This is a genomic window from Methylobacter luteus IMV-B-3098 (genome assembly GCF_000427625.1).
GTDB lineage: Bacteria > Pseudomonadota > Gammaproteobacteria > Methylococcales > Methylomonadaceae > Methylobacter > Methylobacter luteus.
This window is the reverse complement of record NZ_KE386569.1, coordinates 2,364,534-2,407,727: the sequence shown is the minus strand read 5'-3', so window position 1 is coordinate 2,407,727 and position 43,194 is coordinate 2,364,534. Positions and strand designations below refer to the sequence as shown.

The following is a 43,194-nucleotide window of genomic DNA, read 5'->3' as shown; positions in this document are numbered from 1 at the left end:
GAACATCTAAATGTTGGGGTCGAATTATTCGTAGCCCGCAGGTGCATGTCCTGCTTTACTGGCAGCTACCTGCCAGCTGTGCTGAGTATCACCTAAAACAGGACGGAAGGACTATATAGGGTCGATAGCACCTGTTCGCCACTCTCAAAAGCCGACATTCACCACTGGCGTCATGGGATTGGCATCGATGGCCGGGTTAGTATCGGTACTCGGGGCGATTTTCGACCGGAATGGCTGGCTGGTAGTGGACCAGGCAGGCCACTCAGGGTTGCGTGTCCAGTTTTTGCCCCTGCCAACAGGGCCGGGAATAGGCTCATCTTGGGCTGATGTCTAGGCTTTATTCCTCGCCTGCAGACCGGCGTTATTCCTGGTGTTTAGACTGTATGACTTCTGCATAAACGGCCAGCCCACATTCCCGCTGTTGGAAAACCGTGCTTGCTGCCGATAATAGGGGTAATCATCACTAGCCATTATAAATAATAAAAAATTTCAGCGAAGCACTAAAAAACTTTTTCATTAGTTCGGCGAATGGCCCTCAAAACGGATGCTTTCAGAAGAGCAGCGCGGTGCACCAAGCCCGCAACAAGGCCATAATGGGTTCAGAACCTTGTTAACTTTGCTTTCATCACCGCCCGATGCGGCTTTTAATCGATAGCTGTAACGGCCTGCAAATATAAATCGCAGGACCTGCAAACAGCCATTTTTTCGGCCCGGATTAACTGCCAATAGCCAACCCCTTCGACCCGAATTAAGGGTCTTGCTCACTTTTGGTGATGCAAAACTCAAAAGTTATTCTGGCTCAGCAGTCAGCGTGTCGTAGCGATTGACTGCGGTACTGGATTTTGAACGAACGACTGGAAGACTGAGATCCTTAGGACAGGCCTGGCGTGTCAGGTGCGGGCGTAGCAACAACCGGCCGCAAAGGCATCAGGCGGCTAATAAAAACCGCCGGGTTAATAGATCCAGACCCGCACGCCCGTACATCGACCGCTTCAGCGTTTTGAGCCGGTTGATGTGGCCTTCGACCGGACCGTTGCTCCAGGGCAAGATCAGGCTGGTTTTCACGGCGTCATAGTCGTCGCGCAGCCCTTTGGCAAAGCGCTGCAAGGCGGGGCAGATACTCTGGGCAGCGCGCACCAGCCAGTGATCAAAGCGGTCGGGCTGCCGTTGACGGACCATCGCGGCAAACTCGCGGGCGAGTTCAATGGCGGCTGCTAATTCCGCATGTTGCGCTTTAAGCTGCAGGATCAAGCGTTCGTCCTCCTCGGTGCGTTGTTCGGGTCGTTGCAATACCAGCCGCGTGACACGTCGGGTAGTGAGCGCCCGCAGCCGAGTTTGATTAACTTTGGGCAGTTGCCCCGGAGGCCGCTGTCGAGGCTTGAGTCCCTGGGCCTCTCGCAACCGGCGGGTGTAGCGCGCTACTGTAGCATAGCTACCGCCATAGCCTTGGCTTTGAAGCGCGCGGAACAGCGCCAAGGTTTCACGCTGCCCCGCATTCCAACGCTCGACCAGGTAGGCTTTGTAGGGATCCAAGAGGCTTCTGCCCCGATCGCTGCGCTCCTTGCGTTCCGGAAAGACCGGGGCCTGAAGGTAGCGGGTCACGGTCATGCGGCCGATGCCCAACTGTCGGGCAATGACGCGATCAGACCAGCCGTGGCGGTGCAGTTCCCAGACTCGGGTGTAATGGGCGAGGCGCCGCGCCCGGCGCTGTTCGGCCCGTTGCCTCGCCAGAGGCGGCGGTCGGGTTGGTGGCACCGTGACGGTGCCGGCAGGGATACTCGGTTCCGACTTAAGCTGCTTCTTGACCTCAGTGAGTGCGGAACCATGGGCGCTGAAGACCTGATCGAGTGCTTCGCTTAGGTTCTGCAGCAAATGAAAGCGATCGGTCATCTGGATCGCCTGCGGCGCACCCGCGCGAATCCCCTCCGCATAGGCGATGGACCGATCCCGGGCCACCATCTTGACGCCGGGATGTGCGCACAGCCAGCCGGCCAGGGTATCGGCTTGGCGGTCGGCGAGCAGTGCGACCGGCCGGCTTTGCTCCAGATCGACGAGGATCGTGCCGTAGCTTTGGCGTTTGCGATGGGCCCAGTCGTCAACCCCCAGAATAGCTGGCGCTGGTCCGTCCGGCAAAGGTTGACGGCGTATCAGCCGTAACAGGGTATGACGAGACACCCTGATGCCGAGGCGGTCGCTCAGCCGAGCCCCGGGTGCCCCGCCCAAAGCCAGGCCGATAGAGGTCAGACGTTCGGCCAAGCGATTCGTGCGTCGTGCCCACGGTTCGGCCAGGTCGGGCAGACGTTCGGTGAAAATTCGTCGTGAGCAAGCAGCGTTGTCACAGAAGAGCTTACGCACGCTGAGCTGAATCTGAAGGCCATAACCACTCCACGGCAGATCCGTCAGTGTGCGCTGATAGCGGCTGTGGAGGCGTGCCGCCGGCTGATGGCAGCCCGGGCAAGAAGGGGTTGGCTGTAGGGAGGTTAACTGCAGTACAAACTGAGTTTGCGTAGTTTCAACCCGCCAGGCATCAAAGCGAAGATCGGGTAACGCGAGGAGTTGTTGAACAAGGAAATGCATCTCCTTGATATGGGGATAGCCGGTTGAGAAATCATCACCAAAAGTGAGCAAGACCCCAAAATAAATGCGACTGAGCTTGCATTTATCCGCACGGGCTTGCAATCGATTCTCTCGGGCTCAAATTATCTGCAACTTTGCGACACGAGGTCGCTTGGAGAAGTTGTTTCCACAAGGCTGTCGGAAACCACCCGTGTCACCGGGTGAATCTAGGGGCATGAATAAAGAGCTGCCCTGACAACGTAACGAAGCATGGCGAGAGTCATGCGGGGTGCAAATCGCGAGAGGCGCACCCTCCTGGTAACCACAAACCAGGTGAGTACCAGATAGCTGGTATGGTGAAGATATCTGAACCTGTGATAAAGACCGTCATTAATGACAAGCGGAAGTGGTTTATACGCTTGACCAAAAGGTACTGGAGGCGGGTAGAACGTTTAGTTGCTGCGTTCTCGTGACCCATACGCTTCCCGGTCGACAGCAGGCACCTAACCCGGCGTACTTCCCAAGGGAAACGTGGAAACCCCGTATCGCTCCCGGCCTTGACCGGGACAGCGTGCCGTGAGGTGCACCTAGGGCGGTGCGGGTTTGGGATGTCGGAAGAAGCGAAAGCCGTGCTTTAATGGCACGGATACGGGTTTAAACGTTACCCGGCACGAAAGTGCGCCCACGTCCGACGGGTCTTTAATTGCAAGAGAAGAGGTAGAACCGACCTTACCCCCTGTGTCAGGATAACTGTCGCCTCTAATTTTCATTGATTGACTATTAGAGGTAATGAAATTGAAAAAGAAGACTTATTATACGAAAGCTTTTCGCCAACAGGCGTTGGAGAAAGTTTATAACCGGGGCGATCGTACCGTTCAAGCGATTGCCGATGACTTGAACATAAACAGCTGGACGTTGAAGAACTGGATGAAATTACCGAAAAACGTGGTTGAGGGCCAAGCCGACCTGATGACAAAACGACCTCAAGACTGGAATCAGAGCGAACGTTTTCAACTGATCCTGGATAGTCAGGGCAAGGCAGGGGAAACATTGCATGCCTGGTGCCGGGAACAAGGGATTTTTCCGCATCATTTACACGCCTGGCGTAAAGCCTTTGAAACCGGCACGTCGGAGACTGCCGTCAGTCGCGCTGACTGGCGAGAACTGCAAGTGAGCCATCAAGCGTTACAGCGGGAGCTGAAGCGCAAGGAAAAAGCCTTGGCGGAAGCGGCGGCCTTACTGGTTCTGCAAAAAAAGTATCAGGCGCTCTGGGAGGAAAAGGACGCATGATTTCCCTGTCAGAGCGCCAACAAATTGTGTCTTGGCTAGACGAAGCCCACGCCGCCGGAGCCCGTCGGCATCGAGCCTGCGACTTATTGGGGATCACCTTGCGCACATTGCAGCGCTGGCAGCAATCGGGTGAAGTCGCGGAAGACGGTCGTCGCGGCCGCCAGCTGATTCCCGCGAACAAACTCAGTGAGCAGGAGCGTCAGTCCGTGTTGTCGGTAGCCAATTCGGCCGAATTTGCCGCGCTGGCGCCCAGCCAGATCGTGCCGATTCTGGCCGAGCGGGGTCAGTATCTGGCTTCGGAATCGACCTTCTACCGGATCTTGCGCGAGGCGAAGCAACTTCAGCATCGCCAGGCCAGTCGGGCGGCCACCGACTGCCGCAAGCCGAAAGCCCTGAAGGCCACGGCGCCCAATCAGCTGTACAGCTGGGATATTACCTATCTGCCCACGGCCGTCAAAGGGGTATTCCTGTATCTTTATCTGTTTATGGATGTTTACAGCCGCAAGATTGTCGGTTGGCAGGTGTACGAACGCGAAAGCAGCGAATGGGCGGCGGACATTGTGCGGGATATCGTGCAGCGGGAAGGCATCCCCCGTCAGCAGGTGACTTTGCATTCTGACAACGGCGGCCCCATGAAGGGTGCCACGATGCTGGCGACCCTGCAGGCCTTGGGCATCCTGCCGTCGTTCTCGCGACCGGCGGTGAGCAATGATAATCCGTATTCGGAAGCCTTGTTCAAGACCCTCAAATATCGGCCGGACTATCCGGTCCACCCCTTTACGGATTTGAATCAAGCCCGACGCTGGGTGTCGGGCTTTGTGGACTGGTATAACCATGAACATCGGCACAGCGCCATTCAGTTTGTCACGCCAGATCAGCGGCATAGCGGACAAGACTTCGCGATTTTGAAACAGCGAAAGGCGGCCTATCAAGCCGCCAAAAAGCGCCGTCCGGAACGCTGGCGGAACAAAACACGAAATTGGGAGCCTGTACTTGAGGTCTATTTGAACCCTGACCAGAAGGACAAAAATATAATTCGGCAGGCGCTGAAAAAAGCGGCCTGATTTAACTGTTGAGGCGACAGTTATTTTGACAATTACCGTTTATGCCCTTTGGATATTCGCACTCAACAAGAGCCATAACGTTTTAGAAAGCTTGGCAAGCGTCTCGGGTCGAATACCCATGGGGCACAAGTTAATTCGACCCTACAGGCGCTTGACGTATGGGCAAATTGTCTGTGTAACATCAGATGCTATGAATCAAAACAAAATCAAAGTGCGCTATGGGCAGAGTGGATAAACCCGGCATTTCGAAGTTGCCGATGCCGGGGTTACGCTAAAATTCCGGCTCAACCGGCCCAGCCTTGACCGGATTGAACATCTGGCCCGATATTTCATGTTTACGGCGCTATCGCTCAATTTTTAACGGATTGTATCGAACTGACAGCGGTGCCGGCCGGTCTCATGAAAACAGACAACCGGTTAGACGTACCGCCGGCAAATCGCCCTGGTTCAGGACAGCCGCTCACCGTGCCTCGGGTTGTTTCTCCGGGATGGAGATTTCAGTTGCCCTCGCCGTTCGGCTTATCCACAAGGGTGTCACTTCTATTGGCTGGAAGGTAAAAGCGATGAAATCCGATGCTGGAAGATGGGCTGTGGTTGTTCTGCTGAGCACTGCCATGTGCGGTTGCTCGAGCATACGCGCGCGGAATGAAATCCCCAACAAGGAATGGACCGTCTATCCCGGCTCTAGGAAAGACGTGAAAGAGATGGGGGAGATATTCAAAGGCGAGCGTACGGAACCGGGATGGGTCAAAGGGCTGATAACAACCATCCTGATTGTCGACCTGCCTATCTCGACCGTCTTCGATACCGTTATCGCGCCCTATGATGTGTATCGCATATACAATCCCGAGGACTTCGAAAAGGCCCGCGGATCATCGGAAAGCCCTCCGGATCAGGAGGCTAACGGCCAGGATGCCGAGTAGGGTACGCACTGCGTACCTTTCAGGCTGTCTAAACTCAAGCGGGCCGGGGTTTGAAACCCCGGTCCTGATGTTTCTGCGTTGTCTGAGCCAAGCGGCCGCGCTTAACCCATGCCAGAACGTTTCGGACGGGGCAACATGCCCCAGCCGGCTATGGGCGTACGCACTGCGTACCCAGGCTTACATTTTTTCCATGCTCACGGCCGGTTATCTCTTCCGATTTTTGCCACGAAGGCATCAGTACGGCCGCCGCCCAGCAGAGGCTGGAGAGGCTTCTCGGTAGGGAAGTCATTTGTATCAAATGTAACCCCCGTGATGTAGCTGTTTCCCAAAATATCGACAGCGATACCTTCGCCACCATCGGAACCGCTGCCTCCCAGGAAGGTAGAGAAAGTGAGGGAAGAGCCTGTTGGGTTCAGCGTGGCCACGATAGCATCCCCGCAATCGCCAAAAGCATTGGCGTGACACGTGGCCTGTAGCGGATTAACTGTCGTGAGATCGGACGATTCCGAGCCGCCCGTGATATAGGCATTGCCCCTGACATCCACGGCAATGTCAAAAGCAAGGTCTGCTTTACTGCCGCCCAGATAGGTAGAATAGATGAGATTAGAGCCGCCGGGCGTCAATTTCAGCACGAAGGCATCTCTGTTGCCACCGTAAGCGGATTGCAAGGCGCGCGCGGTAGGGAAGTCGGAAGACACAGTATTGCCCGCCACGTAGGCATGACCACGGGCATCCACATCGATGCCGCCGGCAAAGTCAAAGTCACTACCCCCAATACAGGTAGAATAAACAAGGCCCGAGCCGTTGCGATTCAGCTTCGTCACAATGACGTCCGATCCACAGGTCGTCTGAAAGGCCCCCGGCGTTGTCGGGAAGTCGGACGAAAAGAACATCGATCCAGCCACGTAAGCATCACCCCTGGGCGTGACGTCGATGGCAAGCCCGATCTCATATCCACTGCCGCCGAGATAGGTAGAGTAAATGAGCGCCGAGCCGTCGCGGCTCAGTTTGGCCACGAAGGCGTCATTGGGGCCTTTGAGATTGCGTTGGAAAGCGCCTGCCTTGATTGGAAAGTCAGCTGAGTAAGTCGTCCCCACCACGTAGGCGTTCCCTCTGAAATCAACCCCAATATTGGAATGACTCCGGAAAGCGTCTATCTCATTGCCGCTGCCGCCGAGATAGGTAGAGTAAATGAGCGCAGAGCCGTCGCGGCTCAGTTCGGCCACAAAGGCATCGAAGTTACCGCCATTGTCGGGCTGCAAGGCATGCGCGGTAGGAAAGTCGGTAGAATCGGTAGTTCCTGTTATGTACGCATTGCCGCGAAGGTTTAGAGCAATGCCCATACCTTCCTCATTCCCGCTGCCGCCGAGATAGGTCGCGTAAATGAGGGCAGAGCCGTCGCGGCTCAGTTTGGCCACGAAGGCATCCGTCTGGCCACCGTTCGCCTCCTGCAATGGTTTGGCAGTGGGGAAATTAGTTGAAGCGGTTGTCCCTACCACGTAGGCGTTCCTCGCGAGATTAACGGCAATATCATTCCCCTTATCGTCAGCATTGCCGCCCAGATAGGTGGAGTAGCTCAGCACGGGGTCGATCACCAGCGGCTGGGCTCGATCCCAGGCTGTGACTTGGAACCCCACCCGGTGATCATCCTTGAGCACATAGCCGCCATCGACGGGTTTGCGGGCGCCGTCGATCTCCTGATAGATAACCGGCTTGCGCAGGCGGATATCGCCGCCCGCCGTGTGCAGGACCAGTTCTCCCGCCGGATTCACCTGGATGCGATCAGCGCCCCGGAAAGCCAGTTTGATGGTGCGCGGGTCGGCGCCCGGCGCCACCACGAAGTCATACTCCAATTGCCCCTGGTTGCCGTAGTACACCAGCTCCACGCCCGGATAGACGTCTTCGTAGGCGACCTTGCCATAGGTGGGTATGTTTGTGTGCCATTTGGCGGGGTCCTTGCCGATCAGATAATTGACGCGTCCGGGCAGCGCTTCCTTGCCCAGTACCTCGGGCGCGGAATTGGACCCGATGAGCTGCATCCGCAGCACGGTTTCCCCCGTCTCGGGCGAAGGCGGGGATTTTGCGAGAGAAGCAGCCTTAGCCCGGGCTTGAGGTTTTTTCAAGGAAAGCACGGCTTCAGAAGGGGTCAGAAACAATGTGTAGCCACGGCCCCGCGAGAGAAATTTCACCTGGGCATCCGCCTGGCCCTGGTTGGCCTCAAAGCTGAGCGGCAGCTTGTCGTAATTCGATTGCACCTGGGCCTTCAGGCCCGGAGCCGCCGATGAAGCGGCTGACGCAAGGTTGGACATCACAGCCAGACAGATCAGGACTGCGGCTATGCCGCCTGGACGCAAACCATGGACGTTCGATGAGGCGAATTGAGTTTGTTCCACGAGTACCTCCTGATGCTAGGAGTCTGTCGGACTTATCAGCATTTAAATCTCATCAGTTGTAAAATAGTGATGAGTTCAATCATTTTACCGCCATGATTTCTGATGAGTCGCTTTATTCAGTTTGATCGTAACCAACAGTATTTGCTTCCGCCGTCCGTGGACGAATGGTTGCCGGAAGACCACCTGGCACGCTTTATCGTCGAAGTGATCGATCAGCTCGATCTATCAAAACTGACAGGCCATTATTCTGGACGGGGTTCAGCGGCTTATCATCCGGCACTGCTGTTGGCCCTGCTGATCTATGGTTATGCGACCGGCACGTTCTCCAGTCGCAAGATCGAGCGGGCAACCTACGATTCAGTGGCGTTTCGGTTCATTGCTGCCAATCATCATCCCGATCATGACACCCTGGCTCATTTCCGCAAGACCTTTCTGGTGGAGTTGGAGGACTTGTTCGTACAAGTGCTGACACTGGCGCAGACGATGAAACTCGTCAAGCTGGGACAGATTTCGCTGGATGGTACCAAAATCAAGGCCAATGCCTCGAAGCACAAGGCCTTGTCCCATGGCCACATCGAAAAGCTGGAAGCGCAATTGCGTGAGGAAGTGCAGGCCCTGCTGAAAAAGGCAGCGGACGTTGATCAGGAAGAATTGGCCGACGGTATCGATTTGCCGGCGGAAGTCGCGCGTCGGGAAGATCGCTTGAAAGCCTTGGCGGAAGCCAAGGCCAAGATTGCCGAACGGGTTAAAGAACGGGACGAACAAGCCCAAAAAGACCACCAGGAGAGACTGGCTGACCGGGAGCGCCAGCGCCAGGCGGGCAAAAAACCCCGAGGCCAGGAGCCCAAGGCGCCCGAAACCGGCCCCCAAGCTAAGGACCAGATCAACCTGACCGACGAAGCATCGCGGATCATGCCGAGCAAGGACGGCTTCGTGCAGGGCTACAATGCCCAGGCGGCCGTCGATGTTGACAGCCTGCTGGTGGTTGCCGCCACGCTCAGCCAGCATACCAACGACAAGCGGCAAGTCGAGCCGATGCTGAAAGCGCTGAACGCCTTGCCGGACAGCCTCGGCAAGCCGGAAATGCTGCTGGCCGACAACGGCTACTTCAGCAAAGACAACATCCAGGCCTGTGTGGAGCAAAAAATTACACCCCTCATCGCGCTGGGCCGGGAAGCCCATCATCTGCCATTGGCGGAACGCCTGACGCCGGATGCACCGGAACCTGAAAGCGATGACCCGCTGGTCAAAATGGCCTGGAAACTCAAAACCCAGAGTGGCCGCACGCTTTATGGTAAACGCAAAAGCACGGTCGAGCCGGTATTTGGGATCATCAAACAGGTACTGGGCTTCCGCCAATTCTCGCTGAGAGGTCTTGATGCGGTAGCTGGTGAGTGGAAACTGGTGACTATGGCCTTCAATTTAAAGCGAATGCATGTGCTGGCGGCCGGATAACGGAAAAATAACCCGAAATAGCTCTTGGTTGGGCAGAACCGAAGACTCAATGCCGCCAATAATCCATATCGGTCAAATAAGAATCATAATACTGAACCCTGTCCGACAGACTCCTAGGGTGAATTTAAACAAACGGAAGACTTGGGCTTAAAGGGGAGGCGCAATGGGACGAACAACAGGGTTAAGCGCCAGTGGTGCGCCGAACAGGCGGGTGCAGGCCGTGTTGATTGCGCATAGGTTGTTTTCAAGGACATCCCCTGGACTGAAAAAATCAGCCTTTAACCCGAGGGTAGTATGGTAGGCGGGCAAGTCTGCAAAATCAATACGTTGGAGCGCGTAGTAGGAGGCTTGCCGCAACGGTGGCTTTTCGCCCAGACGGGCCCGGGGTTTACAACCCCGGCCCTGACGTTTCCGCGCCGTCCAGGCCGCATGGCCGCACTTGACCGACGCCGGACTGTTCGAACGGAGCGGCATGCCACGTCCGGCCACGATTATTAACTGCCGTATTCTGAGTCTTTTTTCCCGGCCTTGCTTAAGGTTGACTATCGTTTCTGATTTTTGCCACGAAGATATCACCATTGCCACCGTAGGCAGGTTGCAGGGCATTCACGGTCGGGAAGTTGAGTGATTCAGTATCTCCTGCTACATAAACTCTCCCCTGCAGATCTACGGTGATACCCGAGCCCCTATCAATATTATTGCCGCCCAGGTAGGTGGAATAACGCAGCGCCCTGCCATCAGCCGCAAACTGAGCAACAAAGGCATCACCACTGCCACCGTAGGCAGGTTGCAAGGCATTATGGGTCGGGAAGTTGGGCGAGACGGTATATCCCGTCACAGCTGCTTGACCCCGTCGATCCACAGCAATACTGTAACTGCCCTCATCACCACTGCCGCCTAGATAGGTGGAATAGCGTAGCGCTGAACCATCAGCCGTGAGCTGAGTGACAAAGGCATCTCTATCACCACTCCGAGTGGGCTGCAGGGCGTTATAGATCGGGAAGTCGGTCGAGTTGGTTTCGCCCGCTACATAGGCCTGGCCCCGCCGATCCACTGCGATACTCGAGCCATCATCAGTACCACTGCCGCCCAGGTAGGTCGAATAGCGTAACGCCCTGCCATTGGCTGTGAGTTGGGCCACAAAGGCATCGTCTCCCAACGCCCCTGGCGGACCAGGGTGCAATGTAGGTTGCAGGGCGTTTTTAGTCGGAAAATTGGATGATGAGGTCCATCCCGTTACATAAGCCCGACCCTGCGGATCCACAGCGATACCCGAGCCCTCATCAATATCACTGCCGCCCAGGTAGGTGGAATAACTCAGCGCCCCATCGGCTGTAAGTTGGGTGACAAAGCCATCAATGTAGCCACCGCCGAAAGCGGGTTGTAAGGCATTTTTAATCGGAAAGTTGGTCGAGCGGGTGGACCCTGCCAAAACAACCTGGCCCCGCCGATCCACGGCGATACCGCCAACCCTTTCCTCTTCGCTACCGCCCAGATAGGTGGAATAGCGCAGTGCCGCACCGTCAGCCGTGAGCTGAGTGACAAAGGCATCAAATTTTCCGCCGCCGAAGGCAGGCTGCAAGGCGTTATGGGTGGGGAAATCAGGCGATAAGGTGATCCCTGTCACAGTAGCTTGGCCTCGCGGATCCACGACAATGCCTTGGCTGATATCAAATTCACTGCCCCCCAGGAAGGTTGCATAACGCAGCGCTGCGCCGTCAGCTGTCAACTGGGCGACAAAGGCATCAACAGGATAGCTGCCGCCAGAACGACTGCTCAAGGTGGGCTGGACGGAGTTTAAGGTCGGGAAGTCGGTTGAGCTGGTCCTCCCCGCCACATAGATTCGCCCCTGCAAATCAACGGCGATGGATGGTGTGAAGATATCTTCATAGGTCCCGCCCAGGTAAGTTGAATAGACCAGCACCGGATCGATGACGAGAGGATGGGCGGTATCATAGGCGGCCACCTGAAAGCCCACCGTCTGACCTTCCTTGAGCACATAGCCGCCGTCGATGGGTTTGCGGGCGCCGTCGATCTCCTGGTAAATGACCGGCTTGTGCATGCGGATGTCGCCGTTCGCCATGCGCAGAACCAGTTCTCCCGCCGGGCTGACCTCGATATGCCTGGAACCCTTGAAAGCCAGCTTGATGTTATGCGGATCGGCACCCGGCGCCAGCACGAAGTCATATTCCAATTGTCTTTGATTACCGTAATACACCAGGTCCACGCCTGGGTAGACGTCTTCATAGGCGACCTTGCCATAAGTTGGCACCTGCGTGCGCCATCGGCTCGGGTCCTTGCCGATCAGATAGTTAACGCGCCCAGGCAGTGCTTCCTTGCCCACGACTTTTGGAGCTGAGTTTGCTTCGACGAGATGCAGCTGTAGTATGGAACTGGAAATTTCGGAGGAAGATGCTAATTTTGTAAGAGCAGATGTATTGATCTTAACTTTGGGCTTCTTTAAGCTCAGCACTGCCTCGTTGGGTGTCAGAAACAGAGCATAACCCTGGCCCCGAGCCAGGAATTTGACCTGGGCATCGGTCTGGCCCCGGTTAGCTTCAAAACTGAGCGGCAGCTTGCCGTAGCTGGCTTGAGCCCGAGCCTTTACGTTCAGCGCCGCCTGTGGCGCGGCCGATGCGAGGCCGGATATGAAAGCCAGGCAGGCTGCGCCACAGACCATGCGGCTTGGCCGTAAATTATGCGTGTTCGATGCGATGAATTGAGTCGGTTCCACGAGTATCTCCTGATGTTAAATAAATCAAACAAATGGAAGTCGTGTTGCGGGATTGAAGTTTCAGGCCACTGTTATTGCGCGTACGTCGCTCTCAATGCTATTCCCTGACTGAAAAAATCAGCCCTTGACCTGGATATTTCATGGTAAGTGTGGATACCGAACAATCAATACGTTAGACAACGTAATATCCATTCGTCAGGATGGGTAATAGAAGGCTTACTCGCAGCACTTCGGCGCATCGTGGACTGGGTTTCCGCAAAGCTTCAACCCTGAGTGAAGAGGAGTCCATATCATCAGCCTGCATAGCGTCTTTATAAAGAGCGGCCGGCGGCCGCCCTTTGCGGGCGCCGTTCAAACCCTGAGCAGGGCCTTGCTCATTCTTTCGGAAAGCTGCTCTGCCGTCCCCATAGGTGGAATAGCGCAGAGTCATACCATCGGCTGCGAATTGAGCGACGAAGTCGTCAGCGCCGCCAGCCAATGTAGGCTGCAAGGCGTTACTGGTCGGGAAGTCGGACGAGCCAGTGTATCCCGCCACAACAGCTCATTCTTCTCTTAAGCACGTAGAATAGTTCAGCGCCGAGCCGTCGGCTGAAAGCTGGGCGACAAAGGTCTCTCCCACATCGCCTCCAGGGCCGTCGCAAACAGGCTGCACGGTGTTCTTGGTTGGAAAATCAGTTGAGTATGTATACCCCGTCACAGTAGCTTGACCGCGCGGATCCGCAGCAATACCTGTACCAAAATCATCCTCGTTGCCGCCGAGATAAGTCGAATAGCGTAACGTTCTGCCATCGGCCGAAAGCTTGGCCACAAAGGCATCAAATTCTTTGCCGCCGAAGGTAGGCTGCACGGCATTCTTGATCGGGAAGTCGCCTGCTGATTCGGTACCCCCTGCCACATAAGCCTGTCCTCGCGGATCCACGGCGATATCGGTGCCCCAGTCAGTTCCGCTGCCGCCCAGGTAGGTGGAATAGCGCAGCGCCCCATTGGCCGTAAACTGGGCAACAAAGGCATCAGAAGTACGATAACTGCGCACAGCGGGCTGCAAGGCATTGCGAGTTGGAAAGTTTGGTGAATCGGTAGCCCCTGTCACATAAGCTCGACCCAGTTGGTCCACGGCGATACTTCGACCCTCGTCCGTCCATTTTCCTCCCAGGTACGTAGAATAGTTCAGCGCCGAGCCATCCGCTGAAAGCTGGGTGACAAAGGCATCACTACTGCTGGCAAAGACATCAATACCCCCGCCAAAGACAGGCTGCACGGCGTTCTTGGTCGGAAAGTCGGGCGAATCGGTAACCCCTGTCACAACGGCCTGTCCTCGCGGATCCACGGCGATACTAGAACCAAATTCGCCTTCGCTGCCGCCCAGATAGGTTGAATAAACAAGTGCGGATCCCTGCCGATTGAGTTTCGCGATAAAGACTTCGCCGCCATAGATACCGCCACGAGGGATAGGTTGCGGGGCGCCCGCGTCCGGGAAATCGGGCGATTTGCTCTCTCCTGTCAGATAGGCCGGTCCCCGCGGATCCAAGGCGATATTGCCCCAGCGAGATTGGCCGGCGGAATAGACCAGCGCCGGATGGATGATGAGCGGAAGGGTGGCGTCATAGGCGGCCACCTGAAAGCCGATCGTCTGGCCAGCCTTGAGCACATAGCCGCCGCCGATGGGCTTGCGGGCGCCGTCGATCTCCTGATAGATGAGGACCCGCTTGTACACGCGGATGATGCCGTTCGCCATCCGCAGAACCAGTTCTCCCGCTGGACTGACCTCGATTTTATTAGCACCCCGGAAAGTCAGCTTGATCTGGCGAGGATCGGCCCCCGGCGCCAGCACGAAGTCATACTCCAGCTGCTTTTGATTGCCGTAGTACACCAGGTCCACGCCCGGATAGACGCCTTCATACGCGACCTCGCCATAGGTGGGTATGTTCGTCAGCCATTCGGCGGGGTTCTGGCCGATCATATAATTGACCCGTCCGGGCAGCGCTTCCTGGCCCAGAATACGAGGGCTGGGGTTAGCCCCGACCATCTGCATCCGCAACACGGCCTCGTTGTTCTCAGGGGTTTTCAGGTGCAGCACTGACTCGGTGGGTGCCAGAAACAGGGTATAACCCAGGCCCCGAGCCAGGAACTCGACCCGGGCATCCGTCTGGCCCTGGTTGGCCTCAAAGCTGAGCGGCAGCTTGCCGTAATTCGATTGCACCTCCTTTAAGTCCGGAGCCGCCGATGAAGCGGCTGATGCAAGGTTGGACATCACAGCCAGACAGATCAGGACTGCGGCCATGCCGCCTGGACGCAAACCATGGACGTTCAATGAGGCGAGTTGAGTCTGTTCCACGAGTACCTCCTGATGCTAGGGTGAATTTAAACAAACGGAAGACTTGGGCTTAAAGGGGAGGCGCAATGGGACGAACAACAGGGTTAAGCGCCAGTGATGTGGCAAACAGGCAGGTGCGGACCGTTTTGATTGCGCATAGGTTGTTTTCAAGGACATCCCCCTGGACTGAAAAAATCAGCCCTTAACCCGAGGATAGGATGGTAGGTATATAACTCCAAAAAATCAATACGTTGGAGCGCGTAATAGGAGGCTTACAGCAATGGTGGTTTTCCGCTAAAGCTTCAATCCGGCCTACGCGTGCTCAGCCCCCGCTAATTCTTAATTCCTACGCCCCTATGCAGCAAAAACAGGCTGAACAGGATAAGAAGAATGCTAAAGCCGCCGGTCATGATGAAGGCAATCCCAATATCCACATCCGTCACGCCGATCAGACCGTAGCGAAACGCATTGATCATATACAGAATCGGATTGCCCAGAGAAATCGTCTGCCAGATGTCTGGCAGCATGTCGACCGAATAGAATACGCCGCCCAGATAGCTTAACGGCGTCAGGACGAAGTTCGGGATAATGGAAATATCGTCGAAGCTGTCCGCGAACACGGCATTGATAAAACCGGCCAGCGAGAATACCGTGGCCGTCAGCACGGCTATCGATAAGGTAATCATGGCATTATTAACGGCGATATCGGCAAAAACGAGCGATATCAACGCCACGACGAATCCCACCAACAAGCCGCGGATAATGCCGCCGCTGACATAACCGGCCAGGATGACCCAGTTCGATACCGGCGAAACCAGCAGCTCTTCAATATTGCGCTGAAATTTGGTCGAGTAGAACGAGGACACGACATTGGCATAGGAATGGCTGATCACGGACATCAGGATAATGCCCGGCACGATATAGTCCATATAACTGGCGCCATGGACCGTGCCGATCCGGTCGCCGATCAGCTTGCCGAAAATCAGGAAATAAAGCGCGGTGGTAATGGCCGGCGGCAGCAGGGTTTGCGGCCAGATACGGATAAAGCGCTGGACTTCCTTGGTAACAATAGTTCTAAGAGCTATGGCGTGATTCATCGCAGTGACTCGTCGGGTTCTTTATCTATCAAATCCATAAACAATTGTTCGAGCCGGTTGGTCTTGTTTTTCAGGCTGACCACTTTGATATTTCTTTCCGTCAACAGCTTGAATAATTTATTCAGCCCGCTCTCTTTAGGCACGGCCACGTTCAGCACCTTGTCCGAGACGCGCTCTATCTGATAGCCCTCGAGGACCGGTATCGTCTGCACCGGCTCGGCCAGATCCAGCACGAAATAGTCGACGTTAAGCCGGGCCAGTAAACTGGCCATGTCGGAATTCTCGACGATCTGCCCGTGATTAATGATAGCGATATTGCGGCACAGACTTTCGGCTTCTTCAAGGTAATGCGTGGTCAGGATAATGGTCGTGCCCTGCCGGTTGACTTCCTGCATCAGCTTCCACATCGAGCGGCGGATTTCGATATCGACGCCGGCGGTCGGCTCGTCCAGAATCAGCAGTTTGGGCGCATGAACCAGCGCACGGGCAATCATGACCCGACGCTTCATGCCGCCCGACAAACGCCTCGATACCGTGTCGCGCTTATCCCACAAATCCATCTGCTTGAGGCATTGCTCGGTGCGCTGCAGGGCGATCTTACGCGGCGTGCCGTAATAACCGGCCTGATTGAGCAGGATGCTCTTGACCGTTTCGAACTGGTTGAAATTGACTTCCTGAGGAACCAGGCCGATGCAGCTTTTCGCCCGGGCCCTGTCGTGCTGCAGGTCATGGCCAAAGATACTGACCGAACCGCTGGTGGCATTGATCAGGGAACTGATAATGCCGATCGTCGTCGATTTGCCGGCGCCGTTAGGCCCCAGTAAAGCAAAGAAATCGCCGGCTTCGACATCAAGATCAATGCCCTTTAAGGCTACAAACCCATTATTATAGATTTTCCTAAGATTGCGAATTGATAATGCCTTCATGCTGAAACTAACACTTAACGGAAGCCTTCAAATAAGTTAAATTAAGCGCCGCATTCATTAAAAAAGTATGAGATGGATAGCTAAAAAATTTGTAATTCTATCAGATCTTTAAAAGTTTCGTAGACAAAACCGGATAGCCCGTGCCAAAGAAACCGCCTGAAACCGTTGCCGCTGTGGACCTGGGTTCTAACAGCTTTCACATGATCGTTTGCAGCCTGACCGACGGCAAACTGCAAACGATCGACCGGCTTAAGGAAATGGTCAGACTGGCATCCGGGCTGGACAAGAAGCACAATCTGGATCTCGCCACGCAAAAAAGAGCGCTGGAATGTCTGCAGCGATTCGGCCAGCGAATCCGTAATTTCCCGCCCGGCAGCGTCCGCGCCGTAGGCACCAGCACGCTACGTACGGCTAAAAACGCCGAGCAATTCCTGACTAAAGCCGAAAAAGCCCTGAATCAGCCCATCGACATCATTTCAGGCATAGAAGAAGCGCGCCTGATTTATCTGGGCGTCGCACACAGCCTGGGCAGCAATGCCAACCTCCGCCTCGTGATGGACATTGGCGGCGGCAGCACCGAATACATCATCGGTCGGGATGCCACGCCCAAGAAAAAAGAGAGCCTGCCCATGGGCTGCGTCTCGGTCAGCAATGCCTTCTTCAAGAACGGCAAGCTGTCCAGAAACGCATTGACTCAAGCCGTCCTGTTTGCCGAGCAGCAACTGGAGCCCTTCGAACAGAAATTCCAGCGCAAAAACTGGGACGAAGCCATCGGCGCCTCGGGCACTCTGCGCGCCATCGATAAGGTCCTGCAGGTCAAGAACTGGAGCAAAAACGGCATCACCCTGGAAGGACTGGAACAACTGATCGCCCATATCAATCATTGCAACCATATCAGCGAACTGGACTTGCCGGGGCTGGACCCGGAACGCCTGCCTGTCTTCCCCGGCGGCGTAGCGATCGTCTATGCCACCTTCAAAAGCCTTGGCATCGAGCAGATGACCGTTTCCGATGGCGCGCTCAGGGAAGGCCTGATACAGGATTTACTGGGGCGTCTTTACGACCATGACATTCGCGCAGCGACCGTACAGGCATTGGCCGAACGCTACCATACCGATAAAGAACACGCAGAGCGCGTCAGGCAGACCATTCACTATATGCTGGCGCAACTGAACAGCGAAGCCTGCCTGTATAACAATGAAGAGAGCGGGCAGTTTCTGGACTGGGCGACCTCTCTGCATGAGATAGGCCTTGATATCGCGCATAACCACTATCATAAACACAGCGCCTATATTATCGAGAATGGCGATCTGGCCGGTTTTTCCAGACAGGACCAGATTTTATTGGCCACGATTGTCAGATCGCACCGGCGCAAATTTTCGCGCTCCCGTTTCAGTGATCTGCCGTATCCCTGGGACATCGATGCCCCCTATCTGACGATCATCCTGCGGCTGGCCGTATTGCTGCGCCGCAATCGCCACGAACATCAACTGCCGGAGTTCAAAATAGACATTGTAAAATCCAGGATTCGTTTGCAGTTTCCTGACAACTGGCTGGCCCAGTCACCGCTGACCTATGCCGATTTGATTCAGGAAGCCGACTATTTAAAATCTTCAGGCTTCAAACTGGAGTTTTTATAAGCCATTTTTATGAAAACCTTATTCCGAACCTTGTGCTATTGTTTAGGCACACTCGTTATCTTCTGCATCATGCTTGTCCTGTTCGCCGTCGGCAATACGCCCGAAACCGAACCGGGCTGGTCACTGACCCATGATGACGTGGTCAGGGCAAAAAAGATTCTGCATGAAGGCGCCAAAACCCGGCCGGATGAGATCCACACGATCGTGCTGACCGAAGCCGACCTCAATCTCGCCGGCAATTATCTGCTGAACCGCTACAGTAAAAGCGCCGTCAAAATAGAGCTAAAGCAGAACAAAGTCAGATTCAATGTCACCATGACGCTGCCCCGCAACAGCCTGGGTAAATATCTAAACGTCAGCTTCAGGCTGGGCCACGAAGACCATGAAGACAATAACGCCCTTCCCGGCATTACGAAATTCAAGGCCGGAAAGCTATTGCTGCCGGCCAAGCTCGCCGCTTTTGTTATCGATACATTTATTCGGCATACGTCATTGAATGACTATTTCATGCTGGCGACACGCCCCATCAAAGCCGTTCAGATCGAAGGCAAGAAACTGACCATTACTTACAATTCCGATGCCGAAACATTACGACAGGCCAAAAACTTCCTGACCCAGGGACATGGCGGCAATACCCAGGCGCAGAATATTTACGAGCAAAAGCTGACCGAGATCATCGCCCATCATGACCCGGCCTGGCGCCTGTCGCTGGCCGAACTGCTAAAACCGCTGTTTGAACTGGCTTACCAGCGCTCGACTCTGGAGAACGCCGTCGAAGAGAACAGGATCGTGATTTTTACCGTCAACGACTACGTCAACAAACGGGAAACTCAAAAACTCCTGCCGGCGGCCGAGGCAAAACCGGCTACCGAACAACGCTATTCCGCTTTCATGTATAAAAGGATAGATCTGGCCAAACATTTCATCGGTTCCGCCGCGCTGACGGCATCGGCCAATGGCCAGGTTGCCAAGGTCATGGGCGAGGAAAAGGAGTTAAGCGATGCCCAAGGCGGCAGCGGTTTCAGCTTTATCGATCTGGCCGCCGACAAAGCCGGCACGCGCTTTGGCGAAATAGCCACCTCATCGCCTGAAAACGCGCGCAAGATTCAGCAAGCCATGTCCAAAATAGAAGATTACACCGATTTCATGCCGGACCCGCGCGATCTGCCTGAGAATATGGATGAAGCCGAATTCAAAAGGCGCTTCGAGTCCATTGACAGCCCGGCTTATCAGGAGGTGGTCAGGCAGATTGATTTACGCATCTCGGCAGCATCCATTTATAAGGACATATAGCCGACAATAAAAAAGGGAGCTAAAAGCTCCCTTTCCGGATAAAGCCAAGTGCAGGGGAGGCGCCCCTGCTATAAACGGCTTAGTTCAAAGTAGTGCCGTGCGTACCTGGCAGAGCCGGCATTTTCTGTCTGGGGAATTCACCAGTCAGGGCTTTCAGGAAAGCCACGATGTCAGCCGTTTCTTCCTTGGTCAAATCCTTGCCTAATTGCAGTTTCGCCATCACGTTTACGGCTGAGTCCAGCGTTTTAACCGAACCGTTGTGGAAATAAGGCGCGGTTAGAGCGACATTGCGCAAAGTGGGCACTTTCCATAAATGTTCATCAGCAGGGTTCTTGCTGACCTCGGCCAGACCCTTGTCTTTCTTGAAATGATGTTGCGCTTCAAAAAAGCCGTTGTCGGCCACAGGGAATTTCTGGAACGCGCCCTCGCCGTTGAATGCGGGACCGCTATGGCAGCTTGTGCAACCCACTTCCTCGAATTTCTGCATGCCTCGGATCTGCTGAGCCGTCAACGCGGACTCATCGCCTCTGACATATTTGTCATAAGGACTGTTAGGCGTAATCAAGGTTCTTTCGTAAGCGGCAATCGCTCTGGTCGCATTCTCCTTGGAAATGGAATCCTTGCCGAACGCGCTCTCGAAAAGCTCTTGATAACCATCAATGGCTTTCAGACGCGCAACGACGTCATCCCAATTCTTCATACCCATTTCAATAGGATTTGTCACGGGGCCCGCAGCCTGATCTTCCAGGCTTGCCGCCCGGCCGTCCCAGAACTGGACTTTACTGAACGCGGCATTCCAGACCGTCGGCGCACTGCGGCCGCCGGTCTGGCCATTCACACCCATCGAGTTCGGACGATTGTCATCACCGCCTAACATGGTGTTATGGCAGGATGCGCAGGAAACCGTACCGGTTGAAGACAGACGTGGATCGTGATACAGGATTTGGCCCAGCTCGATTTTAGCTTCCGAGGAAGGGTTATCAGCAGGCTCAGGCGCTGCTGTAGGCAAAGCTTCCCAGGCTGAAGCGACAGAAACGCTGCCAGCGAGCATTAACGCTGAAACCAGCGAACGAATTTTAAACATACCATACTCCAAAATTTTTATTAACCATAAGGGCGACTGTGGGGGTAATTGGCATCACCCGATGACTTTTTTATAATTCACCCAGCGAAATTGTAAGGTATCAAGCAAACAAGGCACAATCAATTCTTAAGGTCTTTCTCCTCCCTATGGGGCAACCCTGGCGTGCCTGTCGCGGAAAACGCACCTTTTCGATGAAAGAATATCAGAGAACTTTATGAGGACTCGCTTGTCGCTTTAAAAACCGGCAGCCTGTTCTGAAGCTCGGATATCAATTATCCGCTTGCCTTTCAACGGAAATTTTCTGATGGATTTACCGCTGCAAATCTATCCTGATAAAAGTACCCTGGATCAGCTCTAATGTTCAGAATCTTGATGAACCTGTCTCTTTTTCAGGAGGAAACAACATGACTATCCTACAGACACTAGGAATCGCCTCTTGCTTGGGCGGCCCCATGCGGCTATGCGGCTACGCAGCCGAATTACTGCGCGATGACCTGGCGCGGCAGCCTTTGCTGAACGGCAGCCTGCGCCTGCAATGGCATATCGTGCATCCCGACACTCGGGGCTCGAAGGATGACAGGCTGTACCGGCTCAACCAGCAAGCCAGCGAGTTCACCCGGTACTGGACCGAGGCCCGTCGGCCTTTTCTGGTGATCGGCGGAGATCATTCCTGCGCCATGGGCACGTGGCCGGGCGTTCTGAAGGCGCTGCCGGAAACAGAGGAACTGGGCTTGATCTGGATCGATGCGCACATGGATGCCCATACCTTTGAGACATCCCCTTCCGGCAACATTCACGGCATGCCCGTATCCGCTTTACTGGGCAAGGCCGATGCCCGCCTGTCGGCCTTGTATCCGGCCAACCGTTACATCAAACCGGAAAACCTGATTCAGATCGGTATCCGCAGCTATGAACAGGAGGAATACGCTTTATTGCAAGAGGCGGGCGTCAGGATTATCTTTGCCGACCAGATCACCCATCTCGCGCAGACGTTACAGGCTGCGATAGAACAGCTAAGCCAAACCTGTCTCATGATCGGCATCAGCCTTGATCTGGACTTCATTGATCCCATTGATGCGCCCGGCGTCGAAACGCCGGCGCCGGGAGGCTTCAGGGCGGCTGAGCTCATGGCGGCGCTCAGGTCGGTAAATCGTCATGCCAAGCTATGCGGCCTGGAAATCAGCGAATACAATCCGGAAAACGATCCGGACAATAAAACGCTGGACCTGATCAAAGCCATTATTGAAGCTTTCTACGCCGACAACAGACCGAACAAGTCCTTGGGATCGTCCAGATCGGGAATCAACGGCATCTCCGTGCCCAAGTGATGCTCACAGGCCAGTTCATACGCCAGGCGCAGAGCCGAGAAATCTTCCAGCGCGAATCCGACCGCATCGAACACGGTGATTTCCTGCGCGTTTTCCCGCCCCGGCTTATGCCCGCTAACCAGCTCCCATAACTCGGCATGAATATGGCTCGCATCGCACTGCTGCACTTCGCCTTCCACCAGGGCCTGCGGCGTGTATTCGACAATCAGCTTGGCCGCCGACAGCAGGGCGTGGCCCAATTCGGTCTTGCCGGGACAATCGCCGCCCATCGCCTGGATATGCGTACCGGGCGCAACGTCTTCCAGCGCGAACAACGACTGGCGTTTCTTCGCCGCCGTTCCCGTGACGATGATGTCGGCCTCCCGCACGGCCTCTTTAATGCTGCGGCACTGCACGAGCTCAAGCGGATAAGCCGACAGATTCCTGGCAAATTTGCGCATGGCCCCGGCATCCAAATCGAAGAAGCGTATCTGCCGCAGCGGGAAAACACTGTTAAAACCCAATACCTGAAATTCCGATTGCGCCCCGGTGCCGATAACGGCTAAAACTTCGGACTCCGGCCGGGCCAGATAACTTGCCGCCAACACCCCGACGGCGGCCGTCCGGAAAGCGGTCAGCAGTGTCATCTCGCAGATCATGAGCGGATAGCCCGAAGCCACTTCGCTTAACTGGCCGATGGCGATAACGCTGAGTTTGCCTTCAGCCGTATTGCCGGGGTGGCCGTTCACATATTTGAACGCGTATAAACTGTCATCCGAACAGGGCATCAGTTCGATGACGCCGTGGGCATAATGCGTGGCATGGCGAGCCGATTTGTAAAACGAAGGCCACCGGGCAAAATCCTGATTCAATGCGCTGATCAGCCGGCTGAAAAATGATTCAATGCCGACTATTTTTATCAGTCTCAGTATGTCTTTAACGGTCAGAATTTTCATGAACCAGCTTGTCTGTTTTTGGTCTGATGCTAGTGGGACTATCAATATCGTCATGTAGTTCAGGCTGCGTTCAGGTGATTAAGCCACATTTAACCAAACTTAAATCGCTAGCTACATGAACAAAAAGTTAATGCATAAAAAATGAGGATTAAAAAAGCATGAAGACGCCTGTGGTGTCACCAACCGTTAAAAAAATCAGGACCTATCTGGCGGCTAAAGACCAATTAAATGACACGATCATCCGATTGCGTCTGTACCTTCCTGAAGAAGGTTATGACTATTATGCCGGCCAGTGCCTGACAATCTATAATAATCAAGGTATCGGGCGCATGTATTGTCTGTCCAGCGTACCGGGACTGGATGATTTTCTTGAAATACAGATCAGCCTGGCATCGAACGGCGCGCTGATTCCATGGATTTATGGAGAACTCCAGGTCGGCGATCAGGTAAGAATCAGTCCCGCATCCGGCGACTGCTTCTATCTGCCCAGCAATCTCCACCAGCCCCTCATGTTGATTGGCACAGGCATCGCGTTGGCGCCTTTATACGGCATATTGCGTGATGCCCTGGTAAAAAACGGGCATCAGGGCGACATCCGGTTGTTTCATCAGACGCACAGCCCCGATGAATATTATCTGATTCCGGAGCTGATGGCGTTACAGACTCAATACCCCAACTTCAGTTACACCCATTTCATTCACGGCAAAAATCCCGTGAATGTAACGCTCGATGTGCCCGAAAAGTCAACCAGCGAAATGGCCTTCGGCACGATCGAGGACTTATCTCTCTGGCAGTTATTTCTCTGCGGTGACCCCTCTGTCATTAAGGAGGTAAAACAGGATGCCATTCTTTTGGGTGCTAAAGAAAAGAATATTTTTGAAACGCCATTTGCCATACCGGACAACTGAAAACCGCTCCGGCATTAGCGGCAAGCTGCACAAGCGCGCGATGGAGATGATGACAGCTCCCTTAGCATCCGGAAAATATGATTTTTCTACCAGCCAGCCTTCAAAATAATAATGCATCGACTCATAGACAGCCTCAACTTCAACCTCGTTATCATTGAGCTGGATCGCTCCACGGCGGTGTTCATGCCGCGCATCAAAAAAGTCAATCTCTCCGCCGCCATCCTGTTAGGCTACAGCGAACAGGAACTGATCGATAAACCCCTGTCCATCTTCTACGCCCCCGAAGCCATCCCGGAACTGCAGCAAACCGTCCATGCCTGTTTAACCGGCACGATTCCGGCTAAAAACCTGGAATGCGACATCATCACGAAAGCCAACAACAGAATCCAGGCATTGGTTTCACTGTCTGTCCTGCCTGACCGGGACGCGAGCGACACCGACATCGTCCTGCTGATTCACGACATCAGCGACAGAAAGCGCATCGACAAGGAACTGTTCATGATGCACCGGGCCTTGGAACAGAGCGCCAGCGCCGTCGTCATTACCGACACGAACGGCAGCATCGAATACATCAACCCGAAGTTCACCGAACTCACCGGCTACACGGCGCAAGAAGTGCTGGGTAAAAACCCCAGAATATTGCAATCCGGCACAACTACCCCGAGACAATATCAGGCCATGTGGGAAATGCTGTTCAGCAAGGGCGAATGGCATGGCGAAATCAGAAACAAAAAGAAAAACGGCGAGGTTTACTGGGCCTATGAAAACATTAGCGCCATTAGAAATATGCAAGGGGAGATCACGCATTTCATCTCCGTGGCGGAAGATATCACGCTGCGCAAGGAAGCCGAATTGGCATTAAGTGAAAGCGAGGAGCGTTTTCGGCAGATGGCGGAACTGACCGGCGAATGGCTGTGGGAGCAGGACCCCGGCGGTTATTACATCTACAGCAGCACGGCCATCAATCAGATCCTCGGCTTCAGGCCCGAGGAAGTGGTCGGCAAACACTATACCGAACTGTTAACGGCCCGGGACAAAGCCGATCAGTTGCATTACGTCGCCGTGCGCGAGCCTTTTCGCTCCCTGACCAACCATTATCGGCATAAAGACGGCCATGAGGTGCTGACCGAATCGACTGGCCTTCCGCTGATCAATGACGAAGGAAACTTGATTAAATGGCGCGGCGCCGATCGGGATATCACCGCCCGGAAACATTTTCAGGACGCCCTGATAGACAGCGAGAAACGCACGCGCCTGATCATCGAAAGCTCCATCAACGCCATCGTGATCATGGATGACAGCGGCCTCATCACGGACTGGAACCCCCGCGCCGAAAAAATGTTCGGCTGGTCCCATGATGAAGCCGTAGGCCAGCCGATCAAAGACCTGATCATCCCGCCGCGGTTTCGCAGCGCGCATCAGAAGGGCCTGGAGCATTTTTTACAGACCGGCATCGGTCCCTTGCTGAATCGCCAGTTCGAACATGTGGCCGTGCGCCGCGACGGCACCGAATTTCCTGTCGAACTCAGCATTTCCCCCTTGAAACTGGGCGATACGTACATCTTCAGCGGCTTCATACACGACATCACGGACCGCAAAGCCGCGGAACAGCAAATTCGCCAGGCCCAGGTCAAGCTGGCGATCGCCCAGAGCGAGATAAAAATCGCCCGGCAAATACAGTCTTCCCTGCTGCCGACGGCATCAATCAAATCCGATCATTTTGAAGTCACCGGTTTCTGCCTGCCCGCCAATCAGGTCGGCGGCGATTACTTCGACTATTTCATTCGCAATGAAGACCGTCTGGACATGATCATCGCCGATGTCTCGGGCCATTCCATCGGTCCTGCCCTGTTCATGGTGGAGGCCCGCAGCGCTATCAGGACGCGCGCCACCGGATCGGAGACACCGGCCGAGACGCTCAGCCTCCTTAATAAATTCCTTTACGAGGACCTGGACAATTCGGACTATTTCATAACCTTATTTTACCTGCAATACGACATCGGCAGCCAGCAACTGAGTTTCGCTAATGCCGGCCACCCACCGCCTTTGCTGCTCAGCCCGTCCGAATCCGAATGCCGGCAACTCGACGCCGACGGGCTGATACTGGGCGTGCGCGAACATGTCGATTTCGAGGAAAAAACCACAACGCTTTCGCAGGGCGATCTGATCCTGCTGTACACGGACGGCTTAACCGAGGCCGAAAATATCCACGGCGAGTTTTTCGGCCTGAAACGCGTCAATGATATTTTGATTCAATACGCCCAGCAGTCCCCGCAAATGATTATCGAAGTCCTGCTGGAACAACTGAAACAATTCTGCCAGACCGAATCATTCAAAGACGACATTACCTTGATGATTTTCAGGCGCGACTAGCTTTGGCCGATAATTTGGGAAGGATGTAGGTCGGGTTAGCGGCAGCGTAACCCGACGCTGTTCGGCATCAGTTATTAAGATTTCCTGGCCAACTCCCGAAGGCGCCGGCAAAGCTCAATCACATCGGCTTCATCCTGATAAAGCCCGAAGCCGAACCTCAATCGGGCGCCCCGGCGGTCTATTAAAATGCCGTTGCGGCTCAGGGCTTGCAGGCATTTTTCGGCGATTTCCCAAGACGGTGCCTCGAAAGTCAAAAAATGCCCATGCCAGATCAGGGCCGGATCGAATAACGCCGCTAGAGACCAATCCTGCACGAAAGTTTGAGGCAGATTGTCAAGAAAGGTCTTTTGGAGTCCCACGACATAGCCGTGAATGCCCGGGATATCGATGCCTGCCGAATCGAACAGATCCCAAACGGCGTTAAAACGATAAAAGCCGCTCGGGTCCTGTGTCGAACCCATGAAGGCCATCGCATCCTCCGGGTAGCCGACTTCTTCCCCGACCGGCCGGGACAACTGCGCGAACTCGGCATACCAGCCCGTATCGGCCGGGCGCCAGTTGCCTTTCGGCACCACCATAAAGCCGATGCCTTCACCGCCCTGGCCGTATTTGTAGCCGCCGCCCAGATAGAAAATACGCCCCTCCAGCCTGGACAAGTTACACGGAATGGCCGCGAAGCCGTGATAGCCGTCGACGGCAAACAGCGTCGAGACAGGCGTCGCGGCAACCAGCGACTCCATGTCGCCATCCGTCAAGGCCGCGCCCGAATCGAAGAACACCTGGCTCAAGAAAACGAGGTCGTAGTCTTTGCCAAGCTCGGACCGCATGTTATCGAGAAAAACGGCTTTATCCCGAGGAAAGCCCGCCGCATCGACCTGATGAATCGAAATCCCGGGAATTTCAATCAATCGGAGAAACTGCCGGCGCCAGGAATGGAATTCATTGCTCGTGGTAAGGATTTTTAACTCTTTTCTGCCCAGAAAAAGCGACAGCAGGCGCGCGGAAAGCTCATGGGTATTGGGCGCCAGCGCGATTTGCCGCGCGTCTTTCAGCCCCAGGATTTTCGCGATATGGTTTTGCGTTTTCGGAATCGTCTCGGAAAAAATCCGGTCCCATTTTTTATCGCTAAACAGGGCGCAATCATCCCAGTAAGCGATTTGAGCCTCGCGGCTGACATCGGGCCAGAAGTGATGGGAATGGGCGCGAAAATGCAATCTGCCCGCATGGCCTTTCAGAAACCGGCTGTAGTACTGTTTAGGATTGGAAAGCGTCATAGACGATATCCAGCTGGTCCTTGATAGGCTTTGGCAATGCCGGCGCCATGGATTTGGGCATCAGGAAGGTCGCCAGATTGAACAGATCCAGAAAAGCGCGGTTTCTTTCCGTCGTCGATTTCAGGTATTCATGACCTGAAGAGCCGCCGGTTCCGATTTTAGTGCCGAGTATCCTGTGCACCATGAGCGCATGACGAAAACGCCAGATCGTGAACTTCTCGTCGATTTCGACCAGAGAACTGATAATTTCAAAAGGCATCTGCAGCGCCGGATAATCGCGGTAGAGAAAAATGAACACGGCCGACAGCATCGCCTTCTGCGACAGCCTGAATCTGCCTTGCGCCCGCTGCTCGGCAAATTTACCCGCATCCAATAAAGTGGCGAAGGTTTCGCGCGTGGTTTCCAGATTTTTCAGCTCCATCGCCCGCAAAGATTCGTCCAGGCCCGGATTGTTCAAGATGATCTCATGGTCCTGCTTGAGCATCTTATGTACGGCCAGCGCGTAATCGCCCCAGAAATCATAGCCTTCAAACCGTGAGAAAGGCATGCGCGCCAGCCACGCCTCCAACAGCTCAAAAATGCTGACTTTGCTTTCTTCCTTCTCCAGCGCTTTCCTGTCTTCCGGTTTGAGGCGGGAATTAATGAATTGCTTTTCAATGTCCATTCGGTGCTCGGGCCTGATGCCCAATATCGCTTCCACCAGGCGGAACTGCAGACTCTGAAAGCCGGAAGCCGGCACCAGATAATCCCTGAATTCCATGAAATCCAGCGTGGTCATCGTCTCCATGACCTGAATCTGATCAATCAAAACCTGCTGAATGGTAGTGACTCTTTCCAGGCGGGCATTGATTACGTAAAGGTCCGTGGACGGCACAAACGGCTGGGCCATGATCCGGCGGATGGAATCGAGCTCATGCAGGATCTGCTTGAACCAGAGCTCATAAGTCTGGTGGACGACGATGAACAGCGTCTCGTCGTGGACCTCTTCGCCGTATTTCGCGCTTTCAGGCGCCTGGGCGTTCAGGATCTTAGGCAGTTGCAGATAATCGCCGTAATACAGCGGAGGATGGATTTTCATAAAGGCCTTACCCGTGAACAGGAATTCCCAGCCATGACCGGCCGGAATTTCGACATCATGTATCTTAAAACTTTGGCCTTTTTTAAATGATTAGGTTCCTGTTCGGTAATCGTTACGACGCCGCGCGCATCAATTGGTTCATGCCAAGAAACACCGTAGGGTACGCATTGCGTACCTTCCCTGAGCCGGCAAATTTTGGAAATGGCATGCGGTGCATACCCTGCAGAGCTTCGTGGTTTATTGATTATTCCTGGATGATACAATCATCCCCATAACATTTATTGACCTCGACCGTAATATGCGAGAGCCTGTGGAAGTCCTTCAGCAGCGCCTTGTAATATTGCGGGGGTTTAGGCGTATGCGAGACCACCGACAAAATGATCGCGAAGTGCTTGGGGCCCACGCGCCAGATATGCAGGTCTGAAACACGATTATCAGCATCGCTTTCTATTTTTTTCTTGACGGCTATTTTATAGCTTGCATCGATGCTTTCATCGATCAATATCGGGCTACTCTCTTTCATGAGTCCATAAGACCAGTGGATAATCACCAGCGCCCCGACCATGCCCATGACCGGGTCCAGCCAGTTCCAGCCATAATATTTCCCCGACACCAGAGCAACAATAGCCAGCACGGACGTCAATGCGTCAGCCAGCACATGCATATAAGCGGCCTTGAGGTTTTGATCATGATGGTGGCCATGCTCGTGATCGTGATCATGCTTATGATCATGGTGCTCTTTCAATAGCAAGGCGCTGATCAGATTGATCAACAAGCCAAAAGCCGCGACGGCGATGGCGTCATCGAAAAGGATGATGCGGGGCCTCAGCAGACGCTCTGCCGACTCGACCATCATCATCAAAGCCACGACACCCAATGCCACGGAACTGGCGAATCCGCCCAGGACGCCTACCTTGCCAGGGCTGAAAGCAAATGTGTCATCGTGGGCATGGATACGCGAATAGCGGTAGGCGATGATCGTGATCATGAAGGCCGCCACATGGGTGCCCATGTGCCAGCCGTCGGCGAGCAGCGCCATCGAGCCGAACAGCGTGCCGGCCGTGATTTCCACGATCATGGTCAGGAATGTGAGAACCAGTACCTGTTTGGTCCGTCTTTCGCCTTTTTTATGAATGACTGCAAAATCATGATGATGCTGCAAGAGTTTAAGTGCGCGAGCATGCATGCTGATATACCTGTTATTTATTGGATCTGAACAGCCGACAGCCGATATCGGTTATAAGTATTAAACAGGCACTATGAATTTTTCAAGCATCAGCGTCAAGACCTGCCCGGCCAATAAACGCTAGACACATGATTTTTAGGGGCTTATTTTTTAACTAGCGTTATATGGACTAGATGAAAACACCACGAAGTTCACCGGAAAACATCATGATAAAGCTTCCTGTCCTTCGTGGTTTTTACTCGTACTATTAGGAACTATGCCTTAGGCAAAACCGCCCTACAAACGCCTCTACGCCGTTTTCTTATAAGGCGGCAAAAACCCGGCCGCATCGAGCAGATCTTCCACGCCGGCATCGATAATTTCCAGACCCATTTTCTTGCAGAAGCGCTTTTCCTTGTCGGTTGGGTTTTTATTCAAAACCCAGCCTTTAGGCTCCGCTGCCGCATAAACGATGTCGCTCATGACCATGCGCTCGGAATCGCGGTTTAAAGGCATGCCGATCAACAGATACTGCTTCTGCTTGCGGTATTCCTTCAGGAAACCGGGAATGGCGAAGCCGCCCATCAGTTCGGTGATGTAATCGACATAGTCGGCATCCGAGGCGATATAGTTGGCCTCGGGCCTGGGCGTGCCCATCGGCTTGAATAAAATCGGCAAGCGCGGGTCGACCTGCTCCTGCGGAATCTCGAAATAATCGCTGCCATCGAAATGATACAATTTGTAGCGCTGCGGCTGGGCGGCGATTCTTGCCAAGCCGACGATCAGGGTATGTTCGTCATCGGCATAACTGTCCTGCAACTGGGTATCGCGATTGATATCGATGACATAAGCGGGCCGCCATTCTTCCAGCCAATCATGCAAGGCGGCTCGGGTCCATTCCGTCTCCCCGTAGACCTTAGTCAGAAACTGGCCCAGAAAACTTCTGCCCCGCTTTAACTCCTGATTCATGGCCGCCCGAGGAAATTCATACATGAGCTTGGGCGCCATCGGCTGACCATTGTTCATGGCCAGAATCAGGCTGGTGCTGTCGGCGGGCATCGGCTCGCCCGTTACTTTATTTTTCGCATCAAAAAGCACGCCCGGACCTAAATAAGGCACGACTTTATTGTCGTAAAGACCGCTTAATATTTCGGAAAATACATTGGAAGACATGATTAACTCCTTTATGACTGGTATATGTACCCGTAACTTAAGCAAAAAGCACTCCAATTGCCATTAATCGTCTTTTACCTAATAAATAACAATCACTTATTGTCGGCATGAACGCCCAATGTCGCGTATTTCCCAACATCGATTGTTCTGTTCGCGACATTTCCAACAAATCCCAGCTAAAAAGGTACGCATTGCGTACTCTACAGAGTTACAGGTAGGCCGGGTTGATAAACCCGGCATTTCGAAGCCGTCCATGCCGGGTTTCCGCTAAAGCTCCAACCCAGCCTGCACATACATATACAGTCCCACTGTGAGCAAGCCGACATAAACCCTACAAAATGTCCGCAATACTACGCAGGCACAAACCGCCACGCACTCTAATTTAATCATTAAAATCATAAGCTTATTATTGCTTCCAACGATTGGCACGGCCCTTGCTCAATATCCTTGCGTAATCAACCACAACGTTCTATGTAAGGAGAAAATCATGGCATTACGTCAATGTGCAATTTACGGTAAAGGTGGGATCGGCAAATCCACCACAACACAAAACCTGGTCGCCGCACTCGCTGAAGCCGGCAACAAGGTGATGATCGTGGGTTGTGACCCAAAAGCCGATTCTACTCGTTTGATCCTGCACTCAAAAGCACAAACGACCATCATGAGCCTGGCGGCTGAAGCCGGCAGCGTTGAAGATCTTGAACTGGAAGATGTGTTGAAAGTCGGCTTCGGCGGCGTTAAATGCGTTGAATCTGGCGGCCCTGAGCCCGGCGTCGGCTGTGCCGGCCGCGGTGTAATCACGGCCATCAACTTCCTCGAGGAAGAAGGAGCTTACGATGATGAACTCGATTTCGTTTTTTATGATGTTCTTGGGGATGTTGTGTGTGGCGGCTTTGCCATGCCAATCCGTGAAAACAAGGCGCAGGAAATTTACATCGTTTGCTCGGGCGAAATGATGGCGATGTATGCGGCCAACAACATTGCCAAAGGTATCGTGAAATACGCTAACTCAGGCAGTGTTCGCTTAGCTGGCCTGATCTGCAACTCGCGCAACACAGCTCGCGAAGACGAACTGATCATGGCGCTGGCTGCAAAAATCGGCACGCAAATGATCCATTTCGTACCGCGCGACAACGTCGTACAACGCGCCGAAATCCGCCGCATGACCGTTATCGAATATGATCCGACCGCCAAACAGGCTGACGAGTATCGTCAATTGGCGCTGAAAATCCGCGATAACAAAAATCTCATTATCCCTCAACCTATTTCCATGGATGAACTGGAAGAGTTAATGATGGAGTTCGGCCTGATGGACGAAGAAGACGAGTCTATCGTTGGCAAGACTGCGAGCGCAGAAGCGTAAAAATCCGTCCCGCAATACTGGAGGGCGGTGCCTCCGCTCTCCAGTCCTAAAACTTGTCTGTTGGGGGATTGCCCACGGCATAAGTAGGAGAAATAACATGGCAGCAATGACAAGAGAAGAGACCGAAGCGCTCATACAGGAAGTGCTTGAAGTCTATCCGGAACAAGCGAAAAAAGACCGCGCCAAGCACTTGGCGGTCAACGACCAGTCGCTTGAAAAATCAAACAAATGCATTACCTCCAACCGCAAGTCCCTACCCGGTGTCATGACCATCCGCGGTTGCGCTTATGCCGGTTCAAAAGGGGTGGTTTGGGGCCCCATCAAGGACATGATCCACATTTCCCACGGCCCGGTCGGCTGCGGCCAGTATTCACGCGCCGGACGCCGTAACTATTACGTCGGCACGACCGGCGTCAATACCTTCGGCACCATGAACTTTACCTCTGATTTCACCGAAAAGGATATCGTGTTCGGCGGCGATAAAAAGCTCGCGAAGATCATGAATGAAATCGAGGAACTGTTCCCGCTCAACAAAGGCATCAGCATTCAGTCGGAATGCCCGATCGGCCTGATCGGCGACGATATCGAAGCGGTCGCCAAAAAAGCCAACAAGGAAATCGGCAAACCCGTGGTTCCGGTGCGTTGCGAAGGCTTCCGCGGCGTATCGCAATCATTGGGTCACCATATCGCCAACGACGCTATCCGCGATTGGGTTCTCGACAATAACGAAGGCAAAGAGACCGCCTATGAAATCTCCCCGTACGACGTAGCCGTCATCGGCGATTACAACATCGGCGGCGATGCCTGGGCTTCACGCACATTGTTGGAAGAAATGGGTCTGCGCGTAGTTGCACAATGGTCCGGCGACGGCACCATTGCCGAAATGGAAAACACACCCAGAGTAAAGCTGAACCTGATCCATTGCTACCGTTCGATGAACTACATCGCGCGGCACATGGAAGAAAAGTACAGCATCCCCTGGATCGAGTACAACTTCTTCGGCCCGACCAAAATCGCCGAATCGCTGCGCAAAATCGCTGCGTTCTTCGACGAAACTATTCAGGCCGGCGCGGAAAAAGTTATCGCCAAATACCAGGCTGAATACGACGCTGTTATCGCCAAATACAAACCACGTCTGACAGGCAAGCGTGTCATGCTTTACGTCGGCGGCCTGCGCCCTCGCCATGTGATCGGCGCTTATGAAGATCTGGGCATGGAAGTGGTCGGCACCGGTTATGAATTCGGCCACAACGACGACTATGACCGCACGATCAAGGAAATGGGCAACGCCACATTGCTCTATGACGATGTTACCGGTTACGAGTTTGAAGAGTTCGTCAAGAAAGTACAACCTGACCTGATCGGCTCCGGTATCAAGGAAAAATACATCTTCCAGAAAATGGGCATCCCGTTCCGGCAGATGCACTCCTGGGATTATTCCGGCCCTTATCACGGCTATGACGGCTTCGCCATCTTCGCCCGCGATATGGACATGACCCTGAACAACCCGTGCTGGAAACAGGTGAAAGTGCCTTGGAAAACGGCTGAAAGCGATGCGGTAGCGGTAGCGGCAAGCGCCTGATATGTAAGGTAGGGTACGCACTGCGTACCTTACCAGCTGGTACGCGATGCGTACCCTACGGTGAAAAAATTTAAGAATGGTGCGCGTTGCGCGCCCTATCAATTCTCAATATGTCGTCCACAGATTAGTGGCGCACAGGAGATTATCATGAGTCAAGAAGTCGAAAACATACAACCGAGTTATCCTTTATTCAGAAACGACGAATACAAGGAAAACCTGGCCAATAAACGCGCGCTTTACGAAGAACGCCACCCTCAGGAACAAATTGACGAAGTATTCGAGTGGACGACCACTAAGGAATATCAGGAACTCAATTTCAACCGCGAAGCCCTGACCGTCAACCCGGCAAAAGCCTGTCAGCCATTGGGCGCCGTATTGTGCGCGCTGGGCTTTGAGAAAACCATGCCTTACGTGCACGGCTCGCAAGGCTGCGTGGCCTACTTCCGTACCTACTTCAACCGCCATTTCAAGGAACCGGTTGCCTGCGTGTCCGATTCCATGACCGAAGACGCAGCCGTTTTCGGCGGCCAGAAAAACATGATGGCCGGTCTGGAAAACGCGAAAGCGCTGTACAACCCCGACATTATTGCCGTATCGACCACCTGCATGGCGGAAGTTATCGGCGACGACTTGAATGCCTTCATCAACAACACCAAGAAGGCCGGCCACGTCGAACAGGATTATCCAACGCCTTTTGCGCACACTCCAAGCTTTGTCGGCAGCCATACCACCGGTTGGGACAACATGTTCGAAGGCATGATTAAGTATTTCACCCTGAACCACATGGATGACAAGAAAGTCGGCTCCAACAACAAGATCAACCTGGTGCCGGGTTTTGAAACCTATCTGGGCAACTTCCGCGTCATGCACCGCATGTTGAAGGAAATGGGTGTGGACTACTCGCTGCTGAGCGATCCATCCGAAGTGCTCGATACACCGGCCGACGGCACCTTCCGCATGTATGCGGGCGGCACCACGCAGGCTGAAATCAAGGATGCGCCCAACGCCATCGACACATTGCTGCTGCAACCCTGGCAGCTGGAAAAAACCAAAAAGTTCGTTCAAACCGTCTGGAATCAACCGGCCACCGCCATCAATATCCCGATGGGCCTGGAATGGACCGACCAGTTCCTGATGAAAATCTCCGAACTGACCGGCAAACCGATCGCCGCTTCACTGGAACTTGAACGCGGACGTCTGGTGGACATGATGACCGACTCGCACGCCTGGCTGCACGGCAAGAAATTCGCCCTGTACGGCGACGCCGATTTCGTCATGGGCATGACCAAGTTCCTGCTCGAAGTCGGTGCCGAGCCGAGCGACGTGCTGTGCAACCATGCCAACAAACGCTGGCTGAAAGCCATGAACAAAATGCTGTCTGAATCGCCTTACGGCGTGAACACCCAGGTGCATATCGGCCGTGATTTGTGGCATTTCCGTTCATTGATGTTCACGAACAAACCGGACTTCATGATCGGCAACTCGTACGGCAAGTTCATCCAGCGCGACACCTTCTACAAAGGTGAAGAGCACGAAGTGCCGTTGATCCGCATCGGTTTCCCGATTTTCGACCGCCACCACCTGCACAGAATGACGACGCTCGGCTACGAAGGCGCCATCTACATGCTGACCACGCTGGTGAATGCCGTTCTGGAACAGTTAGACAAGGAAACCAAAGGCATGGGCACCACGGATTACAACTACGATTTGATCCGTTAATTGAGATTGTAGGCTGGGTTGATAAACCCGGCATGGGCGGCTCCGAAATGCCGGGTTTCCGCTAAAGCTCCAACCCAGCCTACGACGTGCACCCTTTCCCGTTTGCCGCGCCGAGCACCGCAGTTTTCGGTGGGAACAGCCCGAAGGGGCGCAGCAAGGATGCCGCGCGTTGCCAGAGGGCCAAGGATGGCCCTTCTGGCAACCCTCGTCGAAAACGAGGAGCACAGGATGCAAGCGGCAACCGGGCGGCCTTTCTTTTGGTTCCTTTTCTTTCGACTGCATGGATGCAGGAGTTAGAGCAACGCAGGAGCAGTTGCCGAGGCCGCGCAAAGAAAAGGAACTCGCCCTCGGGTGCGAAAAACCCGATTAAAACAACCGTCGCGTTAGCGACACATAACCGGAGATCCCGATGCCTAGCGTCATGTTGAAAAAAAACGGAGAAGGCAAACTGGTCTTCTATGTACCCAAAAAAGATTTGGAAGAAGTGGCCGAATCGATCGAATTCGACAGCCCCGACAAATGGGGCGGCGAAGTCGTGCTCAGCGACGGCTCGAAATACTACTTCGAGCCGATGGATGTGCCGCCGACCTTCCCCATTACCCTACGCGCAAAACGTATAGATGATTAAGGAGTTTAACCATGGCCTTGTATATAGTTGAAGCTGATTGTATTTCCTGCGGCGACTGCGAACCGGTCTGCCCGACCACTTCCATCAGCGAAGGCGCCGTTGTTTTTAAAATCGATGCCAGAACCTGCACCGAATGCGAAGGCGACTTTGACAAGCCGCAATGCGTCAAGGTCTGCCCGATAGACAACTGCATCCTGCCGCTCACGGCGTAAGACGATGAGCCGGAACGCGATTTCACGGGATCTGGCTTTATGTACCGGGCTGGCGGCGCGCATCATGCCCGCTGCCGGCCGCACTCGATCCGACAGGGGAACTGACGAATGATAACACTGGAACAAACCCGGGAAATCGCCGGAAAAATAGCCCAACTGGGCCTCAATGAAAGTGCCCTTTCCACGCTCAGGCAGGCATACCCGGGCGTTCATTTCACCTACTGCATGGATGACGACATTCCCAATAACGAGCCGGTGCTCGCGCGGGACGATTTCAATCTCTATCTGGTTGACGGGCGCGAGCATTGCCTGTGCCTGACCAACAGCCATGAAGTAGCGACCGGCATCGTTGTCGCCGAAATCATCCCCGATTAGACAGGCCAGCCCATGTCCGCCTCAGAAAGCCCCGTCACGCTTCCCATCGCCGATTGCAGCCTATGTCCCTTCCGCGGCAAGACGCTGCTCATGGGGCGCTGCATGCCCGGCGATACCTGCGTGCTGGCCGAAAGCGGCCGGCAGATCGACCGGTTTTTCCGGGTGAATCCGGCTTACGCCGAGCATTATCTGCAAGACCGGTTCTGGGAGCGGCGCGCCATTGCCGTGCGTTATGCGCCTCAGAAATCGCTGGCCGAACTGGTTCATGACGAAGACGAGGTCGTCAGGCGCGCGGTGGCCTACCGCCTGCCCGTCACGCAACTGCACCAACTGATAGACGACTCTGACCGGGAAGTCAGGATGACTGTCGCTGACCGCATCGCGCCCGAGGATCTGGAAAAAATGGCCAACGACCCGGACTATATCGTCCGGCTGACCATCGTCAAGCGACTGCCGCAAGGCCGCCTGTTCCGGTTCATCCGCGACGAAGACCTGCAAGTGCGCAAAATCGTCGCCGAACGCCTGCCCGAAGTCAGCTTAGGATTGATGGCGAACGATGAAGCCCCCGAAGTCAGGCGCATCGTCGCGGAGCGCATGAGCCCCGCCGATGCCGTCATCCTGCTCAGCGATCCGGAGTGGGTCGTACGCTATGCGGCTGCCCAGCGTGCGGCGCCGGAAGCCTTAACCGGCCTGTTGGACGACCCGGAACCGGATGTCCGGGAAGCCGCGCAAGAACGATTGAATCATTATTCCCAGGCAGCGCATGGGAACGAAAAACCGGAAGCTTAAGCATGTCTGATCAACCATTGCATCCTCCCAGACCACAGCTGGCCGGGCATCAGCTTGCAGAAATCTGCAAATCCACCTTGCCCGACGATGAATTCCTGCTGGCCAAAATCCAGGCGCTGGTACCCGACTACCCTGTCCGTCTGGCCGCGACCGGCGGCGAATGGTACCGCATAGGCGGCATCGTCGACAGGGCCGGCAGACGCATCGCCGCCAACCTGATCGAGTGGGCCGAGCGCACTTTCATCGAATGCGGCCGCGACCTGCAAACCCTGATCGAGCACGCGCTGGAGCAAAACCTGATCGCGACCCGGCAAATCGGCAACACGCTGTACATCGTCATCCAGACGGGCAGCAGAGCCGAGGATTTCATCCAGCTGGAAATCGACAAAACGCACGAGGTTTCCGACCGGTTGCTGGTCAGTCCGCGCAAACCGCCGGAAGATCTGGAAGAATTTATTGATCCTTTGGAGCCTGATTGGCTGCAATCATTCAGCATAGGTACGGCCCGTTACACTTATCGACGTAAAACTGACGTGCCGGTTTTCATGGATGAAATCAATAAATACCACAACGACGAACACCCGGCCCGACGCTTCATGCACGACTGGAACCGCAGCAGCGCCGGACAGAAGGCCGTGTTCTGCGAAGACTGGTTCATCCGTCCGCATCAGACGACCGGCCGCTTCGGCGAGCAGGTCATCAGCGTTGAAATCATCAATACGCAAAAAAAGAATCTCCCCCGGCTGGACAATATCGCCGGCAAGAAGGGCAACGCCCTCAATAACGCATTGACGCGTTTTGACCGTCAAGCCGGCTACCCGTTTGCCTGGTTCTTTTACATGCTGAAAGGACAACTGGTTTCCCCGCAGACCGGCGCCGCCGTCTTCCAGGACATCAGCGGCGATTTCGCGTATCTGCCGGCGCGCGATGCCGCTGTCCTTCAAGACTGGATTGAAATGCCTTATAGCATCTACTCAGGGCCAGCCTTATACGATTTTTAATACCGAGTGCCCGCACTCACAATCATCACCTTCAATAAATAGGAGAAAAAACAATGGCAATTGCAGACATCAAAGCATTTTCAGAAAAAGCGAAAGCTGACCCTGAATTAAAGGACAAGTTACTTGCCTGCATGAAAATTAAAGAAATTCTCGGGCTGGCCAAAGAATACGGCTTCGAACTGGACGAAGTGGAACTGTACCCGCCCAACGAACCGCAATTCACGGCTGAGCAGCTTTCCGAAAGAATGGTCAAGGCCCTGCTCAGGGCTTAAGCGGCGCCGCAAGGGCGGCCGGTGGCCGCCCTTTTAAATGCCTATGTGTGCTGGGTTGAAGCTTTGCGGAAGCCCAGCTTGGGCGGCTTCGAATGCTGGGTTTATCAACCCAGCTTACGCGCCTTAGCGAAACAGTCATATTCGCGCCGCCCTCAATATGCCCGCCTTGAGTGCCAAACAACATGGCCCGTACGTCAAGGCTTATTTCCAACATCTCCTCGATAACGGCAAGTTACCGTTACAGGCTGTTTGCGCCGTGATGCGTAAATTGCTCCATGCCATCCACGGCATGTTAAAGCATGATAAGCCTTTCGATAACGCTCGGTTTTATGCTATCCCGGCATCGATCGATCAGTAAAAAAACGACCAGATTGGTTGACTTTGAACAGAGTATCTACCGCTGTTAAAAGTGCCAGCACGCGTAGGCTGGGTTGGAGCTTTAGCGGAAACCCGGCATGGGTGGCTGTGCTGGGTTTTTCAACCCAGCCTACCCTAAAACAACCCCGAAAAAGGCTGCACCGTCACCCACTCACCGGCTTTGACGCCGGCGCTGTCATGGTCAAGAATAATGAATGCGTTTGCCAGGCTCATCGAACGTAAAATCCCCGAGCCCTGTTTGCCGGTCGTTTTCACGGTCCACTCGCCGTTCTCGTTCTGTTCGATGATGCCGCGATAGATTTCGGTGCGGCCGGGTTTTTTGCGCAGGTTTTCGGTGGTTCTGGCCATGAAGGTCGGTACGATCGGTTTGTTGTTGACGCCCAGCATTTTTTCCAGGGCAGGCAGGACAAACTGATAAAACGTCACCATGACGGCGACGGGATTGCCGGGCAGGCCGAAAAACGCGGCCTTGCCGATCCGTCCGAAAGCCAGGGGCCGTCCCGGCTTGAGAGCCACTTTCCATAATTCGACCTGGCCGGAGGCCTGCAGCGCCGTTTTCGTGTAATCGGCCTCGCCGACCGAGACGCCGCCGGAAGAAATGATCACATCGGCATAGGTGCCGGCTTCCTCGAAACTATTCAGCAATGAGTCGGGATCGTCTGCCAGTATGCCTAAATTGGTGACTTCGATATCGGGCCTATCCAGCGCCGCCAGCAGGCTGTAGCGATTGCTGTCGTATATGCCGCCTGTGCCGGGTGTCTGGCCGATGCCGAACACTTCGTTGCCGGTCGAGGCGATGGCTATCTTAAGTTTTCTGCGCACGTTGATTTCGGCAATGCCGAGCGAGGCACACAGGCCGATGTCGGGCGGCGTCAGGTATTTGCCCGGTTGCAGAATGGTTTGCCCCTGCCGGATGTCCTCGCCGGCCTGGCGAACGTTCTGGCCAGGCTTGTGCCGGTTGTCCAGTTCGATGAAGTTGCCGGACAGTTGAACCTGTTCCTGCATGACGACGGTGTCCAGTCCTTCCGGCAGGGGTGCGCCGGTCATAATACGAATACATTGACCTCGTCCCGTATTGCCCGTGTATGACCTGCCGGCAAGCGCCTGGCCTATGATTTCAAGCCGGCCTGTGCCTTGATCGGGCAAGTCTTCGGCATGCAGCGCGTAGCCGTCGACAGCAGAATTGGTATGCGCCGGCACATTGAGGGTCGAGATGACCGGTTCGCAAAGCGTGCGGCCTCTGGCACGCTCGATGTTGAGGCGCTCATGGCCGCTGATCATAGGCACGGCGGCCAATATCCGGGCCAGCGCGTCTTTGACGGGAATCAGGCCGGGCTCATAGATATCGTTGCAGCTGGGTTGGGTCGTAATCATTTTCGCGTGCTGGGTCCGTTGGTGGGAATGCCGTTGCCCATAAAACTTAGAAAATACTCCAGATTCCTAAATTCCGGGCTTTGGGCCGGGATGGGCCGGGCTTTGATCTGTTCCAGGCATTCCCTGAAGCGCCTGTGCAGCGTGCCCATTTCGCCCCATTTTAGCCGATAAACCGGCCAGTGGCTGGTATGCCCGAGGGACGGGCTCAGGATTTCGGAGCGCAGCTGTTTGCCGGCGTTTTGCACATGGCAAGTAGCGCAGGCGAAATTCAGCTGGCCGCGGCGCTGGTAGTAAAAATCCTTGCCCTGCTGGTAGGCGGCCAGGGCGCGCGGATCGTCGGCCGGTATCGTGATCGAGATCGGCTTGCCGCGCGAGGTAAATGCCATAAAGGCCAGCAGTTGAGCCATGTCGCCTTTTTCATAGGGCAAGGGGGCTTCCCGGTTTTCGGCGCGGCAGTCATTGATGGCCCTGGCCAAGGTGATGACTTCGCCCTTATCGCGATCCCATCGAGGGTATTCATGAGCAATGGCGATGCCTTTATCGGGCAGGCAATCGGCATAACGATGGCCGTTTTTAAAGGGCGTGTTGAATAAGGCTTCGCCCTGTTCTATGGCCTCGTCATAAGGCGGAAACTCCTCTATTGCCAACCAGGACTGGCGCGCGATCGGATCGATCGCATAAACGCCGTCGGCATAGTCCGGCAATTTGAGCTTGGGGAACAGTTGCTGGTAATGCCGCTGGAATTTCTGCTGATCCTGCTGCGGATCGGCATGCGAAGGCAGCGCCAATACGCCTATAAAACCGCCAAGCAGTAAGGCGCTACTTGATAATGTGTTCTTCAGAATCCTGCTGGCCAAGATTGTCCACCCAACTGATCGTGATTTTATCGCCCGGTTCGCCGCCTTTCAGCATGAAGGCGAAATACGGGTCTTTGGAAACGCTGGCGCCCATCGCGCAACTGGCGATCACCTTGCCGTTATGTTTGACGGTCAGCTCCTGGATAAAGTGCGCCGGAATCGGCTGATTGGTATTTTTGTCGATGTTGCGGCCGTGTTCCATCGGATGAGAAATCAGGGTTCTGATCTGGGTCTTGCCGTCGATGCGTTTGGTTCGAATCTTGATGCTGTTCATGTCAACCTCCGCAGCCGCCGATCGTGACTTTGACCGTTTGCCGGGCACTGTAAAGATTATTGCCGGCCTGCACGATGACGATGACATCGGATGTTTCGGCCATCTTCAGGCGGGTCGATACAGAAAGCTCAAGTTCGGGCGACAGGTCGAACCGGGCGGCCAGCGGCACGGGATTTTTCTCGACCAGTATGGAAATGTTTTCGACGCCATCAAGACGGCTGGTGACGGTGATCGGCACCACGGCGCCGTTTTCCGCGATTTGCGGTATCTGGATATCGATTTTATCGCTTTCGGTGATCTTCGCATCCTTGAATAGCGTTTTCAGCGTTTCTTCCAGTTTGTGCCGGGCAAACTGCTCGGCGAGCCATTCCGCATGAGCCGGATCAGACTTCAGCAAACCGCTGGCCAGGGCCATGGAACAGGCGCCGAACGATACGGATTTTTTCAGAAATTCTCTACGATTGACGGGCATGATGGCTACTCCGGTCTGTGTTTGATAAGTCATTCCAGACTCCAGAGATAATCGACGACCTTGTCGATCTCTTCTGCATCGAGAATGCGGTTTCTGCCGAACGGCGGCATGCTGGTTTCGGGGTTGAAGCGCGTCGCGTCCCAGATCTGTTCGTGCAGTTGCTGCTTGTCCTTAAACCGGCCTGGAATCGCCGCCAGCGCAGGGCCGATATTGCCCGGCGATTCGCCGTCTGCAATCACATGGCAAGCCAGACAGTTGCCTTTATTGCGGTCGAATGCAATCTGCCTGCCTTCGTCCAGCCGCTGTTTCGGGATGTCGGCCATGCCGCTGCCGGGCAGCAACAAAATAAAGGCGATGAAGCCGAATTTCATGGCAGTACGGGTTCTTCCTTGAATAAAGGCAAATACGCGCGGGCCGATTGTTCGGGCTGATGGTCAAAAATACCGCCGATGACCGCCAGCACCCCGGCGCCGGCTTCCAGCAAGGGTGCGCCGTTGTCGGGCAGGATGCCGCCTATGGCCACGATGGGAATGCGCAACGCGCGTTTGGCTTGTCTGAGTGTTTCGATTTGCGCGGGCGCGGCCAGCGGCTTCGATGAGGACGGGAAAAATCGCCCGAAGGCTACGTAAGTTGCGCCTTCCCGTTCGGCTTCGATGGCGCGTGCGACCGAGTCATAACAGGACACGCCGACAATGGCGTCCGCGCCCAGCCGCTTTCTGGCCTCGGCGATATGGCCGTCCTCCTTGCCCAGGTGAACGCCGTCGGCGCCCGTTTGAACGGCCAGTTCGACATCATCATTGATTATCAGCGGCACGTCTCGGCGATGGCAGAGTTTGACCAGTTCGCGGGCCAGCAGGGCGGCATCGATGGGGTTCTTGTCGCGATACTGCACGAC

Annotated in this window: 36 protein-coding genes and 1 pseudogene (1 of these 37 cut by a window edge); 18 read left to right on the top strand and 19 right to left on the bottom strand. The window is 54.6% G+C overall.

What is annotated here, in order from left to right:
* Window positions 1-927: 927 nt before the first annotated feature.
* On the bottom strand, window positions 928-2,577 hold the full coding sequence (locus METLU_RS0113010; RefSeq protein WP_027158592.1) for an ISL3 family transposase: 1,650 nt from the start codon (window positions 2,575-2,577) through the stop codon (window positions 928-930).
* Between the two features lie 768 nt (window positions 2,578-3,345).
* On the opposite strand from METLU_RS0113010, the pseudogene METLU_RS0113000 reads away from it, so the two are divergent.
* A pseudogene (locus tag METLU_RS0113000) lies at window positions 3,346-4,910 on the top strand (IS3 family transposase).
* 563 nt (window positions 4,911-5,473) lie between these two features.
* The gene (locus METLU_RS0112995; RefSeq protein WP_027158590.1) at window positions 5,474-5,833 is read left to right on the top strand and encodes a YceK/YidQ family lipoprotein; all 360 of its coding nucleotides are present in this window, start codon (window positions 5,474-5,476) and stop codon (window positions 5,831-5,833) included.
* 194 nt (window positions 5,834-6,027) lie between these two features.
* On the opposite strand, the gene METLU_RS0112990 is transcribed toward METLU_RS0112995, so the two are convergent.
* Window positions 6,028-8,226, bottom strand: a complete 2,199-nt coding sequence (locus tag METLU_RS0112990) for a DUF7948 domain-containing protein (protein WP_027158589.1) — start codon at window positions 8,224-8,226, stop codon at window positions 6,028-6,030.
* A gap of 102 nt (window positions 8,227-8,328) precedes the next feature.
* Here METLU_RS0112990 and METLU_RS0112985 point away from each other — a divergent pair, with 102 nt between their 5' ends.
* Window positions 8,329-9,681, top strand: a complete 1,353-nt coding sequence (locus tag METLU_RS0112985; RefSeq protein ID WP_027158166.1) for an IS1182 family transposase — start codon at window positions 8,329-8,331, stop codon at window positions 9,679-9,681.
* Between the two features lie 532 nt (window positions 9,682-10,213).
* Here METLU_RS0112985 and METLU_RS0112975 read toward each other — a convergent pair.
* The 5 genes from METLU_RS0112975 to METLU_RS0112955 form a co-directional block, all read right to left on the bottom strand.
* A complete protein-coding gene (locus METLU_RS0112975; RefSeq protein ID WP_027158587.1) occupies window positions 10,214-12,415 on the bottom strand; it encodes a DUF7948 domain-containing protein in 2,202 nt (733 codons plus the stop codon).
* Window positions 12,416-12,587: 172 nt separating this feature from the next.
* Window positions 12,588-12,950 (bottom strand): hypothetical protein, encoded by a 363-nt coding sequence (locus METLU_RS0112970; RefSeq protein ID WP_027158586.1) that lies wholly within the window; start codon window positions 12,948-12,950, stop codon window positions 12,588-12,590.
* Window positions 12,951-12,956: 6 nt separating this feature from the next.
* A complete protein-coding gene (locus tag METLU_RS26770) occupies window positions 12,957-14,696 on the bottom strand; it encodes a DUF7948 domain-containing protein (protein ID WP_155920551.1) in 1,740 nt (579 codons plus the stop codon).
* A gap of 365 nt (window positions 14,697-15,061) precedes the next feature.
* Window positions 15,062-15,826: an ABC transporter permease gene (locus METLU_RS0112960; RefSeq protein ID WP_027158585.1), complete on the bottom strand. Its 765-nt coding sequence runs from the start codon at window positions 15,824-15,826 to the stop codon at window positions 15,062-15,064.
* Window positions 15,823-16,752: an ABC transporter ATP-binding protein gene (locus METLU_RS0112955; protein WP_027158584.1), complete on the bottom strand. Its 930-nt coding sequence runs from the start codon at window positions 16,750-16,752 to the stop codon at window positions 15,823-15,825. The genes METLU_RS0112960 and METLU_RS0112955 overlap by 4 nt, the downstream gene beginning before the upstream one ends.
* Before the next feature lie 140 nt (window positions 16,753-16,892).
* Between METLU_RS0112955 and ppx the strand changes: the two genes are divergently transcribed.
* Window positions 16,893-18,392: an exopolyphosphatase gene (ppx, locus tag METLU_RS0112950; RefSeq protein WP_027158583.1), complete on the top strand. Its 1,500-nt coding sequence runs from the start codon at window positions 16,893-16,895 to the stop codon at window positions 18,390-18,392.
* Window positions 18,393-18,401: 9 nt separating this feature from the next.
* Window positions 18,402-19,685, top strand: coding sequence for a hypothetical protein (locus METLU_RS0112945; protein ID WP_027158582.1), 1,284 nt, complete (start codon window positions 18,402-18,404; stop codon window positions 19,683-19,685).
* A 79-nt stretch (window positions 19,686-19,764) separates the two neighbouring features.
* Here METLU_RS0112945 and METLU_RS0112940 read toward each other — a convergent pair whose 3' ends face one another.
* Window positions 19,765-20,769, bottom strand: coding sequence for a cytochrome-c peroxidase (locus METLU_RS0112940; RefSeq protein ID WP_027158581.1), 1,005 nt, complete (start codon window positions 20,767-20,769; stop codon window positions 19,765-19,767).
* A 404-nt stretch (window positions 20,770-21,173) separates the two neighbouring features.
* On the opposite strand from METLU_RS0112940, the gene METLU_RS0112935 reads away from it, so the two are divergent.
* Window positions 21,174-22,097 (top strand): arginase, encoded by a 924-nt coding sequence (locus METLU_RS0112935; RefSeq protein WP_027158580.1) that lies wholly within the window; start codon window positions 21,174-21,176, stop codon window positions 22,095-22,097.
* Here METLU_RS0112935 and METLU_RS0112930 read toward each other — a convergent pair.
* The gene (locus METLU_RS0112930; RefSeq protein ID WP_027158579.1) at window positions 22,022-23,032 is read right to left on the bottom strand and encodes an ornithine cyclodeaminase; all 1,011 of its coding nucleotides are present in this window, start codon (window positions 23,030-23,032) and stop codon (window positions 22,022-22,024) included. The two genes, METLU_RS0112935 and METLU_RS0112930, sit on opposite strands and share 76 nt — an antisense overlap.
* A 158-nt stretch (window positions 23,033-23,190) precedes the next feature.
* Here METLU_RS0112930 and METLU_RS25310 point away from each other — a divergent pair, with 158 nt between their 5' ends.
* Both METLU_RS25310 and METLU_RS0112920 read left to right on the top strand, forming a co-directional pair.
* Window positions 23,191-23,940 (top strand): ferredoxin reductase domain-containing protein, encoded by a 750-nt coding sequence (locus METLU_RS25310; RefSeq protein ID WP_051299906.1) that lies wholly within the window; start codon window positions 23,191-23,193, stop codon window positions 23,938-23,940.
* Between the two features lie 111 nt (window positions 23,941-24,051).
* Window positions 24,052-26,313 (top strand): PAS domain S-box protein, encoded by a 2,262-nt coding sequence (locus METLU_RS0112920; RefSeq protein ID WP_027158578.1) that lies wholly within the window; start codon window positions 24,052-24,054, stop codon window positions 26,311-26,313.
* Between the two features lie 74 nt (window positions 26,314-26,387).
* Here METLU_RS0112920 and METLU_RS25305 read toward each other — a convergent pair whose 3' ends face one another.
* The 4 genes from METLU_RS25305 to METLU_RS0112895 form a co-directional block, all read right to left on the bottom strand.
* Window positions 26,388-27,587 carry an aminotransferase class V-fold PLP-dependent enzyme gene (locus METLU_RS25305; protein ID WP_036243098.1) on the bottom strand — a complete coding sequence of 400 codons (1,200 nt, stop codon included), beginning with the start codon at window positions 27,585-27,587 and terminating at the stop codon, window positions 26,388-26,390.
* On the bottom strand, window positions 27,568-28,665 hold the full coding sequence (locus METLU_RS0112910) for a tryptophan 2,3-dioxygenase family protein (protein ID WP_027158577.1): 1,098 nt from the start codon (window positions 28,663-28,665) through the stop codon (window positions 27,568-27,570). The genes METLU_RS25305 and METLU_RS0112910 overlap by 20 nt, the downstream gene beginning before the upstream one ends.
* Window positions 28,666-28,909: 244 nt before the next feature.
* Window positions 28,910-29,851 (bottom strand): CDF family Co(II)/Ni(II) efflux transporter DmeF, encoded by a 942-nt coding sequence (gene dmeF, locus METLU_RS0112900; RefSeq protein WP_027158576.1) that lies wholly within the window; start codon window positions 29,849-29,851, stop codon window positions 28,910-28,912.
* Between the two features lie 288 nt (window positions 29,852-30,139).
* Window positions 30,140-31,003, bottom strand: coding sequence for an SIR2 family protein (locus METLU_RS0112895; protein WP_027158575.1), 864 nt, complete (start codon window positions 31,001-31,003; stop codon window positions 30,140-30,142).
* 487 nt (window positions 31,004-31,490) lie between these two features.
* On the opposite strand from METLU_RS0112895, the gene nifH reads away from it, so the two are divergent.
* The 10 genes from nifH (at window position 31,491) to METLU_RS0112840 (ending at window position 39,302) form a co-directional block, all read left to right on the top strand.
* A complete protein-coding gene (gene nifH, locus METLU_RS0112890) occupies window positions 31,491-32,366 on the top strand; it encodes a nitrogenase iron protein (protein ID WP_027158574.1) in 876 nt (291 codons plus the stop codon).
* Window positions 32,367-32,463: 97 nt separating this feature from the next.
* Window positions 32,464-33,948, top strand: coding sequence for a nitrogenase molybdenum-iron protein alpha chain (nifD, locus tag METLU_RS0112885; RefSeq protein WP_027158573.1), 1,485 nt, complete (start codon window positions 32,464-32,466; stop codon window positions 33,946-33,948).
* Between the two features lie 147 nt (window positions 33,949-34,095).
* On the top strand, window positions 34,096-35,667 hold the full coding sequence (nifK, locus tag METLU_RS0112880; RefSeq protein ID WP_027158572.1) for a nitrogenase molybdenum-iron protein subunit beta: 1,572 nt from the start codon (window positions 34,096-34,098) through the stop codon (window positions 35,665-35,667).
* Window positions 35,668-36,076: 409 nt separating this feature from the next.
* Complete coding sequence (gene nifT / locus METLU_RS0112875) at window positions 36,077-36,295, top strand: putative nitrogen fixation protein NifT (protein ID WP_027158571.1); 219 nt, start codon at window positions 36,077-36,079, stop codon at window positions 36,293-36,295.
* 11 nt (window positions 36,296-36,306) lie between these two features.
* On the top strand, window positions 36,307-36,507 hold the full coding sequence (locus METLU_RS0112870) for a 4Fe-4S binding protein (RefSeq protein WP_027158570.1): 201 nt from the start codon (window positions 36,307-36,309) through the stop codon (window positions 36,505-36,507).
* Between the two features lie 108 nt (window positions 36,508-36,615).
* Window positions 36,616-36,882, top strand: coding sequence for a DUF6129 family protein (locus METLU_RS0112860; RefSeq protein WP_027158569.1), 267 nt, complete (start codon window positions 36,616-36,618; stop codon window positions 36,880-36,882).
* A 12-nt stretch (window positions 36,883-36,894) separates the two neighbouring features.
* Window positions 36,895-37,671 carry a 4Fe4S-binding leucine-rich repeat protein gene (locus METLU_RS0112855; protein ID WP_027158568.1) on the top strand — a complete coding sequence of 259 codons (777 nt, stop codon included), beginning with the start codon at window positions 36,895-36,897 and terminating at the stop codon, window positions 37,669-37,671.
* Between the two features lie 2 nt (window positions 37,672-37,673).
* Window positions 37,674-38,672 carry a hypothetical protein gene (locus tag METLU_RS0112850; protein WP_027158567.1) on the top strand — a complete coding sequence of 333 codons (999 nt, stop codon included), beginning with the start codon at window positions 37,674-37,676 and terminating at the stop codon, window positions 38,670-38,672.
* A gap of 53 nt (window positions 38,673-38,725) precedes the next feature.
* Window positions 38,726-38,944: a Nif11-like leader peptide family natural product precursor gene (locus METLU_RS0112845; RefSeq protein WP_027158566.1), complete on the top strand. Its 219-nt coding sequence runs from the start codon at window positions 38,726-38,728 to the stop codon at window positions 38,942-38,944.
* Window positions 38,945-39,101: 157 nt separating this feature from the next.
* Window positions 39,102-39,302 carry a hypothetical protein gene (locus METLU_RS0112840; protein ID WP_027158565.1) on the top strand — a complete coding sequence of 67 codons (201 nt, stop codon included), beginning with the start codon at window positions 39,102-39,104 and terminating at the stop codon, window positions 39,300-39,302.
* Window positions 39,303-39,436: 134 nt separating this feature from the next.
* Here the strand turns inward: METLU_RS0112840 and moeA are convergent, their stop codons facing one another.
* The 6 genes in view from moeA to thiE are tightly spaced (at most 1 nt apart) and all read right to left on the bottom strand, a layout consistent with a single transcriptional unit that may run on beyond the window.
* Complete coding sequence (moeA, locus tag METLU_RS0112835) at window positions 39,437-40,696, bottom strand: molybdopterin molybdotransferase MoeA (RefSeq protein ID WP_027158564.1); 1,260 nt, start codon at window positions 40,694-40,696, stop codon at window positions 39,437-39,439.
* Window positions 40,693-41,553: a sulfur oxidation c-type cytochrome SoxA gene (soxA, locus tag METLU_RS0112830; RefSeq protein WP_081679097.1), complete on the bottom strand. Its 861-nt coding sequence runs from the start codon at window positions 41,551-41,553 to the stop codon at window positions 40,693-40,695. Before soxA ends, moeA begins: the two co-directional genes overlap by 4 nt.
* Window positions 41,516-41,827 (bottom strand): thiosulfate oxidation carrier complex protein SoxZ, encoded by a 312-nt coding sequence (soxZ, locus tag METLU_RS0112825; RefSeq protein WP_027158562.1) that lies wholly within the window; start codon window positions 41,825-41,827, stop codon window positions 41,516-41,518. The genes soxA and soxZ overlap by 38 nt, the downstream gene beginning before the upstream one ends.
* A 1-nt stretch (window position 41,828) precedes the next feature.
* On the bottom strand, window positions 41,829-42,332 hold the full coding sequence (soxY, locus tag METLU_RS0112820) for a thiosulfate oxidation carrier protein SoxY (protein WP_231383605.1): 504 nt from the start codon (window positions 42,330-42,332) through the stop codon (window positions 41,829-41,831).
* The gene (gene soxX / locus METLU_RS0112815) at window positions 42,329-42,670 is read right to left on the bottom strand and encodes a sulfur oxidation c-type cytochrome SoxX (RefSeq protein WP_027158560.1); all 342 of its coding nucleotides are present in this window, start codon (window positions 42,668-42,670) and stop codon (window positions 42,329-42,331) included. Before soxX ends, soxY begins: the two co-directional genes overlap by 4 nt.
* Window positions 42,667-43,194: the 3' portion of a thiamine phosphate synthase gene (gene thiE / locus METLU_RS0112810; protein WP_036243093.1), read on the bottom strand. The gene runs 105 nt beyond the window's last position; only the last 528 of its 633 coding nucleotides appear in the window; the start codon falls outside the window, past its right edge; it ends in the stop codon at window positions 42,667-42,669. The genes soxX and thiE overlap by 4 nt, the downstream gene beginning before the upstream one ends.

Excerpts from the sequence above, each read along its gene's own strand:
- METLU_RS0112930 (WP_027158579.1), bottom strand. The coding sequence starts at position 23,032 with ATGAAAATTCTGACCGTTAAAGACATACTGAGACTGATAAAAATAGTC.
- moeA (WP_027158564.1), bottom strand. The coding sequence starts at position 40,696 with ATGATTACGACCCAACCCAGCTGCAACGATATCTATGAGCCCGGCCTG.
- nifH (WP_027158574.1), top strand. The coding sequence starts at position 31,491 with ATGGCATTACGTCAATGTGCAATTTACGGTAAAGGTGGGATCGGCAAA.
- METLU_RS0112985 (WP_027158166.1), top strand. The coding sequence starts at position 8,329 with ATGAGTCGCTTTATTCAGTTTGATCGTAACCAACAGTATTTGCTTCCG.
- nifD (WP_027158573.1), top strand. The coding sequence starts at position 32,464 with ATGGCAGCAATGACAAGAGAAGAGACCGAAGCGCTCATACAGGAAGTG.
- METLU_RS0112855 (WP_027158568.1), top strand. The coding sequence starts at position 36,895 with ATGTCCGCCTCAGAAAGCCCCGTCACGCTTCCCATCGCCGATTGCAGC.
- METLU_RS0112945 (WP_027158582.1), top strand. The coding sequence starts at position 18,402 with ATGAAAACCTTATTCCGAACCTTGTGCTATTGTTTAGGCACACTCGTT.
- METLU_RS0112910 (WP_027158577.1), bottom strand. The coding sequence starts at position 28,665 with ATGAAAATCCATCCTCCGCTGTATTACGGCGATTATCTGCAACTGCCT.
- METLU_RS0112845 (WP_027158566.1), top strand. The coding sequence starts at position 38,726 with ATGGCAATTGCAGACATCAAAGCATTTTCAGAAAAAGCGAAAGCTGAC.
- METLU_RS0112870 (WP_027158570.1), top strand. The coding sequence starts at position 36,307 with ATGGCCTTGTATATAGTTGAAGCTGATTGTATTTCCTGCGGCGACTGC.
- METLU_RS25310 (WP_051299906.1), top strand. The coding sequence starts at position 23,191 with ATGAAGACGCCTGTGGTGTCACCAACCGTTAAAAAAATCAGGACCTAT.
- METLU_RS0112920 (WP_027158578.1), top strand. The coding sequence starts at position 24,052 with ATGCATCGACTCATAGACAGCCTCAACTTCAACCTCGTTATCATTGAG.
- METLU_RS0112840 (WP_027158565.1), top strand. The coding sequence starts at position 39,102 with ATGCCCGCCTTGAGTGCCAAACAACATGGCCCGTACGTCAAGGCTTAT.
- nifT (WP_027158571.1), top strand. The coding sequence starts at position 36,077 with ATGCCTAGCGTCATGTTGAAAAAAAACGGAGAAGGCAAACTGGTCTTC.
- METLU_RS0112955 (WP_027158584.1), bottom strand. The coding sequence starts at position 16,752 with ATGAAGGCATTATCAATTCGCAATCTTAGGAAAATCTATAATAATGGG.
- METLU_RS0112895 (WP_027158575.1), bottom strand. The coding sequence starts at position 31,003 with ATGTCTTCCAATGTATTTTCCGAAATATTAAGCGGTCTTTACGACAAT.
- METLU_RS0112940 (WP_027158581.1), bottom strand. The coding sequence starts at position 20,769 with ATGTTTAAAATTCGTTCGCTGGTTTCAGCGTTAATGCTCGCTGGCAGC.
- soxZ (WP_027158562.1), bottom strand. The coding sequence starts at position 41,827 with ATGAACAGCATCAAGATTCGAACCAAACGCATCGACGGCAAGACCCAG.
- METLU_RS26770 (WP_155920551.1), bottom strand. The coding sequence starts at position 14,696 with ATGGCCGCAGTCCTGATCTGTCTGGCTGTGATGTCCAACCTTGCATCA.
- METLU_RS0113010 (WP_027158592.1), bottom strand. The coding sequence starts at position 2,577 with ATGCATTTCCTTGTTCAACAACTCCTCGCGTTACCCGATCTTCGCTTT.
- METLU_RS25305 (WP_036243098.1), bottom strand. The coding sequence starts at position 27,587 with ATGACGCTTTCCAATCCTAAACAGTACTACAGCCGGTTTCTGAAAGGC.
- METLU_RS0112860 (WP_027158569.1), top strand. The coding sequence starts at position 36,616 with ATGATAACACTGGAACAAACCCGGGAAATCGCCGGAAAAATAGCCCAA.
- dmeF (WP_027158576.1), bottom strand. The coding sequence starts at position 29,851 with ATGCATGCTCGCGCACTTAAACTCTTGCAGCATCATCATGATTTTGCA.
- soxX (WP_027158560.1), bottom strand. The coding sequence starts at position 42,670 with ATGAAATTCGGCTTCATCGCCTTTATTTTGTTGCTGCCCGGCAGCGGC.
- METLU_RS0112995 (WP_027158590.1), top strand. The coding sequence starts at position 5,474 with ATGAAATCCGATGCTGGAAGATGGGCTGTGGTTGTTCTGCTGAGCACT.
- soxY (WP_231383605.1), bottom strand. The coding sequence starts at position 42,332 with ATGACTTATCAAACACAGACCGGAGTAGCCATCATGCCCGTCAATCGT.
- METLU_RS0112935 (WP_027158580.1), top strand. The coding sequence starts at position 21,174 with ATGACTATCCTACAGACACTAGGAATCGCCTCTTGCTTGGGCGGCCCC.
- nifK (WP_027158572.1), top strand. The coding sequence starts at position 34,096 with ATGAGTCAAGAAGTCGAAAACATACAACCGAGTTATCCTTTATTCAGA.
- METLU_RS0112850 (WP_027158567.1), top strand. The coding sequence starts at position 37,674 with ATGTCTGATCAACCATTGCATCCTCCCAGACCACAGCTGGCCGGGCAT.
- METLU_RS0112960 (WP_027158585.1), bottom strand. The coding sequence starts at position 15,826 with ATGAATCACGCCATAGCTCTTAGAACTATTGTTACCAAGGAAGTCCAG.